A 57,671-nucleotide genomic window follows, 5' to 3' on the forward strand; every position below is an offset into this window, starting at 1 on the left:
GCCGAATTATTTTAATGCTGTCGTACAGTTAATTACGGATCTGGCACCGCTGGATCTGCTGGATCGTCTGCAAGCCTTCGAACAGGAGGCTGGGCGTGTGCGTCTACGTCATTGGGGTGAACGTACCTTGGATCTGGATCTGCTTATTTATGGTGATGAACAGATTCAAAATGAACGGTTAACCGTACCGCATGTGGGCGTGCTGGAACGTGATTTTGTATTGGTGCCATTACTGGATATTGATGACGACTTGCAGCTGGATGGAAATACATTAAAAGACCTGGACATCGTCAAGCAATCAACCTTAACGGTTTTTGACCGCACGAATTGGGCAAATATTTAATTTTTAATTATTGGCATGTTCGAGAGAACTTCAATAATAGAGGAACATCTTCATGATCAGTCTCAGTGATTTAAGACGATATAAAGCGGAAGGACGCAAATTTTCTTGCCTGACTTGCTATGACGCCAGTATGGCCAAAGCCATGGAAATTGCTGAAGTTGACAGTATTCTGATAGGCGACTCTTTGGGTATGTCGATTCAAGGTCGTGATTCAACCTTGCCTGTGACTGTAGAAGATATGGCTTACCATACCGCAGCGGTACGCCGTGGCAATCAGCATGCACTGATTATGACTGATCTGCCATTTATGAGTTATGCCACTCTGAATGATGCATTACAAAGCTCAAAAACGGTGATGCAGGCCGGTGCACAAATGGTCAAGATGGAAGGTGGTGCCTGGTTGGCGGAAACCGTTCAGGTTCTAACCCGTAACGGGATCCCAGTCTGTGTTCACTTGGGTCTCACACCGCAGTCGGTGCATGTCTTTGGTGGCTATAAGCTACAGGCCCGTACCCGTGAAGCGGCCGATCAACTGATTGCTGACTGTAAGGCAGTGGTTGAAGCCGGTGCAGCAGTGCTGTTGCTGGAATGCGTGCCTGCACAATTGGGTCAGGAAATTACTGAACTTTTCCCGCATATTCCAGTGATTGGCATTGGAGCAGGGGCAGCCACTGATGGCCAGGTACTGGTCGTTCAGGACATGCTCGGTCTGACCTTTGGCCACACTGCAAAATTTGTACGTAACTTTATGAAAGAACAGTCTGGTGCGACTGCAATTCTGGATGCATTTAAAGCCTATCATGCGGCTGTTTTAGATGGTTCATTCCCAGCACCTGAACAAACATTCCAAGTCGAGTTGTAACATGAAAACAGAAACAACCATCCAAGGATTATCTGCTTCGCTCAATCCTGCACGTTCTGCGCGTAAAATTATTGGTTTTGTCCCGACCATGGGCAACCTGCATCAGGGGCATCTGAATCTGGTGCGTGAGGCGCGTAAACTGTGTGATGTCGTTGTTGTGAGTATTTTCGTTAATCCGATCCAGTTCGGACCTAATGAAGATTTTGATAATTATCCCCGTACTTTAGAGCAGGATCAGCAGTTACTGGCAGATGTAGGTTGTGACATTGTCTTTGCCCCAACTGTAGAGCAGATGTATGGTAACAAGCCACGTCTGACCAATATCAGTGTGTCTGGTATCACCAATGATCTATGTGGCTTACAGCGTCCGGGTCATTTTGATGGTGTGGCGGTCGTGGTGACCAAGTTATTTAATATTGTTCAACCTAACTATGCTTTCTTTGGTCAGAAAGATTATCAGCAATTGGCTGTGATTCGTCAGTTTGTTCAAGACCTCAATATTCCGCTGGAAGTGATTGGTGTACCGATTGCTCGTGCTGAAGATGGTCTGGCACTTAGTTCGCGTAATGGCTATCTAAGCGAGCAGGAACGTGCGACAGCACCGGTTATTTTCCAGAGTCTGAAAACTGCTGAGCAGCAGTTACATGCAGGTAAAACTTTGGAGGAAGCACTGGCAGGTATCCGTCAAACTTTGACAGATGCAGGTATGGTAGTGGACTATATAGAAGTCCGTACACCGGAATTGCAGAAAATTGATGAATTTAATCAGGATGTCGTGATTCTGATCGCGGCGAAATTAGGAAAAACTCGTCTGATTGATAATCTGCAGATCAAATACGCAGCTGGATAAGTAAAAGGATCGTAAGGCATGAAGCGCATTTTAATTGTGACAGGACAATCTGGCTCAGGTAAATCTTCTGCATTGCAGGTACTTGAAGACTTGGGTTATTACTGTATTGATAATCTGCCTTTGGCCTTACTTCCTGAAATTGTGGCGAAGCTGGACTGTGAAAATAATCTGGAACAGTTGGCGCTTGGGGTGGATGTACGTAGTACCCGTGCAGATTTGCAGGAATTCGACCATGTGTTTGAACAGCTGCAACAGCATGGTACGGTGGATGTCATCTATCTGACCACGCAGGATCAGGAGCTGATTGCCCGTTTTAGTGCGTCACGCCGTCCGCATCCTTTGGCTGCCCGTTTCAAGAGCCTGCATCAGTGTATTCAGGAAGAAAAAGTCCTGCTGATGCCAATCCAGCTCCGCTCTACAGTGCATATCGATACCACCGATAAAAGCGTGCATGATCTAAAACATACCTTGCTGTACAAGCTGGGGCAGACCGATAACCTGATTGTGATTCTGCAATCTTTTGGCTATAAGCATGGCATTCCTTTAGATGCTGACTATGTTTTTGATGTCCGTCATTTGCCGAATCCGCATTGGGAACTGGAACTGCGTAAATATTCAGGCCTTGATCAGCCGGTACAGGAATTCCTGGAAAAAAGTGATCAGGTCGAAGACATGTTCCAGGATATTTATCATTTTTTAGACAAATGGCTGCCGACCTTTGCTGAGGGTCATCGTCATTATATGACCATCTCAATTGGTTGTACTGGCGGCCAGCATCGTTCTGTTTATATTGTGGATAGACTAAAAAAAGCGCTTGAGGCAAAATGGTCTATTCAAGTCCTCCACCGAGAAATGAAGCACTGGTCATGATTGATACGACTGTTGACGTAATTAATAAACTAGGTTTACATGCGCGTGCATCAGGTAAACTCATTGAAGTTACCACCAAATTTCGTTCCAGTATCCAGATTGGCAAGTCGGACAAATTGGTTGATGCCAAAAATATTATGTCCTTGCTGATGCTTGGTGCGGGCAAAGGAACAACTTTACGCTTGGTGATTGAAGGTGCAGATGAGGAAAAGGCCTTATCTGAAATTCAGGCACTGTTTGCGGCAAAATTTTATGAGGCAGATTAATCGTGGCACGTCGACCGAGCAGTTTAACTGAAGAAGACTTTGAATCTTTAGAGGGACGCGCAAGTAAAACCGAACAGAAAAAAGCAGTTCAGCGTATGGCTGCTTTAGGCGCACAGTTGGCAGAACTGAGTGCGAAACAAATTAAAAATTTACCCGTTGAAGAACGTCTGATTGAAGCTTTGCTGGATGTCCAACAAATCAGTTCACATGAAGCACGCCGTCGTCAATTTTCACGTATTGGTAAATTACTTCGTAATGAAAATGAAACCGTGATTCTGTCTTATCTGACTCCGAAACAGGGTTTGAAAAAGACAGCACAATTGCAGCGTTGGGTTGACCGTATCGTGAAAGATGGTGATCCTGCAATTAATGAATTTACCAAAACCTATAATGCGACAGAGCGTCATACCTTACGTCAGCATTATTTACGTGTGCATCGTGATCTAAAAAATCAGGCACCGGAAGAAGAGGTGGCAGCCTCAAAGCAAAAGCTGTTTAACTATGTGCAGCAAGTTGCCCTGATTTCAGATAACTGATTGTAATCTGAATTAAAGAAAAGCGACATTTTGTCGCTTTTTTATTCACTATAATTAATTTTTATTTTCCATGAAAATTCAAGAATGTTCCTATAAGTCATTGTTAACTGTAAAAAAATGTAAACTTTTAATATTTTTGATTACGTAAGAAATTGGTTTTAGTGCATAAATAAACTATTTAAATCCCTCAATATTTTATGATTATTAAGAATATTTAAAAAATAGAAATAAATTTAGGTTAAAGTTAATATTATTGGCGATCTATTTTTTCAGAAAGTGATAATAAGCATTTTCTATATATTTGAAAATTCAAAAGCTTTTATTTACCTAAAGATCAGAAGAAAAATGAGCTGTTTTTATCTTCCTTAGATTTCAGAACTCAGATGATATTGAAACAATTTGAAATGAATTCAGGAATTTCAAATAATTATATGTAATTTTTTATAAGAGGAATATTTTTTCAAGTAATTCTTAATATTTAAATATCAAGGTATTGAAGCTATCAATGTATCTTTAGAGAAATAAGTTAACAAATCCTTTGGTCGATAAATGAGATTTTAACGTTGAGTAAATATAGAATCTTTGTTATTGATTGTATCAATTTAGTCGGTTGTAATTTTTATTCTATATTCCATAACATCCAGAGAGGCAGACATGGAACTAAAACTGCTAGAGATCGGTCAGAATACGGAGCAGTTAAGCTCGTGCCGTATATCTCTCATTTTAGGTGTCTATACCTCTGACAATTTATTAGACACCTTCTGTAAAGTCGCCCGTAAAGTACTCGGCGTTAAGACCTGTATCATCGGATTCCATACGGAACCTTATATCTGGTACAGCTGTCCGCTCGGTTTTCGCGGTTTGCACGTACCACAGAATGTGGACATCCCTAAATATCTACAAGAAATGGATGTGATCGATCAAAATCATCCTGCATATGCAGAACTATCAGATCACGTAAAAAGCCTTGGTGTAGCCCATCAGCGGCTCGTAGCATTCAATTTGAAATCAGCCCAAGGACAGTCTTTGGGGCAGGTGGTTTTCTTTGATGATCAGACTGAAGTATTTGATCAGGAAGCCATTATTATCGTTCAGCAATTTGCTGAAACTTTAGTCAAGCGAGTCAAACTGAATGAAGAGCATACTCAACTGAAAGAGTTATACGAACAGCAATGTGCACAAAACTTCAGTAAAACCAAATTCTTCCAGATTATTGCTCATGACCTGCGTGCACCTTTCCATGGTCTGTTAGGCTTCTCGGAAGTGCTGGCACAGGAACGTGACACTCTGGATGAATCCAGTATCCAGAGTATTTCTGATTATTTATATGATACGGCTCAATCGACGTATAACTTGTTAGAAAGCCTGTTGACTTGGGCGATGGCCGAGGGTGGACGTTTCGTTTATCATCCGATTAACTATGAATTAAAACAGTCTACTAAAATTGTCTGTGATGTACTGAAAAGTCTGGCGTTGAAAAAGAATATTGAGCTGATTGACCAGGTTCCTGAAGATATTAAGGTGCATGCTGATATCAATATGATTACTTCGGTCTTGCAGAACCTGGTATCGAATGCGCTGAAATTTACTCCAGTTGATCAGGGTGGCCAGGTGATTCTGGCTGCTGAAATGGAAGGTGAGCAAGTCAAGATTACTGTTCAGGATACTGGTCTCGGTATGACTGAAGAGCAAATGGAAAATCTGTTTAGACCTAATCTCACAGTGAGCTTAAAAGGCACAGACAATGAGAAAGGCGCAGGTCTGGGTCTGGTACTGTGTAAGCGTTTTGTAGACCTGAACCATGGACAGATTGTCGTAGATTCTAAAGAAGGCGCTGGAACCACCTTTACTGTGCATTTACCTAAAGTGACCAATGATCATCAGGCATTGGTACTTGAAGACCTGCATACTGAAAAGTCCTGAAAATCATAAATTTCTATTAAAACCGTTCCCACTCGGCCTGAACTCCTGCTATAACTAAATAAAAGTTTTGAGGGAATCACCGAGTGATGGATGCGGTACAATTGCAGAAAACCTTAAGAGCCAGTCAGTATGCAGAACAGGTATTGGCCAATCATCAAGATCTATTGAATCAGGATTATGCAATTGATCAGTTTCAGGGATCACTCGGCACTGAACAGATTCAAGACTTAATCTATTCCAATCTATTAAATATCAGCGATGAAACCATGTGGATGCGTAGTTTACGTATTCTGCGTGCTCGCCTGATGTTCCGCTGGATCTGGCAGGATGCCAATCAACTCACCGATGTCATCACACTGACCCGCGAGCTGTCTGATTTCGCTGATGCCTGTATCTGTGCTGCCAAAGAGTTTGCCCGTATTCCTCTAGTCGCCAAATATGGCCAGCCAATTGGCTATAACGGTAAAGTTCAGGATCTCATTATTATTGCAATGGGCAAGCTGGGCGCTCAGGAACTCAACCTTTCCAGTGATATTGACCTGATTTTTGCCTTTGATGAACAGGGTGAAACGGATGGGCGCAAATGCATTGATGTTCAGCAGTTCTGCATTCTATGGGGGCAAAAGTTAATCTATCTGCTAGACCATATCACTGCTGAAGGTTTTGTATTCCGTGTTGATATGCGTCTGCGACCTTGGGGTGATGGTTCTGCTCTGGCCATCAGTCATGCCGCACTAGAAAAATATCTTAGCCAGCATGGGCGTGAATGGGAACGCTATGCTTGGATCAAAGCCCGCATCGTCAATCCGAGTCCAGAAGGTGATGAACTGCTGGATATGACCCGTCCTTTTGTATTCCGTAAATATGTCGATTACAGCGCTTTTGAAGCCATGCGCGAAATGAAGGCGATGATTGAGCGTGAAGTACAGCGCCGTAATATTGAAGATGATATCAAGCTTGGCGCAGGCGGGATTCGTGAAGTTGAATTTATAGTGCAGGTTTTTCAGCTGATTTATGGCGGAGCCAAGTTAGAGCTGCAAGACCGGCAATGTCTGGTCAGCCTGAATCATCTGGATGAGGCTGAACTGCTGGATGAGCAGGCAGTGACTGACCTCGAAGATGCCTATTTATTCCTGCGCCGGGTAGAGCATGCTATTCAAGCGCTGCATGATCAACAGACCCAGTGTTTGCCGACTGAGCCAGATTTACGTCAACGTATTGTGGATACTTTGGGCTTTTCAGACTGGTCCGCCTTTATGGAAGTGCTGGATCAAAAACGCGCTAAAGTGATTTACCAGTTTGAGCACTTGATCAAGGAAAATGGACCAGAGCCTCAAGGCAAAAGTTTTTCTCAACTCGAACAACAGCTGAATGAAGTTTTAGATGATCATGCGAAAAATCTGGTACATGAATTCTGGCATGGACATGCCTTAAAAAAACTGCCAGCCAAAGCTATTCAACGTTTAAAAACATTTTGGCCTTATCTGATAGAGGCGATTCTGGAATCAGATAAACCACAAGTTGCACTGGTTCGCCTGATGCCATTGGTTGAATCAGTCATGCGTCGTACGGTGTATCTGGTGATGCTGATTGAAAGTAAAGGTGCTTTACAGCGTTTGGTGAAAATGGCGACTGTCAGCCCCTGGATATGTGAGGAACTTACCCATTATCCGGTATTGCTGGATGAGTTCCTGTCGATGGATTTTGAATTACCTAAACGTCAGGATCTGGAAGATAGCCTGCGTCAGCAATTGCTCAGAATCGAAATTGATCAGGTCGAAGACCAGATGCGGGTGCTACGCCTGTTTAAAAAATCCAATGTACTTGCGGTAGCTGCCAGTGATGTGCTGGCGGAAAGCCCTTTAATGAAAGTCTCGGATGCCTTAACAGATATTGCAGAAGTCTCAGTGAATGCTGCGTTGCATCTGGCCTATCAGATTGTGGCCAAACGACATGGTTTTCCGCTGGATGCAGAAGGGCAGCGCTGCTCGATAGAACATACGGCTTTTGCCGTCATTGGCTATGGCAAAGTCGGTGGCATTGAGTTGGGCTATGGTTCGGATCTGGATCTGGTCTTCATTCACTATATGGGTGAGCAGGCTGATACGGACGGTCTCAAGCCAATTAGCGGTTTTGAGTTCGCTATGCGCGTAGCACAGAAGTTTATGTCGCTCATGACCACACAAACACTGGATGGACGTGTCTATGAAGTCGATACTCGTCTACGCCCTTCTGGAGAAGCAGGGCTACTGGTCACTAGCCTGAAAGCATTTGAGCAATATCAGTTGAAAAATGCATGGCTGTGGGAACATCAGGCCTTGGTGCGTGCACGCTCCATTGCCGGTGAAAATAGCCTGAGAGAGACATTTGAAGCACTACGCTGTAAAATTCTTACCCAGAAACGTGATATCTGTCATGTACGTAGTGAAGTTCTGAAAATGCGTCAGAAAATGAAAGATCATCTGGGTTCTTCCAAAGAGCAAAAAAAAGATGGGATTTTTCATTTAAAACAAGATGCAGGTGGTATCGTTGATATCGAATTTATGGCACAGTATGCGGTGTTAGCTTGGAGTGGGACGAATAAAGATCTCGCCCATTACTCCGACAATGTAAGAATCCTTGAGGATGCCGCAAAATCAGGTTGCTTATCCAGCGACGATGCGACTGCTCTGATTCAAGCTTATCTCCGTGAACGCGCCGAGAGCCACCGCTTAGCCCTTGCAAATCAATCCATGCAAGTGTCTGCAAGCGACTGGCACGATACCCGAAAGACCGTTTGCAAGTTATGGCAAAGACTGATTGATCCAAGTGCAGTATTTGCACTGGATAGTGAATAATTGTGAAAAATTGGAGTTTGTGGCATGAATTTGGCTGATCGTGATGGTTTCATTTGGCAAGATGGACAACTAGTAGACTGGCGTGAGGCGAAAACTCACGTATTAACACATACTTTGCATTACAGCATGGGTGTGTTTGAAGGTGTCCGTGCTTATGAAACCCCGAATGGAACGGCTATTTTCCGTCTGAAAGAACACACCAAACGTTTGCTCAATTCTGCAAAAATTTATCAAATGAAAGTTCCATTTGATCACGCAGCTTTAGAACAAGCTCAAATTGATGTGGTTCGTGAAAATAAATTGGCATCTTGCTATTTACGTCCAATTATTTTTATTGGCTCTGAAAAACTGGGTATTGCCGCAACTGATAATACGATTCATGCTGTAGTTGCAGCGTGGAGCTGGGGTGCTTACCTTGGTGATGATGCGATGGCGAAAGGTATTCGTGTAAAAACTTCATCATTCACACACCATCATCCAAACGTGACCATGTGTAAGGCCAAAGCATCTGGTAACTACACATTGTCGATTCTTGCTCACCAAGAAGTGGCACATTCTGGTTATGACGAAGCAATGCTGCTTGATCCGCAAGGCTATGTATGCCAAGGTTCAGGCGAGAATGTATTCCTAGTACGTGATGGCGTGATTCATACGCCTGACATCGCAGGTGGTGCGCTGGATGGTATTACTCGCCAAACCATTATTACCATTGCTAAAGACCTGGGTTATGACGTAATTGAACGCCGTATTACCCGTGATGAGTTCTACATCGCAGATGAAGCATTCTTCACTGGTACTGCTGCTGAAGTCACGCCAATTCGTGAATACGATGATCGTCAAATTGGTGAAGGGGTTCGTGGTCCAATCACGACTCAAATCCAGAAAGCATACTTCGATGCCGTTCAGGGCAAAGATCCTAAATATGCACACTGGTTAACGTATGTGAAGTAATTAAGAATTTACTGATTGAAAAAACCTCTCATTTGAGAGGTTTTTTCAATATTAATTACGTAATATATTTAATTTTTTGATTCAGAAAATAGTTAAACATTTGCATCTTGTTTGTTTCAATTTGTTATAATGAATATCTTAAATGTAAGATATCATTATTTATTATGATAGAAAATATTATTTACCAAGCTAAAGTAATTCGAACTAAATTTGTATCAGACAAAAAATACTTAACGAAAAGATTTGTATCTAAATTAGGTTATATTCCTAATTTTAATGCACCGCAAAGTTTTAATGAGAAAGTAACAGCGCGAATGATTTTTAGTCGTGATTCTCTGCATACAAAGCTCGCGGATAAAGCTGTAGTAAGGAAGTTAGTAGCAGAAAAAATAGGATGGGATTATTTTGTTCCTTTAATAGGACTATATAAATCCTATGATGATATTAAATTTGAGCAGTTTCCAGATAAGTTTGTTCTGAAGTGCAATCATGATAGTGGTAGTGCTATTATTTGTAATGATCGAAACAATTTTGATGTTCATAAGGCACGTTTAAAAATCAATAAACATTTAAGCATGAATATGTATTATCTTAAGCGAGAATGGCATTATAAAAATATCCAGCCTATGATTTTAGCTGAACAATATATTGATCTTTTTATGGATATAAATAATCAATATATAATTACCACTTGTCGTATTCATTGTTTTGAAGGGAAGCCAGAGTATTTAGAAGTAGATATCATTGATAATCTTAACAATGAATATTCAAATATTTATGATACTTCATGGTTATTACAACCATTTAAAGTAGATTTGAAAGAAAATGCACCTAATAATATAGGACGACCACCTCAGCTTGAGAAATTGTTAGAACTATCAGAGTCATTGTGTTTTTCTTATGGTTATAGTCGAATAGATTTTTTATTATCACAAGATCAAGTGTTTTTTAGTGAAATTACCCTAACACCGAATGCGGGTCGCATGATCATAACACCTATAGAATGGGATCAAAAACTTGGTTCTCTATGGAAGTCATGTTAGTAATTTAAATATATAAGGACCCATGCTAATAAAATAGAGTGAGTCCTTTTTAGAGTTTTAGACTTGATAAAAGTCTCGATACCAGTTCACGAACTGTTTTACTCCATCTTCTACGGATACTGAAGGTTTATAACTTACACTTTGTTCCAGAGCAGAACTATCTGCAAAAGTATCCGGTACATCACCTGGTTGCAGTGGTAGTAAGTCTAGGATTGCTTCTTTGCCCACAGCTTTTTCAATGGCACGGATATATTCAATCAGTTTCACTGGCGAATTATTTCCGATGTTAAAGATGCGGAACGGGGCATTGCTGGTTGATGGATCAGGGTTATTACTATCCCAGTCTAGATTAGGTGCAGCAATCTGGTCACTGGAACGGATCACCCCCTCAGCAATATCTACGACAAAGGTAAAGTCACGGGTATGGTTGCCGTGGTTAAAGACCGGAATAGGTTTGCCTTCAATAATGTTCTTGGTGAACTTAAAGAGAGCCATATCCGGACGACCCCAAGGACCATAGACAGTAAAAAAGCGCAAGCCTGTAGTTGGTAGTTTGAATAAGTGGCTATAGCTATGTGCCATCAATTCATTGGCACGCTTTGTTGCTGCATAGAACTGGATTGGATGGTCGACACCATGCTTTTCACTAAAAGGCATGGTGGTGTTGGCACCATACACGCTACTGGTACTGGCATAAGTCAGATGTGGTGTTTTGGCATAGCGGCAGGCTTCAATGATATTGGTAAAACCGACAATATTGCTTTCCACATAACTCATCGGATTTTCAAGCGAATAACGTACGCCTGCCTGTGCAGCAAGATGAATCACGCGATCAAATTGATGTTCCTGAAAACACTTATCGACTGCAGCTTTATCTGCAAGGTTGGCATGATAAAAGTCGAACTGCCCCGACTGCTGTTCCGCGATTTGAGTTAGCAGATCTACACGTGCCTGTTTTAAAGCTGGATCGTAGTAGTCATTCATGTTGTCAAAACCGACCACATCATCACCACGTTCTAAAAGCTTTTTGGAAACATGGAATCCAATAAAACCTGCTGCACCTGTTACCAGAATTTTCATTCATCGCCTCCAAAAATATCACGGGTATACACTTTATCTTCAACGTCACTCAAATCTTTGGATTGACGATTGGTGATAATCACATCTGCCCGCTGTTTAAAGGCTTCTAAATCACTAATCACTTCAGATTTAAAGAACTCGGTTTCTTTTAATGCCGGTTCATAAACAATGACTTCAACCCCCTTGGCTTTAAGGCGTTTCATTACCCCCTGAATGGCAGAGGCACGGAAATTATCTGAGCCACTTTTCATAACCAGTCGATAAATCCCGACCACCGACGGATTCCTTGCCAAAATAGAATCAGCAATGAAGTCTTTACGGGTACGGTTAGAATCCACAATAGCTTGAATCAGATTGCTAGGTACCTGACTATAGTTCGCCAATAGCTGCTTGGTATCTTTTGGCAGGCAGTAACCCCCATAACCAAAGGAAGGGTTGTTATAGTGATTGCCAATTCGTTGGTCCAGACAGACACCTTCAATAATTTGCTGGGTATCTAAACCAAACGTTTGTGCATAGGTATCCAGTTCATTGAAGAAAGCTACGCGCATAGCCAGATAGGTATTGGCAAATAACTTGATTGCTTCTGCTTCGGTTGAGTCAGTGAACAGAACAGGACTGTCTTTTTTGATTGCACCTTCAATCAGCATATCTGCGAATTGTTGAGCACGCGCTGACTTCTCTCCAACAATAATACGTGATGGATAAAGGTTGTCATGTAAGGCTTTACCCTCACGCAAGAATTCTGGAGAGAAAATAATATTGTCTGTATGAAATTTCTCTTTAACCGTTTTGGTGAAGCCTACCGGAACCGTAGATTTAATAATCATGACCGCTTGAGGGTTGATCTCGGTCACATCACCAATGACACTTTCGACGCTTTGGGTATTAAAATAATTGGTTTTGGTATCATAATCCGTCGGTGTCGCAATAATGATAAAATCGGCGTTTTGATAAGCTTCATATTTGTCAGTTGTTGCACGGAAGTTTAGTGGCTTTTCACTTAAAAAAGTTGAAATGTCAGGATCCTGAATCGGAGAAATCTTCTGATTTAACATTTCAACTTTATTGTCAATAATATCTAATGCCACAACTTCATGATGTTGTGAGAAGATCATGGCATTGGAAAGGCCGACGTAACCGGTGCCTGCAACTGCTATTTTCATATCAACCTGATTATGTATTTTTAATAAGGGAGCCAGAGTCCAAGCCAATATTGGTGTTCTCAAGGCGGTTTCATATCATACCATAAAGTATTTTGAGTATTATGAAGGTGTTGAAAAGCGGGGGAGTAACTTTGCTTTAGAGATGGTATGATATGGCGCAGAATGCTGGTGGAAGATGAATACATGCAGGAAAACGTAAACGACTCACTGTCAGGTCAGGCTCATACACAGTCTGAACAGAATATTGTGCTATGCATGAAGTGGGGCACCAAATATGGGGCAGAGTACGTCAATCGTTTATACAACATGGTCAAGCGTCATACTACGGTTGACTTTAAAATGGTGTGTCTGACAGACCGTACCGAGGGCATTGATCCTGCTGTTGAATGTTTTCCTATTCCGCCATTGGCCTTGCCAGCAGGTAGTCCTGAACGTGGCTGGAATAAGTTATCGACCTTTGAACCTGATTTATATGGTTTAAAAGGAAATGCACTTTTCCTCGATTTAGATGTTGTGATTGTCGATAATATCGATAGTTTCTTTACCCATCCGGGTGATTTCCTGATTATTCATGACTGGAAACGTCCATGGCGTATTACCGGAAATAGCTCGGTTTATCGTTTCAAGCTGGGAGCTTTTCCTGGTTTGATGCCATATTTCCGTGAACATTTTGATGAGATCCGTCAGAAGTTTCGTAATGAGCAGGCTTATTTATCCTGGTATGTTGATCAGGAAAAGAAACTGAGTTACTGGCCGGATTCCTGGTGCAAGAGCTATAAATATCACTGCCTGCAAAAAATTCCAATGGCTTATTTCAAGCCGCCTGTGAAGCCGGAAGGCGTCAAAATTATTATTTTCCATGGTGAAATCAATCCACCTGACGCAATTAACGGCGGCGGTGGTAAATGGTACCGTTATGTTCTGCCATCGCAATGGATCAAGGATGCGTGGCAATAATTATTAAGTGTAGTAATTAAGCAATCCTGTACCTATTTTAAAGTGATGAAGTAAATGCAGCAGCAAATTGATATTGTAATTGCCTGGGTGGATGGCAATGATCTGGAATTAAAAAAGAAACGGCATAAATATCTGACTGGTGAAGATGCATCAGATGCAGTCAGTGATACCCGCTTCGCCAGTAATAATGAAATCTACTACAACATTGCTTCAATCCTGAAATATGTACCTTTTTGCCGCAATATTTTTGTAGTGACCGATAACCAGCGCCCAGAATTTATTGATGAATTTACTGCACAAGGCCTGTGTACTGCCGATAAAATTCGTGTAGTGGATCATCGGGAAATTTTTAGAGGTTATGAGCAGCATTTGCCCACTTTCAATACCCGATCCATTGAAAGTATGCTCTGGAACATTGAAGGATTATCAGACTACTTCATTTATTTGAATGATGACTTTTTCTTTAATTCAACTGCGCAGCCAGAAGATTTTCTAAACGGTAATCATTTGGTGGTCTATGGCCACTGGCAAAGCAGTTTTGCGTTGAAAACAAAGTTAAAATATCGCCAATTTTTGCAGCGTCAATTTGGCAAGCCGATTCAGCCGAAGCACATGATTGCACAAATGTTAGGGGCTGATATCCTGGGTTTCAAAAAGTTCTTTAAGATCCATCATTATCCACATATTGTCGATCGTCATGCTTTGAAAGATTATTTGCTGGCACATTCACAGTTGCTGGAAACCCAGATTAAATACAAGTTTCGTAGTGTAGAGCAGCTTAATCCCATTTCACTGATGAATCATATCAAGATTCAAAAGCAGCAAGCTGAGCTGAAGCCTGATATTGAATTGGCTTATCTAAAAAATGAAGATAGCCTCGACAGTTTTATTTCAGCTTTAGATAATCCCGCAATAAAATATGGTTGTATCCAGAGTTTGGATCAATTAAAGCCAGCAGATGCAAAGCAGATCAGTAATGCCATGCAGAGAAAACTGGCTGGTTATTTGCCAAATTCAATTTTAGCTTAGAGGTTCATGATGAAAGTAATTACTTATCTGATTAATCTGGATGGTAGTCATGAACGGCTTGAACGGGCGACTCAGCAACTAGATGCAGTAAATTGGTCCTTTGAACGTTTCTCCGCAGTCGATGGCCGTGGCAAGGCTTTAACTGAATTTGCCAACTATGATGATCAAGGTGCGCAACAGATTCTTGGACGTAGCCTGATGAACTCGGAATTGGGGTGTTATCTGAGTCATTATGGTTGCGCAGAGAAGTTTCTGAATACTGATGCAGATTATCTGGTTGTGCTTGAAGATGATATGAAAATTAATCCAGACTTTAAAACAAAGCTGGATGGTGTGTTGGAATATCTGGATCAGCATAAAGAATTAGATTGGTACTTAATCAATATTGCAGCCAAAAAGAAAAAGCTGGCGAAAGATATTACCCAGATTGAAGATATGAGCATGTGGCATGCTTTTTATTTTCCAATTCGCGGATTAGGTTTGATCTGGTCACGCCAAGGTGCTCAAGCATTTTTAGAAGCAGGTAACAACATAAATATGCCTGTCGATATTTTCTTCCAGACCTGGCTGAGTAAAAATGGTAAGGGTTTAGGCGTATGGCCAGCTTTGGTTCGTCCAGCAGGCTTAGATAGTGATATTTTAGGTACAGTTGCCACGCAGGGGATTTCTCGTAAAGAAAAAGAAAATCGTGCGTTTTCGTATGGTTTTAAAAAGCAAAAACGTATGTGGCGTGACCGCTATTTCGCTTTAAAACATTTAATAAAATCAAAATAGATTATTCTGGGTTATGAAAAATATTGTTATTAGTTTAAAAACAGCTACTGCACGTCGTGAACACATTTGTAAGGAATTTGGAAAGCAAAATATAAATTTTGATTTTTTTGATGCTTTGACACCAGATTTAGCCAAACCTTTAGCGGAAAAAATGCACTTGAATGTTGGGGATGAGTATTTAACAGGTGGCGAGTTGGCATGTTTTATGAGCCATGTCTCTGTTTGGCAAAAAATGGTAGATGAGCAGATTCCGCATTTGGCAGTTTTTGAAGATGATGTATATTTGGGAGAAAATGCTGACTATTTTCTGAGTCAGGATGACTGGATTCAAAATGACTGGGATATTATTAAAATAGAAGCTTTTGCCGATAAGGTGTTTTTAAGTGGGCCTAAGATAAATATCGCAAATGGATCGCGTCAGATTGTTCAGTTAACGGGAAAAAATTTAGGGACAGCGGGCTATATTTTAAGTCTGAAAGGTGCACAAAAATACTTGGATTATGTGCGAAAGATTCAGTTAATTCCTTTAGATCAAGTTATGTTTGATGAATTTATTCAAGCTAAAATTTATCCTGTCTATCAAATGACACCAGCTCTTTGTATTCAAGAAATGATGCTTTTTCCTGAGAAGAAGACAGTTCTCTCAAGTGATTTGCTTGCTGAACGTAAAGCGCGTATGCGTAAGCAGAAGAAAAAGGGGTGGGCAAAAATTCAGTTGGAAATTATGCGTGTACTTAAGCAAGTGAAATATGCTTTGGTTGGGCAGAAAGTAAGTTTTAAATAATTGCTTGGTTATAAAATGAAGAAAGTTATTACATTCGGTACGTTCGATTTATTTCATATCGGGCATTTAAATATTCTTAAGCGAGCAGCAGATTTAGGTAATCATCTTACTGTGGGGATTTCTACGGATCAGTTGAATTTCAATAAGAAAGGAAGAAATCCGATTTATTGTCAGAATTCTAGAGCTAAAATTATTCATGCACTGAAGTTCGTAGATGATGTATTTTTTGAAGAATCTTTGGAAAAGAAGCGAGAATATATTTTAAAGTATCAGGCCGATATTCTTGTGATGGGGGATGACTGGGCTGGACGTTTTGATGAGTTTCAAGACATTTGTGAAGTGGTATATTTACATAGAACTCCTTCTATTTCAACGACTGAAATCATTGAAATTATTAAAGAGTAAAGTTTTTGTGATTGATAAATTATTTAAAAAAATTATTTATTTTTTTTCTGGTTTTATAAGAAGAAACCAGAAAAAATGGGTGTTTGCTAGCCATACAAATTTTGGTGATAATGCTCGCTATTTGTTCTTGGATAGCCATAATCCTCAAAAAATCAGAAAAATTTGGATTGCCAAAAATAAAAAAGAATATAATCTAGTGACATCATTAGGCTATGAATGTTACTTAAAAGGTAGTTTTAAAGCAAAGCTGCATGCTCTAACGGCAAAGAACTTTATTTATACTTGTTATGTATCAGATATTGGGTATCAATATAGTCGTAAGGCAAATTGTATTAATCTTTGGCATGGTATACCATTGAAAAAAATAGAATTTGATATTCATCAGGGACCATTAGCTAAAAAATTTAATCACACTCTTAAAAGTAGGATTAAGCATCCTGAAATTTACAGAGGTCATGATTATGTGTTATGTCCTTCAAAATATGTTTATGAATATTCTTTTAAATCTGCATTTCATATGCAGAAAAAACAGATTTTGAATTTTCCTTATCCGCGATCTATTTTCTTAAAAAGTATGAGTAAAACCTCAAAAAAAATTGAGTTCTTATATGCACCGACTTGGCGTGATAATCAGAAAAACTTTATTCAAAAAGATATTTTAGATTTTAATCTCATCAATCAATTCTGCGCCGAGCATAATTGTATTTTTAAAATTAAATTTCATCCAAATACAAAAGTGGATATTGATACCACATTATTTAAGTATATTGTGCTTGTAGATAGTAAGGATGATCCAAATCAGTGCCTTGCAGAAGCAAATTTTTTAATTACAGATTATTCATCTATATTTTTTGATTATCTTGTATTTGATAGGCCTATCTTATTTTATGTATTTGATGAGTCAGAATATAAATCTAAAAGTAGAGAGATTTATTCTGAGGCTGAAGATATTAATTGTGGGCATAAAATTTATAATCAGCAAGAATTGCTTAATATAATGTCTAAACTAATAGAGGGTCAGGATTTTTATCAAATTAAACGTAAAATAACTATCGATCAGTTTGGTTTGGAATTAACTGATGTTAACAATAAAAGACTCTATCAATACCTATCTGAGCTTTAGCATAGGTTAGCTTGGAGAAATATGATAATTAATGGGATTTGGTTATTATTATATTCATTAATATAAACACCTCTTTCCCTCAATTTTCCTAAACCTTTTATACCCCCACAAATACTGCTCTGGAGCAATGTTAATCATTCGCTCCATTTCCTTGTTTAAGGTATCTACAGAAAGCTGTAAGTCTTTAGATAGAATATCAATTGATAACTCAGTTACATGAATATCAAAGCCGTTTAGATCATCATGACGTAAACAACTTAAGCCAATCACAGAGCATTGGGTTTTTGTAGCCAATTTAGAGAGCAGGGTAGAAGATAGAGCATTCTGTCCATAAAAAGGTGAGTAAATACCGCCGCTTTCTTTGGGCACATGGTCAGGAAGAATGGCAGCAAATCCACCCTGTTTTAGATGCTTGAATAAAGCTCTTACACCAGTTTCATCAGTCGGAACAAGGGTAGCATTTAAACGTTGCCGTGCTTCGAGCATAAACCGATCGACATCAGGATTTTTGCTCGGTTTATACATGATGACAGGGCTAGTGTGTTGATTCACCCAGGCATTAAGTAACTCCCAAGTACCAAAATGAGGAACGACTGCTAAAGTTCCATTCGGGTTTTTCAGTGCATCAGTAAAAATTTCTGGATGATGAATATTCCGGATTTGTTTTAATGCGAACTCAGGTTCAGAACCCCAAATTTTGACTGACTCGGCATAGGTCATGCATTGGCTTTGAACACTTCGTTTTGCCAGTCGTGTGCGTTTCGATGCTGACAGTTCAGGATAGGCAATTCTTAAATTAATTTCTGTAGTACGGCGAATCGATGAATTCGTGATATAGAGAAGTGATCCAACACTTTTCGCCAAATTTTGAATGAATCTTAATGGGAGTTTGGAGAAATTCTTGAGTAATGCGTACATGGTGGGCAGCTTGCCTGATTAAGATTCTTGATCAGGATTGCCTTTAAGCACCATATAAATCAGACCTACAAAAATGACAAGTGCACCTAAAATACTGCTCAAGCAGAAGTATACGATACGGTCATTGGTGTCCAAGTTAAACAGGTTGTTTGCAAGGATATAGCGCATGAACAGCCATTGTACGACTGAAAACACAATCAGCATGATGCCACGGTTACGAACAGCAGGACGCATCGCCATTGCCAAATCACCTAAAAGTAGAAACTGAAGCTATTATGCCACTGTCGTGCAGGCTTCTCAATGCAATAAAAAAGCCCTGTTAGAACAGGGCTTTTTTACTCAAATCATCAAGAAATTATTCTTGAGATTCGGCTTTTGGTTTTTCACGTAAGCGAATACCCAAATCACGCAGTTGAGTTGATTCAACTGGTGCAGGTGCTTGAGTCAATGGACATTCAGCAGTTTTGGTTTTCGGGAATGCAATCACGTCACGGATTGAAGATGCACCTGTCATCAACATCACCAGACGATCCAGACCGAATGCTAAACCACCGTGAGGAGGCGCACCGAATTTCAATGCATTTAACAAAAAGCTGAATTTCTCTTCTGCTTCTTCTTCAGAAATACCCAGCGCTTCAAAGATCGCCTTTTGCATTTCCAAAGTATAAATACGCAGTGAACCACCACCGATTTCAGTACCGTTCAATACCATATCGTAAGCAACAGACAATGCTTCGCCTGGATTATTCTTCACATCTTCAACGCTTGATTTAGGAAGCGTGAACGGATGGTGAACAGAAGTCCATTTGCCATCATCAGTTTCTTCGAACATCGGGAAGTCAACTACCCAAAGCGGAGCCCATTCGCAAGTTGCAAGGTTCATGTCATGACCAATTTTCACACGAAGTGCGCCCATTGCATCATTTACAACTTTGGCTTTGTCTGCACCGAAGAAGACGATATCGCCATTTTCAGCACCAACACGTTTCAATAGATCCAGCACGATAGGCTCGATGAATTTAACGATAGGAGATTGAAGACCTTCGATGCCTTTTTCAAGTTCGTTGACCTTGATGTAAGCCAGACCTTTCGCACCGTAAATACCAACGAATTTAGTATATTCATCGATTGCGCTACGTGGCAGTGAGCCCGCACCTGGAACGCGAAGCGCAACGATACGGCCTTTAGGATCTTTAGCAGGACCTGCGAATACTTTGAACTCGACGTCTTGCATCAAGTCTGCAACGTCAACAAGTTTCAAAGGAATACGTAAGTCTGGTTTGTCAGAAGCATAGTCACGCATTGCTTCTGAATAAGGCATACGTTGGAATTTGTCGAATTTGATGCCAAGAAGTTCGTCGAACATCTTAACAGTCATGCCTTCCATCAAATCCATAATATCGTCATCGCTCATGAACGATGTTTCGATGTCGATTTGAGTGAATTCAGGCTGACGATCCGCACGTAAGTCTTCGTCACGGAAACATTTTGCGATCTGGTAGTAACGATCTACACCACCTACCATCAACAACTGTTTGAACAGCTGTGGTGATTGTGGAAGCGCATAGAAGCTACCATTAGATACACGGCTTGGAACTAAGTAGTCACGCGCACCTTCAGGGGTCGCACGAGTCAAGATCGGAGTTTCAACGTCCAGGAAACCGTGATCGTCTAAATAGTTACGGATCAGGTTGGTCACTTTAGAACGGAAACGTAAACGATCGATCATTTCAGGACGACGGATGTCCAGGAAACGATATTTCAAACGAATTTCTTCAGAAATGCTTGTGTTTTCGTCATTTAATGGGAATGGAGGAGTTTCAGACTGAGCAAGAACTTCAATTTCTTTACCCAATACTTCGATTTGACCACTCACCATGTTGGCATTTTCAGTACCCGCATAACGGCGACGTACACGGCCTGTAATTTTTAATACGTATTCAGAACGTGCTTTGTCTGCTGTTGCAAACGCTTCAGGTGTATCTGGGTCGATAACCACTTGAACAAGACCGTCACGGTCACGCATGTCAAGGAAAATGACACCACCGTGGTCACGGCGACGGTGTACCCAACCGCATAATGTTACGGTCTGGTCAATTTGAGCTTCGGTTAAAGAACCGCAGTAATGAGTTCGCATCATAGCGTTAAAAATCCAACTATATGGGTTAAGGAAGCGTATACGTAAACAGCGTACCGCCTTTAGCAAAGGTAGGATTATGCCTCTTTGGGCATGTTGTCACAAGAACTTGAGGCAAAAACAGTATCATTTTAAAGTGAATAAGCAGGAAGTGAGAGATTTTCCTAGCCCATACGCCGATCACGATCCAGAAATAAAAATAGCAGACAGCCCAGACTAAAGGTGATTAAAAAGCCCTGGCTAAATTCATTGATAGAGCGGCCGGTAAAATAATACAGATCAGATCGCCAGACCTCATCCGGAATATAGCGCATATAGTCCCATGTCGAAAATAAACCTGTGAGCGTAGATAGACCGAATAGACCCCAGCAAAAGAGGAGGATCTTGTGACTGACGCTTAGATATTGCTGGTGAGTTTTATAGTAATGCAGACTCATCCATAGAATAAAAGGCAGAGCCAGAGCAGAAGTCCCGATCTGCAAAATCCGGTGTAGAGGATAAGTTCGTCCTAAAATTTGATACTGCTGGCTGAGAATGTCATAAAAGGCAAAGGTTCGAAAATCCACATGGGTGAGACCATCCCAAATAATATGGGTTGCTGTCCCAATCATCACTGCAATACACATAGCGCAAATAAATCTGAATGCTGAAAATAGATTATGAATATTTAAATCATGCTGTATGCCAATGAAACGATAAATCACTGGCCGGTAAATCAGGTACCAGACCGCACAAAAAATGAGACCAATCCATAAATCAGGGTGAATCAGCGAAGACCATAAATGAGTAATATTAGAATTCTTATGGGTAAAAAGACGGTACAGATCAGGAACCATGCTGCCAATCGCCAGTGCAGCAACAGGTAGCCGATTGCCAGTTAAATATGAAATAGGTGGAGCCAGTACAGCATGTGATAAAGTAAAGGGCATAAAAAATAATGTTTTACTACAATGAAAAATATTCAAATGACATTCTAATAAAATATCTCATTGATTATCGTAAAAGATTGCAAAAACAATGAAATGTTATATTATAACACTATTCGAAATTGCTGAATTTGAGCTTGGGTCATGTCCTTTTCTAAGAATCTAATAACACTCTCAATTTTTGCTGTAGTTGCGCCTACGGTATTTGCTGAACAGTCATCTTCTTCTATTCCTGTACAAACCATGGATACCATTCAGGTACAAGCTCATCCACTGGTACAGACTGCGGCAGATTTTGCAGTTGCTGATCTGATGGTGGACCAGAAAGCCTTATCTGAACGTGCGACAACTATTGGTGATGCGCTGGCAGATGAACTTGGGGTGTATTCAAATCAGTATGGGACCGGAGCGAGCCGTCCTGTAATTCGAGGCCAGGATGGTCCACGTGTCAAAGTTTTGCAGCATGCCTCCGAAACGGCTGATGTATCTACTCTATCTCCTGACCATGCAGTGACAGTCGATCCGATTCTAGCCAAACAGGTCGAAGTTATTCGCGGCCCATCAACTTTGCTTTATAGCGCGGGAACCGTCGGTGGTCTGGTCAATGTCACTGACCAGAAAATCCCAACCCAAATGCCGGAAGATGGTCTGGAAGGGACTGCTGGACTACGTTACAACTCGGGCAGTGATGAAAAACTGGCAAGTGCAGGCGTGACTGCTGCAGTCGGTGAAAATTTTGCCCTGCGTGTAGAAGGCACTAAACACAAAGCCAATGACTATATTGCGCCTGATTATGTAGTAGAAGAACCTCATGGCGATCATTCACATTTTCACAAAGAACGTCGTGTAGGTAATACCTTTGCTGAAGGCCAGACCGTGAATATTGGTGGATCATGGATTCATGATCGTGGTTTCGTTGGCCTGTCTTATAGCAACCGTCAGGATGAATATGGCTTGCCGGGGCATAGTCATGAATATCATGGCTGTGTATTGCATGGTGATCATTTCCATGGCTGTCCAGAGCTGGGTGCTACCGCAGAGCATGAAGAAGAGCATGGCGGACCATGGGTAGATCTGAAATCTGAACGTTATGAAGTACGTACTGAACTGGAACAGCCTTTTGCTGGTTTTGACAAGTTACGTGCCCATGCCAGCTTTACCGATTATGAGCATGATGAGCTGGAAGAAAATGAAGTGATTAGTAATTTCAAAAGCAAAGGCTACGATGGCCGTTTAGAGCTGGTGCATGTTCCGGTTGCTGGTTGGGAAGGGGTAATTGGCACCCAATATAGCCAGCAGAAAATCAATCTGGCTGCTACAGAACATGATCATCATGAAGATGGTGACGAGGATGATGAAGAACATCATGTTCATGGTTCAAGCGTAGTCATGCCAGATACCAAAACTGAAAAATACAGTCTGTTTGCTTTAGAGCATAAACAACTCGGTGATGTGCATGTCGAACTGGGTGCACGTGTTGATCATCAAAAAGTACAAGTTGAATCTGAACAGAAAAATTATTCAGGCACAGGTATCTCTGCTTCTGCCGCTGCGAATTGGGAATTTGCCCCGAACTATAAGTTATCCATTGTAGGTTCACATCAGCAACGTTTACCACTGGCGCAAGAGTTGTATGCCAATGGCCTGCATTTTGCCACCAATACCTATGAAGTCGGTAATCCTGATCTGGATAAAGAAAGCTCGAATAACCTGGAACTGGGTTTCGAATATGAAGGTGCTAAGCTGGATTATCATGCACATATTTACCATAACTGGTTTGATAACTATATCTACGGTGCGACAACCGCCAGAAATGGAAATTTGCGTGGGGTAGAATATACTCAAGATAAAGCTCGTTTCTATGGGGCTGAAGCGGAAGCTACTTATGCATTAAATGACACATACAAGCTAGGTGTATTCGGTGATTACGTGCGCGGCAAAATTGAGGGTGAAAATGCACCCCGTATTCCAGCAGGCCGCTTAGGGACCAAGGTTGAAGCAGACTTTGCCGATGGCTGGTCAGGAATGGCAGAGTATTATCATGTCTTTAATCAGGACAAAACGGCCAGTTATGAAGAAGACACCCAAGGCTACAACATGGTCAATGTCGGTCTAAGCTATGCCAATAGCATTGCTAATAAAAATGCCTATCGGGTTTATTTTAAAGCCAATAATCTGCTCGATGATCAGGTCTATTCGCATAGCTCATTCCTGTCGAATATTCCGCAAGTCGGACGTAATTTTACAGTCGGCGTACAATATGATTTCTAGGATTCAGATGAAATAACTGACCGAATCCAAGTACTGTCACTGAAATAGACTTGAAAAATCATCAGATTAAACCTAGCCTGAGTATATTGGGTTAGGTTTTTTTTTATGCGTATCTTTCAACGAATTCACAATAAACTGAACTGGTCAAACCGCCGTTATGCGGCCTTGATCATTGGTGTGCTGATGGCCAGTTATCTGGCTTCAGCAATTTATCATACTTATAAACCCTTACCTGAAGGGCTGAATTACACGGGTAAGCTGCGCCATGCACAGGTGAAATTTCTGGTCGATCAGACTTATCTAGATACACAGGGCAAGCAGCAACTGGATCATCAGATTTTTAATGAAATGCTGAAAATGGTTGAGGAAGCAAAATCCCTGATCGTGCTGGATATGTTTCTGTTTAATCAGCAGACCGGTGCCTCTAAACAGGAACATCAGGCACTCAGCAAACAGCTCACAGAGGCCTTACTTAACAAGCGATTAATGCAGCCTGAAGTGGAAATCAAATTTATTACCGATCCGATTAATTCTGTCTACGGTGGAATTACAGCACAGCATTATCGTGAACTGCGTCAGGCGGGAGTAGATGTAATCGAAACCAATCTGACACCGCTGCGTGCTTCTAATCCAAGCTGGTCAGGTTTCTGGTATCTGTGCTGTCAGGGGATTGGCAATAATCCGGAAAAAGGCTGGTTGCCGAATCCATTTGGTCCAGAAAAAGTGACCTTACGCAGTTATTTCGACCTGTTTAATTTCAAAGCCAATCATCGTAAAACACTGGTCGTGGATACAGATCAGGGCTGGAAAGCACTGGTTACCTCAATGAACCCACATGATGGCAGTTCACGGCACTCCAATATTGGTCTACTGGTCTGGGGCAGAACAGCGATTGATATTCTTGCGACAGAACAGGCGGTCGGGATCATGTCTCAAGCCAATATGCCGGCTGTGATTGCAGGTGAGTTTGAAGCAGAAAAAAAACAGCCTCAAGTTCAGGTGCTAACTGAAAAAGCCATTTATGAGGGAGTTCTAAAGCTGCTTGAAACGGCGAAAGCAGATGAGCAGATTGATCTGGCCATGTTCTATCTGTCAGAACGTAAGATTGTGAAAGGGTTAATTGCAGCGCATGAGCGCGGAGTGAAACTTCGGGTTTTACTTGATCCAAATAAAGATGCATTTGGTCGTGAAAAAAATGGCATTCCTAACCGGCAGGTGGCTTCAGAACTGCATAAAGCTGGTATTCCGGTACGCTGGTGTAATACTCAAGGCGAGCAATGTCACAACAAAATTCTGATGAAATATGGTGCCCAGCAAGCTGAAATGATTTTGGGTTCAGCAAATTTCACGGCACGTAATCTGAAAAATTATAATCTGGAAACCAATTTGCGTGTGGTGGGACAGCCTCAGGCGGAAGTCTTTAGCGATGCGCAGCAGTATTTCAATACGGCCTGGTCTAATTTGAATGGCCGTTCCATGAGCGTAGACTATGCTCAATATGCTGAAGAGTCATTCTGGAAATACTGGTTATACCGTTTTATGGAATGGAGTGGTTGGTCGACGTTTTGATTTTAAATCCCTCCTAACCTCCCTTTAAAAAAGAGAGGAAAGTCCCTCTTTATCAAAGAGGGATTTAGGGAGATTTCTAGTATTAGCTTTTCGATTCTGGATTCGGCGGAACCAGTTGATCCAGTTCTTTATCTGTCAGCTCATCCAGTTCAGAAATATCAGTCTTAATTTTCCATTGTGCTTCATCATCCACCGGATTTGGTAAACGTGCTTCTAGCCAGTCACACACTACATCTGGTGGGAAGTCGGCATGATTACACTGAATGACCCAAGACAGGAAATCTTTAGCGACACCATTCATATAAGGCGGTGGAGAAACTGGCAGAAACTGAGTCGGCAGACGCTCATTTTTAGAAATATAGTTCAGGACATGACCCAGTTCCTGCACAGTTTGCCATGCTAAAGGATGATCAACATTGATCTGAAATTTAAACCACCAGGCCTGTTTACCATCTGAGCCATAGCTATCAATCAGTCCTTTTTGAACACTGGGTACCTTGCAAAAATATTCATATAAACGATCGAAATTTAAATCAGACACAGTATGCAACTCAAAGCATTAAAAAAGTGATATTAGCATACGCACTTCAGCGTTCATCACGCAAGCCTGTTAAAGTCATGGAATCAATTACAAAACTTTGCAGCAGCAGGGGATTTATCCATATTTTCTGCATGGATTTTGGTTAAAATATGGTCAGAAATCTTTGGAGGACGCACTTATGAAAAAATTAGCTTCAGGTGCATTGCTGGCTTCATTCCTGTTTGGTATTGCGGTGCCCGCTTGGGCGGATAATGCCTGGGTAGGCTATACTGGTGTTGATCGTTCTAAACCTCAACATCGTCCTCCATCACGTCCTCATTATGCACCGCAACCTCCTCATTCGCAGCGGCCTTACTATCCGCAACGTCCATCCCATGGCGGCTATTATTCTCCTGCACAGAGCCAAAGCGGGTTCAATATCCAGTATCAGGCACCGACCACGATTTACCAGAATTCCAATAGCTATAGTTGGGTTAATGGTGATCCAAATGTGGCCTACATTGAAAGTTCGAGATATACAGTGATTACTGACTGGCAGCGTTTGGGATTGCCGGCACCACCACGCGGAAGTCACTGGATTTATGAAAATGGTCGTTATGTGTTGATGAATAACCGTTAAAAGAAATTCCCTCTCTTGTTAGGAGGGGTGATTAATTACCCTCTTGCGAAGCAGTGCTTCTCACCTTTTGCAAAGGGGAACTTTTCTATGACTATGCCAACTCATCATCCTCAGGTCGTGGAGTTTTACCTTCTGGTAATGGCTTTTCGCTATGCTTGTCGCGAATAACGGATGGATAGGTCCAGGACGCATAACGGACCACCAGAATGGCAAAAGCCAAAATCAGAATCGAACCGGTAATAATAACCTGATCCATGCTGGCTTTGTGTGTATGCTGAATATCAGAAATCAGTAAACGGGTCAGGGCAGTAATCGCAATATAAATCAGGAACCGAACCGGCATATGATTGGTCTTGAAATAGATGCCGACCATGGCACCAAGTTCCAGATAGATAAACAGCAAAAGAATATCATCAATGGTGGCAAACTGTTTGACGGCCAAGATGTCAAATACGGTATGACCTGCGGACCAGATCACCATACAGCCAATAATAAACAGCGCAAGATAATGGAAACTTTCAACGGCAAGGTTGCCAAAACGGTCGAGGAGAGTTTCTATTCTTTTTACTTTAGACTCAGATTTACTCATGTTCTCCTCCAGATTTTTCATGTGAAATAACATATGAACAGGAAAGAACTAGCAAAGATCATGCACAAAAAGAGAAAAATAAAATAAAAGTGAAATTATTCGAACTTTTGCACTTTTTTTGCACTAACTTGTTATATTGTATGAGAACTACATTGAATAAATAGGAGAAAAAAATGTTGGACAAAATTCAAACAAAAATTAGTCAATTAGAAGCAGGAAAAAAATTAATCCTGGGCACGGGGATCAAGGCTGAAGAGATGCAGAAGGTACTTGAACTGTGTGAATCTTTAGAGTCGCAAGGGGGAATTAAAATAGTGAATAAGCATTTCAATCCTAAAATAACGACGCAACCAGATACGATCTTGATTGAAAAAGTATAGTGCATAAAAAGCCCTGCAGATGCAGGGCTTTTTATATGGATTCACGTCAAGATTAAGCTTGAGTCGTGAAGTAATCTTCAGAGAAATTCATCACTACTTCGCAACCAGCTTTCACTTTAGTGATACGCAGTGCAAGTTCAGGCAAGATGCGTTGCGTGAAGTAACGTGCAAGCGCAAGTTTGTTTTGGTAGAACTCGCCATCTTTGTCTTTTGCAGCATTGGCAATACGTGCAAACATATAAGAGAAGCTCAATAGGCCTACTGCGTGTAGGTAATCAACTGCTGCTGCATTCGGGAATTCTGCATTTTCGCCAGCAGCTTCAAGCACGAATTGAGTCAATGATTCGACTTCAGTAGCTGCATCTAAAGTTGCATCTTTAATGAAGTTCAGGTCTGCATCTAACTGGTTCGCAAAGTCACGGATTTCTTCGATGTATTCACCGATGTACGCACCGCCACATTTAATGGTTTTACGGCCGATTAAATCTTGTGACTGAACGCCATTGGTTCCTTCATAAATCTGTGAGATACGCAGGTCACGGATACATTGTTCCATACCCCATTCACGGATATAACCATGTCCACCAAAGACCATTTGTGCATCTAGGGTTGCCTGGAATGCAGTATCCGTCAGGTAAGCTTTCGCGATTGGTGTCAACAGTGCCACACGGTCATTGGCTTTTTTTACGGCTTCAGGATCAGTCGAGAACTTGGTGATATCCAGTTGCTGACCGACATACACCGCAAATGCACGAGATGCTTCGTTGTTCGCACGAACATTCAGCAACATACGACGTACATCACCATGTACTAAAATGCTGTCTGCCGGTTTAGCCGGTGATTGAGCACCAAGGGCACTACGACCCTGTAAACGATCTGTCGCATATTGCGCAGCATTTTGATAAGCAAATTCTGAGGCGCCTAGGCCCTGGATGCCCATAGACAGACGTTCGTAGTTCATCATCACGAACATGGCGGCCAGACCTTCATTTTCTTTGCCCACCAGGTAACCTTTGGCACCGTCAAAGTTCATTACACAAGTTGCAGAGGCCTTGATCCCCATTTTGTGTTCGATTGAACCAGGACCAACTGGATTACGTTCACCAATTGAACCATCTTCATTGACCAGGAACTTTGGTACAATGAACAGGGAAATACCGCGAGAGCCGGCAGGCGCATCAGGTGTTTTTGCCAGCACCAGGTGAATAATGTTTTCAGCAAGATCGTGGTCACCACCCGTGATAAAGATTTTGGTACCGGTAATGCTGTACGTACCATCTTCATTACGTTCAGCTTTGGTTTTGATAATACCCAGATCAGTACCGGCATGTGGCTCAGTTAAGCACATGGTGCCTGACCATTCGCCAGAGTAGATTTTAGGAAGGTAGGTTTCTTTTTGCTCTTGAGATGCATAGCTGTTTAAAGCCATACCTGCACCCACAGAAAGAAGCGGGTAGAGCATGAAAGATGGGTTAGTTGCAAACAGCATTTCATCAGAAAGTACGGTGAGCATTTTCGGCATTTCCTGGCCGCCCCATTCTGCATCTGCACCCAGACCGATCCAGCCGCCTTCAGCATATTGTTTGAATGCTTCTTTAAAGCCAGCTGGTGTGGTGACATTGCCATTTTCATATTTTGCGCCTTCTTCATCGCCGGTACGGTTCAGAGGAAGCATGACGTTTTGCGCAAACTTCGCCATTTCTTCAAGAATGGCTTCTGCTGTGGCAGTATCCAAGTGGGCAAGATTTTCATTGGCCTGCCAGAACTGTTCTGCATTGAAAACATCATTCAGGATGAATTTCATGTCAGCAAGTGGCGCGTTATAAATTGGCATAGTATGTCACCTGTTTTATTGTTTAATTGGATTGTTTTGGCTCAGTCTAAAGCATTAAAAATCTGAATGTTAGACGACTAAAGGTTAATTCTGTAACTCTTTATAAAGAAAAAGGACTGCCTGAAGATGGCCGTCCTTTTTCTTATTATGCATTTAAAACTGCATCAGCTTAGAATGCGAAATGTTCAGCATCTAAAGACATAAGCGGTTCTACACCAGTTGCAATCACGTCAACGTGTGAACGAACACGTGGCAGGATTTTCTTGAAGTAGAAGCGTGCAGTCGTCAATTTAGCATTGTAGAAGTCTGCATCAGTGGTACCTGCAGCAAGAGTCTCTTGAGCAACCAGTGCCATACGAGCCCACAGGTAAGCCAGTGTTACATAACCAGAGAAGTACAGGTAATCTACTGCAGCTGCACCCACTTCTTCAGGGTTTTGCATCGCACGCATACCAATCTGCATGGTCAGGTCACCCCATTCTTTGTTCAATGCCGCAAGCGGTTCAACAAATTCTTTCATTGCAGAATTGTCTTTGTTCGCTTCCGCAAATTTGTGGATGATCTTAGTGAAGTCTTTCAACATCGCACCTTGAGTACCCAGTACTTTACGGCCTAACAGATCCAGTGCTTGAATCTCAGTCGTACCTTCGTACAGGCAGGCAATACGTGTATCACGTACGATTTGTTCCATGCCATGCTCAGAGATAAAGCCGTGACCACCGAAGACTTGAACACCATGTTTCGCAGCTTCTGAACCAGTTTCAGTCAGGAATGCTTTTGCGATTGGAGTTAATAGCGACAGGATATTGTCAGCGAACTTGCGCTCTTCTTCAGAAGTACCTTGTTCAACCACATCAGCATATTGAGCCAACAGGTAAACCAGTGCACGACCACCTTCAGCAAATGCTTTTTGAGTTAACAGCATATTACGTACTGCTGGGTGAACGATAATCGGGTCTGCTTCTTTTTCAGGTGCTTTAGGGCCAGTTAAAGAACGCATTGCCAAACGGTCTTTGGCATAAGCTAACGCGCCTTGGAAAGAAGACTCAGATGCAGACAAACCTTGTACAGCAGTACCGATACGTGCAGTGTTCATGAAAGTGAACATGCAGTTCAGACCACGGTTTTCAGGTCCAATCAGGAAGCCTTTTGCGTTATCAAAGTTGATGACACACGTTGCATTACCATGGATCCCCATTTTGTGTTCGATCGAACCACAACGTACGCCATTACGTTCACCGATAGAACCGTCAGCATTCAGGTTGAACTTCGGTACGATGAACAGCGAAATACCTTTAGTACCTTTAGGTGCGCCCGGTAGACGAGCCAGCACGATATGGATGATGTTTTCAGCCATGTCATGTTCACCAGCAGAGATAAAGATCTTCTCGCCAGAGATTGCATAGCTGCCATCCGCTTGTGGCTCAGCTTTAGTACGGATAATACCCAGGTCAGAACCTGCATGAGATTCAGTTAGACACATGGTACCTGTCCAGACACCTGATACCAGGTTAGGCAGGTAAGCATCTTTTTGTTCTTGAGAACCATGGTGTTCTAAAGTACGTACCGCACCATGAGACAGGCCAGGGTACATGCCCCATGCCCAGTTCGCAGTACCGACCATTTCAGAAATGGTAATACCTAAAGAGTTCGGTAAGCCTTGACCGCCATATTGCTCTTCCGCAGAAAGAGAAGGGAAGCCTAGCTCGATGTATTTTTGGTACGCTTCTTTAAAGCCAGTCGGTGTTGTTACAACGCCGTCATTCCAGGTACAACCTTCACGGTCGCCTACTTGGTTTAGAGGAGATAATTCATTTTCACAGAAGTCAGCTGCAGCTTCTAGGTACTGATCAACCAACTCACGGCTTACGTTTTCTTGAAACGCAGGAAGTTTTGCGTAATGTTCTTCAGCATTTAATAATTCGTGTAGAACGAATTGCATGTCACGTAAGGGCGCTTTGTATTGTGGCATATCGGTTTCCTCAATACTGGTTTAGACCAGCGTTATCATCCTAAATTAATTGAAACGTGCCTTCAGTGACACGTATTGCTATGAATCTAATCGTGCAACATCTTGCCCAGCCATACAAGCTTTCAGGCGGCTTTCTTGGTGACTATAAAGTCAAAGATTAATCTGCACAGAACAGTAAACATATTGACTGCAAAGACTTTTGTAGAAATTAGCAGAACATGAATGGTCAAAAGAGGACTGAGGAGTCAGCTATAAAAAAAAGGCACCCGAAGGTGCCTGAATTTGAAGGAATAAGAAACGTAGAAGAAGATTAAGATGCAGCTTTAGTCATCTTAATGGGTGCATTCGGCTGGAAGTGCACGATACATTGACCATCAATAGTTTGAGTACCCGCTTTCACTTGAACGGCCTTGCCGTGGGTTTGACCTTTACAAGCGTTGGCAAACGCAGTTTGTAGAGCCTGACGTTCTGATAAACGCTGATCATACTGTTTAACCATTTCTGCACGTTGACTATCCGTTAATGCTTCTCCACGGTTCATACCACCTCGGAATTCATCACGCATTGGACGATGTTCACCGCGCATACTACGGAATTCACCACGTTGACCTGTGATGCCTTTATGGTCAGGTTTGAAAGAAATCTTGCATTGCCCATCAATGGTTTTATCACCCGCCTTGATTTGGACTGCACTACCTACAGCTTTACCGTCACAGGCCTGTTGAATCTGTTTATGCAATTGCATGCGTTCTGCACGAGCGGCTTTGAATTGTTCGCGTTGCTCTGGAGTGAGACGATGCTGTTTTTGACCTTCATGATGTTTCATCATACGAGAATGATCTTTCTGCTCATTCACGTTGCTCGTAGATTGACAGGCGGTCAATGCACCCATCGATAAAACACTGGCACTGATTAAGGCGATTTTTGTCATTGCTTTCATGTTTTTACCCCATTCAAGAGCTGATTCTTTTTGATGAGTAAAGATTAAATAATAAAGATGAAGAAACAATGGAGAGTTTTTTAAGTCTGTGTTCGCTACAATAATGAATATAGAGAAGAAAAACTGAGATTTTTACTTTGAAGATTCGCCGTATTCCGATTGCATTACGTCTGTTTTTGACTGTTTTATTGACCACCTTGGTAATTACCACGGTGAGTCTGGGCGTATTGCATCTGAATATGCAGCGCAACTTTACCCGCTATGTGGCGGATGTAGAAATGCAGAAGCTGGATCATGTAATCGAGAATCTGGCTGATGTCTATACGGTATATGAAGACTGGGGTAATGCCATTCAGGCGCAGATTCTGCAAATTGAAGGTGAAGCTGCACCGGATGATTATGACCGTTTATCGCGCTGGTGGTTGCGGCGTCAGTATGATATTGCCTTACAGCAGCGTTACTTTCATGAGCAGACCTTAGCCACTGTAGCGCCTTCAAGTATGGTCGAGCCAAATTTAACACCACGTTCAGTCAATGAAGAAGAATTACGTATTCTGGCATCTAACCTGCCTTCACAATTCCAGCCCTTTGAAGGTTTAAGATTTCCACTTAGCTCCAATCAGAACCTGTTTAGAACCGACCGTAAAGACAATAATGGCGGTCAACAGCCGGTTCAGCAGCCCACTGGCAAGAAGCAGTTTATTCAGATGCCAGACCGTCTGGGTCTGAGTTCACGCCTGTCACTCTATGATGCCAAACGTCGTTTTGTAGTAGGCGAAGCATCTGATGAGCAGATTTCCTATCGTCCAATTATGGTTGAAAACCAGGTGGTCGGTTATCTGGGCTTGAAACCGGTTTTAGACCAAGATGATGCTTTAAGTATTAATTTCTTTAGTAATCAGAAACGTTACCTATTTTTAGTTTATGGTTTAAGTATTCTAGCCAGTCTGATTGCTGCATTATTACTGGCAACTTATTTTAAAAAACCGATTCAGCGTTTGTTGAACGGTACGCGTGAATTGACTCGTGGTAATTATCAGCATCAGGTGAAAGTGAAACGTAATGATGAGCTGGGTGATCTGTCTAATGAGCTGAATCAACTGGCCGTGATTTTGGATCAGCATGAAACTTCACGCCGTCAGTGGGTAGCAGATACTTCACATGAATTGAAAACTCCGCTGGCAGTCTTGCAGGCACAGATTGAAGCGATGCAGGATGGAATCCGTAAACCGACACCAGAGCATTTTGCGTCGATGTTGGCACAGGTAACCAGCCTGAAAAAACTGACTCAGGATCTGGCAGCTCTAGCGCAGGCTGATGCCCAGCAATTACAGTTTTACTATGCAACTGTAAATCCATGGGAGGTGGTGCAGCAGGAATTAATGAACTTCCAGCCTAAATTTGAACAGGCTGATCTGAAAGTGACTATTGAAGGTGACGGTGCTGAAGTCGAGCTGGATCTGGACCGTTTCAAGCAGATTGTAGCTAACCTGCTTAGCAACAGTATCCGTTATACAGAAGCCGGTGGTCAGGTACATATCCATACCGAACAGAATGAGAAAGAATGGACTTTATATGTCGATGACAGCCCATTCGGTTTGACTGATGAGCAGCTGGCCCGCATTGGTGAGCGTTTCTATCGTGTTGATGATTCGCGTACCCGTGCCACCGGTGGGACAGGCTTGGGTCTGGCCTTATCTTGTAAAATTACTCAGGCTATGGGTGGTAGCTTAAGCTTTGCACATTCACCATTAGGTGGTTTACGATGCAAACTGAGCTTTCCTAAACAAATGAAACTATAAAGGAAAATATATTCATGAAACATATTATGCTGGTTGAAGACGAAGTCGAACTTGCCCTGTTGGTGCGAGATTATCTAGAGGCTGCTGGTTTTGAAGTCAGCGTGTTTCATGATGGGCAAGAAGCATATAACAGTTTTACCCAGCGTAAACCGAGCCTGATGATCCTGGACTTGATGGTGCCGCGTATGGATGGTCTGACCATTTGCCGTAAAGTACGTGAGCAATCAGACTTGCCGATCATTATGGTGACTGCGCGTACTGAAGAAATTGACCGTGTACTGGGCTTGAATATGGGCGCGGATGACTATATCTGCAAGCCATTTAGTCCAAAAGAACTGGTTGCCCGTGTGCAAGCCGTATTACGCCGTTTAGACCGTAAAGCTGAGCCGGAAAGCAATGATCTATTCCGTATGGATAAATCACAACAGCGTATCTGGTACCAGCAAAAAGCCTTGAACCTGACACCGACTGAATTCCGTTTGCTGGAGCTGTTCCTAGAACATGTCGGCCAGGTGTATTCACGTGCACAGCTACTTGATCATATCAATCCGGACAGTTTTGATGTGGCAGACCGTGTGATTGATAGTCATATCAAGAACCTGCGTCGCAAAATTTCAGATGCTGCAGAAACCGGAAATCGTCATGAATGGATTCAGGCCGTTTATGGTGTAGGGTATCGTTTTGAATATCCTGAAGACTGATATTCGAATTCGTTAAAGAAAAGCGGATAGACTTCTTGGTTTGTTCGCTTTTTTATTTCTGAAAATGATCAATATAAGAGAGCCAAAATAATGAAAATCATCATTCGGGATGAACGGCTAGAAGATATTCTAGCCATTGCTAAATTGACCCGAGCGGCTTTTCAAAATACTGACCATTCAAGTCATACTGAACAATTTATTGTCAATGCTTTGCGCACGCATGGGCAGTTAACGATTTCTCTAGTTGCACTTGAAAATAATCAGCTGGTTGGCCATGTGGCTATTTCACCTGTCACTATCTCTTCAGGTGAAACTGGCTGGTACGGTCTTGGCCCAATTTCGGTATTACCTGCAAAACAAGGACAGGGAATCGGCACTTTACTTATACGGGTAGCTTTAGATCGCCTGCAACAGTTGGGGGCTCAAGGATGTGTAGTGCTCGGTGATCCTCAATATTATGGTCGTTTCGGGTTTAAGGCTTTTCCAGAACTTTACCTCAAGGATGTTCCTCCAGAATATTTTCAAGTCATTGCATTTAATGGATCTATTCCACAGGGAGAAGTGGTCTACCATGAGGCGTTTAATGCGACACAATAATTCATCAAAAACGAGCTATTTCTATTTAGAAGTTATGGAGTTTTGAAATGTAAAATAGCTTTTAACTAGTATCTATTATGAAATCAATTATTTATATTTCTTTTTATCTGAGTAGATATAAAAAATAAAAGTTTAATAATTAATAACTTAAATTTATGTATTAGTTGATTAGTTGGATACCCGCTACAATTCGGTTTTTATTCATCATGAGAGCGTGTCTTGGAGAGTGAAACACCGCAACTACAGCGCCGTTTAAAGAACCGTCATATCCAGCTGATTGCTATGGGCGGGGCCATTGGAACCGGATTATTCTTGGGGTCCGCACAGATTATTCAGTCCGCAGGACCTTCCATTATTCTGGGCTATTTGATTGGTGGTTTGATTGCATTCCTGATTATGCGCCAGTTAGGTGAGATGATTGTGCATGAGCCTGTGACTGGTTCATTCAGTTATTTTGCATTTAAATACTGGGGTAAATTTCCAGGCTTTTTAACCGGCTGGAATTACTGGATTTTATATATTCTGGTCGCAATGACAGAGCTGACCGCCATTGGCAAATATATCAATTACTGGTGGCCACATATTCCAGCCTGGGTATCTGTACTCATTTTCTTTTTGGCGGTAACCCTTGCCAACCTAGCCAATGTCAAAATTTATGGTGAGTCTGAGTTCTGGCTATCGATGATTAAAGTCTTTGCCATCATTGCAATGATTATCTTTGGCATATATTTGCTCCTCACTGCTGATGCAACCTCAACTGCTTCGATCAGCAATTTATGGATTCATGGTGGATTTTTTCCGAATGGCTTTGATGGGCTGTTTTATATGCTCGCCTTTATGATGTTTGCCTTTGGCGGCATTGAGCTGATTAGTATGGCAGCGGCAGAAACCGAAAATCCTGACAAGAACATTCCACGTGCTGTAAATCAAACTGTGATTCGGGTATTTTTATTTTATATCTGCTCGCTTGCCGTATTACTTTCACTCGTACCATGGAATCAGCTGAATTTAGGCGATTTAGATCATAGTCCATTTGTAATGATTTTCAGCCAGATGGGGATTGAATGGGCTGCACATTTACTGAATTTCATTATTTTAACTGCTTCACTTTCAGTTTGTAATAGTGGCATGTATGCCAATAGCCGTATGTTGATGGGGCTGGCTCAACAAGGGAATGCACCGCAATTATTTAAGAGCGTGAATAAACATGATGTGCCTGTGGCAGCGGTATTGTTTTCGGCATTTCTGATCTTTGGCTGTGTGATCCTGAATTACTTTGTGCCTGAAAAAGCGTTGAGTTACCTGATTTATATTGTAGTAGCAGCTGCGGTATTGAACTGGATGATGATCAGTTTGATTCATTTGAAATTTAGACAAGCCATCAAACGAAAGGGGATTCAAACAAAATTTCCAGCAATCTTTGCGCCGTTTAGTAACTATTTTGTTTTAGCTTTTATGCTGATGATTTTATACATCATGTGGACACAAGGCTTTATGTTGTCAGTGTTAATGTTGCCGGTGTGGATTGCGGTGTTGTTTGGCGTGTTTAAGTTTCTGAATAAAAGGAATGCTTAAGCCTAAAATCTCCAATCAGAAGAAGCCCGACCAGAAATGATTGGGCTTTTTTCATATTGTCGCAATATCTAAAGCTTTTAGATGAGTTAAGGTTTATTTTGATCTTAGTGGCAGAATATACTGAATACAGTCTTTAAGGTCATTTCCCAATAAAGGAAAGATGGTCCAAGCACGAAGCAGTTGCTGTTTATGAAAACCTGTTTTTTCTAACACTTGTCTTGACGCTAAATGTTCAGTAGCACAAAAGGTTTCAATTCTATTGAGTTTTTTAGTTTGTTTTAAAAATTGGATCACTGAAGTCATCGCTTCACACATCAAACCTTGTCCCTGATAAGGAGTCCCAAGCCCGAAGTGAATTTCTCCAATGTCATGCCTTTGTATAAAGATCAAAATACCCATAGGTTGCTGGGTTAAATGATCTGCAATAATCCACATAAACTCAGGATCTGAGTTTTCCCACTTTTGTCCCGCCCAGTTTTCTAAAGTTTGTCGAGTTTGAGTTTGGTTCCGATGTGGATGTCTTTGCAAATATTTTGACGCTGCTAGATCGCTAAAATAGTTTTGAAATAAATTGATTTCATCACCACAGTGGTAGGAGCGAAGAATTAAACTCTTTGTCTTTAATGTTATTGGTTTGATCTTAGTCATCGGTGGTATCTGCACTTATTTTTCTAATGTTCGTAATAATTCAATTCGTACTTTTTCTGCTTTCTTTAATTTCGATATTACTAATTCATAAGAATTCTGTACTAGGTCCTCAATCAGAGGTTCATCCAATTCATTATTTTCATACACTGAAATCCAGTGCCGTTTATTCATATGCCAGCCTGCGTGGATATAAGAGTAAATATCTCGCAGCATAGTACCATGATCAGGCGCTACTTTTAAATTAATGACAGCTTTGCCTTGAAGATAAAACTGAAGCATAAAGACTTTATCTAGCACTTTGAATACATCACAACCTTCACCGAAAGGCTGAGTCACAGTGACTTCAGGTAAACTTATCGCTATCTGTGTTGAGATTTGATATAAGGTCATAAGTTATGAATAAACCGAAATAAAACTGTGGATAATGCTTAAATTATCCACAGTTTTTGGTCGTCTTATGAATAAATTAAGATGAACAACTCACCATGACTTCAGGCACATCACTCGGCAATGGTCCTAGATCTTCAGGGTGTTCCAGATCTGGCTGTTTTAAATAAGGCTGACTTAATAATTTAAACAGGCGATCGACTTCGGAAAAGTCATCCCGCTCAGCTAGTTCAATGGCTTTCTGTGCCATATGATTGCGCAGGATATAGTGTGAATTGACGAGTTGCATGGCGGCATCTAATTCTCCGGTATCCTGATGTTCGCGGATCGCTTCATATTGAGTCAGGAATGCTTCAAACTGACGGCGATCCAAACAATCATCCTTGATTGCTTCATATTCATGATTCTGCAGGCGAATAAAGCTTTGCGTATAGTCGAGTTGCTCGCTTTGTAAGATTCTGAGAAAAGCCATGGCGCAGTCAAAGCTGTCTTTGTGAAAACTCGGTAAGCCCATTTTCTGGTTTAGGCCATGCTTATAATGTTCCAGGAAGGTCGGTTCATAATGTTCCAGACATTGGGCCAGATCCTGTTTCCATTGTTCTTCATCATAGTTTTCAGGACATAATGGAATCAGGTTATTCAGCCACATCCACAAGTTCCAGTGGCCGATGCTTGGTTGCTGCTGATAAGTATAGCGACCCTGATAATCCGAGTGGTTATTAATCCAGTTGGGACGGAAACGCTCCATAAACCCATACGGGCCAAAGTCTAGCGTTGAACCGGTAATATTCAGGTTGTCGGTGTTCATGACACCATGCGCAAATCCGACCAGTTGCCATTTGGCAATCATCACTGCTGTGCGCTGAATCACTTGGGTAGCAAATGCCAGAATAGGCTGTTCTGCTTGCAGACATTGCGGGTAATGCCATTCCATACATTTTTGTGTGAATACAGGCAATAGGTCTGGCTGATACTGATTGATCCATTCAAAATGTCCAAACCGGATATGACAGTCAGACGTCCGTAATAGCATTGCACCCGGTTCCAGTTTTTCACGCTGTACACCTTGAGCGGAAGAGGTAAAACCAACCGCATTACTGGACTCTACACCTAGTGCATTTAAGGCGTGTCCGGCTAGGTATTCCCGAATCACCGAGCGTAACACTGCACGACCATCTCCCATACGTGAATAAGGCGTTGCACCAGCACCTTTTAAATGCAGATCAATGGTCTGATGATCTTTATCCAGAATCTGAGCGATCAATAAACCACGTCCATCACCCAGTTGTCCTGCCCATTGTCCAAACTGATGGCCAGCATAAACCATGGCCAAAGGTTCAAACTCGGCAAAGGTTTTTTGACCACTACAGATTTCGACCCATTGTGCTTTATCTTCCTCAGACCATTGCAGTTGATCAGCAAGCGCAGCATTAAAATGTCCCGCTTTAGCACCTTTTAAAGGCAGTGGAGGCTGATGATGATAAAGGCGAGGAGGGAGAGTCTGATATCGGGAATTAAAATACATGGCAGTTAAAATACTTAGGCAATAGAAGCAATATAACAAAGATCTCTGTTTAAAACTGTTGTAAAAGGAAAGTATAAGTAAGACGAGTAGAAATAAAAAAAGCCCCTGATTTCAGGAGCTTTTTTGAGAATCTAAATCTTATTGAGAGACAGGCGCTTTTTTCAAATTACGTACTAACAGATTCAGTGTTTCACGATGATGAGAAAGACGCTGTTCAACCAGCTGGAATTCAACTTTAAGTTTGTCATCCATCTGGTGAATCTTTTCTGCCACAGCAGCCTTTTTCACCTGAATTTCCTGTTCTTTCAGTTTGGCCCAGTCATTCAATGTTTGAGTAAAGGCTTCATATTCCTGAGCAATTTTACTTTTTACATTGATAATGTCTTCATTGACATTATGACCATATACCGCCAGATCCTGCTCGGCATATTTAAACTTCATTGCCAGTTCAGCTTTTTTGATATTAAAGCTTGGAATACGGCGTAAATTTTTCGCAAGGCACAGTTTAGAGCAAGTCCAGATTAACCATTTGGTTGGATCATATTGCCACCATTTCACGCCATTACGGTAATCATACTGGAAGATGTGATGATAGTTATGATAACCCTCACCCCAAGTCGCAATCGCTAACCAGAAGTTGTCACGTGCAGTGTTTTCATCCGTATAAGGACGTGAACCCCACATATGGCACAGTGAGTTAATGAAGAAGGTGACATGATGGCTCAGGATTAAACGCACCAGACCACCCAATAATAATACACCCCAAACATCGCCTACAGCCCAGCCGATTGGCAATAGAATCGCAGCGTGTACTGCAATTACTAGAGGCACATAGTATTTGTGCTGGAACATAACGACTTTGTCGTTTTGCAGGTCTGGTGCATTTTTGTAGTTTGGTTCTGCAGCAGGATAGTCACGCAGCATCCAGCCCAGGTGCGCATACCAGAAGCCGTTATTAATTGAATATGGGTCTTTTTCCACGTCATCGACATGACGGTGATGGGTACGGTGGCCTGAACCCCAGTACAGAATACTGTTCTGCACTGCAAAGGTACCCATGATCATTAAAATGATTTTTAAAGGTAAAGTCGCTTCATAAGCACGATGTGCCCAAAGACGATGATAGCCCGCTGTAATCCCCAGGCTGCTAACGCCGAGCAAAACAAACATACTGATCCAAGCGGCAAGGCTAAAATCATGGTGATACGCATATAACGGAATCGCGATAACAGCTACAATGGGTAAAACTACCAGAGCAAACACAGCGACCCAGTTAATTGGGGCTTGAGGTAGGGGAGCATTCATCTCCAACAGCACTCCTGGAACCTGGGAAGGCATAAGAAAAAGCAGAGGCCGCTATTGTTTATTTTAACAGCGGTTAAGTCATTCATATTAGCACGCCCCCTAGGGCATCACTAGCATTATTGTACGATTGTATTGTACTTATCGGTAACAGAATAAGTAGGATGAAAACTACCATTTTCGCGGGCTAGACAGGCCCTGATTTCCGAGTAAATCACTGAGATTTTTGAAGCTTTTAATCAAATTTATTTTCTTAAAATGAGTCAAATGAATGTTCATTTTTTCTACTAGATTGCAGAGAAATAAATTTGTAAGCAAACCCGTAACCCAAAGTTAAACAAGATTACAGACAGGCATTCTTCTTTAAATTATTTTTCAAGGCTTAAAGAAAAATAATCTATATATAGAATCTTGCATTTTGGGTCCTTTAAAGATGTTGCATCATTAACTTCGGATAATCGGTAATGAGACCCTGAATACCCCAGTCGCGTAATTCTTTGGCACGATTAACATCATTTACGGTCCAGACGCTGATGGTGAGTTCGGCAGCTTGTGTGGCCTGAATAATATCTTTGCTGGCCAGTTCATTCATCCAGCCAATCTGACAACAGCCAAGTTCCAAGGCTTGATCAATTGCCTGATATTTCACATCTGTTTCAATCAGAAGGCCGCGTTTTAAACTGGAATTTTGCTGTTGCAAAGCCTGATGGATTTTAGGATCAAAACTGGTAATCACGACTGACTGCTCATAACCCTGTAACTGCTGTTCAAGCTCAAGCGTGATTTTTTCAGCATCGGCCTGGCTCGCTACACTTTTGACTTCAACTTCAATATGGTCAAAGTTATGAATCACGGTTAAGGTCTGATCCAGCATAGGAGTGGCTTCGACCTTGTTCCATTCTGACCATTTTACTGCGTGATTATATTGACTGAGATCCTGACGGCTACATTCGTAGAGGGGCTTTTGCAAACCGGTAGTGCGTACAAAATTATCATCATGCATGATGATCAGGGCATTGTCTTTAAGCTGGCGTACGTCAAATTCGACTGCGCGAATCCCGATATCCTGAATATATTGAAAACCGCCTAGTGTATTTTCAGGTGCTTCCCCACGCGCACCGCGATGTCCAATTATGCGCATGCTGCGATAACCTGAAGAAGTGAAGATGAAAACATAATGATGAAGAGTTGTGACAGGAGTATTGCAATATTCTGCGCCTGAAACACTTTGTTGCAAATACTGTTGGCGCAGAATTTTCCGTGCAATTTAATACATTTTAGCGGATTTATTGATCAATGGTTTCGTTGATATTTTTTTGCCATAACACCTCAGAACCACCTTCAACACGTTGCAAGGTGCGTGAAGCCACAAACAGCCAGTCAGATAGGCGATTTAATAGCTGCAGGGAAGTCGCCTGAATATTCTGGTCGCGTGAGTGAACTGACATCACGCTGCGCTCTGCACGACGGCACACGGCACGGGCTTGATGAGCAAAACTGCAAACTAAAGTACCCGTAGGCAAAATAAAATCTTTCAGCATCGGCAAAGCTTCATTCATACGATCGATGTCATTTTCCAGAAAATCAATCGAGACTGGTTGAACCAGGTTAAAGCCAGGGATACACACTTCACCACCCAGATCAAACAACCAGTGCTGGATCAGGCTTAAAGATTTATCCCAAGTCGCTTTATCCTGAATGCTGCTTGCCGCGATTTGTGCGCGTAAAACCCCAATGATGGCATTTAGCTCGTCCACATCACCGAGCGCGGCAATACGCAAGTCATCTTTGGCAACGCGTGAGCCATCACCCAGTCCGGTAGTGCCCGAATCGCCTGTGCGCGTGTAAATTTTACTTAAACGGTGACCCATGAGAGTTCCTTAAATGATTAAATGCTGTAAATAAAAAGAATCATGCCATAGGCATGACATGATTCTCAAAAGTATTTGCTTGGATTGGAATGAGCTTAATATTTAAAAGTCACGCCGGCAGAAGCGAGGCGGCCTTCATCAACATAATAATTATTCCAGTTGTATTCGATCTTATGACGCACATCACCGACATTTTCTATGTTGGTAAATACTTTGACATGTGGGTTGATATTCCAGTAAGCATTTAAATCGACGGTCGCATAGCCCGGATTATGGTCTGAATCACTCCAGCTTTTTGACTTGGAACGGGCAATAAGAGAAGCACTCATCCCATAAATTTCATTTTCCAAACCTGTGGTCAGAGTGAGGGTTTGACGTGGTCGTTTAGCTAACTCAATATTCGTTTTGCTATCTTTAGCTTGTACATACGCAAAAGCAGTATCGATGAACCAATCGTCTTGTTTCCAGTTCCATGCCAGCTCGCCACCACGAAGCGTTGCTTCGCTGATATTATTTAACTTGCCATCAACTTTTTGGATCATGTTATCCACTTCGTTTTGATACACGGAAAGTGAAATAGATGAGTTTTGAGTGAGGGCCTGGTCGAAGCCAATTTCATAAGACAGACTTTCTTCGGCTTTTAAATTTGGATTTGCAGATTCACCACTGTACAGCTCGTTTAAGTTTGGTGAACGAAAAGCTGAACCAATATTCGTATAGACGCTGAGTTGAGGTGATATTGCATAACGTGCAGCAGCTTGCCCTACAGTATGAGAGCCATACTTTTCGTTGTCTTCAACACGGATGCCGAGTTGTGTATTGAGTTTATCTGATTGATATTGATGCTGTGTGTAATATCCTTGAGAGGAAACATCACCTTTGTAGGCAACTCCATAAGAAAGAACATCACCATCAAGATTGCTATACGTTGTCCCTAGTAAAATATGATGCTGATCATTTAGATTGAGTTTGGCATACAATTCTGCTTCTTGAGTAGTGCTATATGAATAATCGACCTGACCTAGATAATTCGTAGCATTTTGATCTAATTGATCGTCAAACTGGGATAAGCGAGCATTGAGTTCTAATTGTGAGCCTAGGTTAATTCGTCCTCTCAGGTTAACCATTTCATTTTCAAAATCTTGTGAAGTGAGGCTACCTGCATTGTAATCACTTGTGCCTTTATTTTGGCTGTAATCGAGAGATAAGCCATATTGGTCTTTGTGGACGCCAAATTTTGTGCTGAAACCTTTTTGGTCAAAGGAGTAATTTTCATCTTCATCATCTAGAACAGATTTTCCGTCAGTTTCCAGGCGTTGACCACGGATTTGGGCATAAAAACCATCTTCAGCTAAATCGGCACCCACGAGTGATTTGTAAGTTTTATTCTCGCCAATTTCACCTGTTATAAATGCACCTGATTGTTCAGGTGTTTTAGAAATCATATGAATGACGCCGCCAATGGCATCTGTACCATATAAAACTGATGCTTGACCCTTCAGAATTTCAATTTGCTTGATATCGGTAGTATCAATAAAAGGGAGAGAAGCTGAACTGCTTAAAGCAGTATTCAATCGCATGCCATCACGCAGAACGAGTGTATGTGAAGAACTTGTGCCCCGCATAAAAATAGAGGATTGTTGTCCATAACCGCCTAGCTGAGCAACGTTTAAAGCAGCCTCTTTTTTCAATAAATTGGGTAATGAAGCAATAGGAGATTGCTCAAGAATTGCAGGTTCAATAATCGAAATACGCGCAGGCACATTTTCAATTTTTTCTTCAGAACGAGTAGCTGTCACCACAATCGTATCTAAAGAAGCTTGAGCAATTTTTTGCTCGGCAGCATGAACCGATGAAGTAAAACCCAACGCAAGTGCGATCGCACCTACCAAGGCAGTAGGTTGAAATGGAATAGACATGAGATGTGCTCCATACATTCACTCCCCGTGAATGATTGAGTTAAAGAACACAACAAGCAGGTATCCGGACTTAAATGCAGTATTGAAACATACTTACTTATCCACCTTCCCACATATTGATGCAGTGGTGTAAATCCTGAGGATTTATAAAGACAAGCTTTTCATTTTTTACCGTTGCGGGGGCAGCGTTGGATTTGCACCAACTTCCCTAAAGCCTTAAGGCCTTGACTCGTTGCAAATTGTGGCAAGTATAAAGTCTGCTTATGACTTAAACAATCAAGATCAAGAATAATCCGTATGAACTTTACGCAAGATCGATGATTTGCATTACAATGATTCACCCCAATCTCATAGATTACTTGATATCTTGGTAAATCAGAGCCAACACTATATGCGAACCCGTGCCAAAATCTGTGGAATCACCCGAGTTGAAGATGTCCAAGCTGTTGCTGATGCCGGCTGTGATGCCATTGGATTCGTGTTCTATTCACCGAGCCCACGTAGCGTGACTCAGGCACAGGCTGAAGTGCTGGTCAAAGCAGTGCCAGCTTATATTCAAGTGGTGGGCTTATTTGTTAATAGTACGGCAGATGACATCCAGGATATTTTAAAAACTGTTCCGCTGGATATTCTGCAGTTTCATGGTGATGAAAGCCCTGAACAATGTCAGGTTATCGCAAAGCAGATTGGGCGTCGCTGGTATAAAGCGATTCAGGTCAAACCTGATCTGGACGTAGTCGCTGAGATTCAACGTTATCAGACAGCAGGGGCCAGCGCAGTACTGTTAGACGCATGGCATCCTGATTTAAAAGGTGGTACCGGCCACAGCTTTGACTGGAGCACCTTTCCTCAATTAGATATTCCCTTGATCCTGGCTGGGGGCTTAAACCCGGACAATATCGAGCAAGCAATTCACACCACACAGGCTTACGCTGTTGATGTTAGTGGTGGTGTCGAATCCGCAAAAGGTATAAAAGACCAACAACTCATAGAACGCTTTATGCAAGGAGTCCATCGTGGATCAGCAAAGTACTAATCACAACAAGCCCGTGATTGACTATACCCAATTCCCGGATGAGCGTGGACATTTCGGTATCCATGGCGGGCGTTTTGTGTCAGAAACTCTGATGGCGGCTTTACAAGATCTGGAAAAGCTTTATTTCCGCATGAAAGATGATGAACAGTTTCTGGCAGAATTCGACCGTGATCTAGCCTACTACGTAGGTCGTCCTAGTCCTTTATATCATGCTGAACGATGGTCAAAAGAGTTGGGTGGCGCGCAAATTTACTTAAAGCGTGAAGATCTGAACCATACCGGCTCGCATAAAGTAAACAACACGATTGGTCAGGCTTTACTGGCTAAACTTTCAGGCAAAAAACGTATTATTGCTGAAACTGGTGCTGGTCAGCATGGCGTAGCAACTGCAACCATCGCAGCACGTTTAGGTCTTGAATGTGTGGTGTTCATGGGTGCTGAAGACGTGAAACGTCAGGCGATGAACGTTTATCGTATGCGTTTGCTGGGTGCAACTGTTGTCCCTGTAGAAAGTGGCTCTAAAACATTAAAAGATGCCATGAACGAGGCAATGCGTGACTGGGTCACCAATGTTGACTCAACTTATTATGTGATTGGTACCGTGGCAGGTCCACATCCATATCCACAATTGGTTCGTGACTTCCAGTCCATCATTGGCCGTGAAGCACGCCGTCAGATTCAGGAACAGGCAGGTCGCCTTCCAGATGCATTGGTCGCCTGTGTCGGTGGTGGTTCAAATGCAATGGGCTTGTTCTATCCATTCCTGAACGATCAGGATGTGAAAATGTATGGTGTTGAAGCTGCAGGTTTAGGGATCGAAACTGGTAAGCACTCTGCACCATTGAATGCGGGTCACGTCGGTGTACTGCATGGTAACCGTACTTATCTGATGTCTGATAAAGAAGGTCAGATCATTGAAACGCATTCAATTTCTGCCGGTCTGGATTATCCGGGTGTAGGACCGGAACACAGCTTCCTGAAAGATATGGAACGCGTGAACTACGTGCCGATCAATGACCAGGAAGCGTTACAAGGTTTCCGTGATCTAACCAAGATCGAAGGAATCATTCCTGCGCTTGAAAGTTCACATGCGATGGCGTATGTCACTAAACTTGCACCAACCATGGACAAGGATCAAATCATTATTGCCACCGTTTCTGGTCGTGGTGATAAAGACTTAATGACTGTTGCCCGTATTGATGGCGTGGAAATGGTTGAGATGTAAAATCTCCCCCGGCCCCTCTTTTTCAAAGAGAGAGAAAACCCTCCTTTCTAAAAGGAGGGTAGGGTGGATTAAGAAAAATCGTATTGAAGCTATTCAGTACGATTTTTTTATTTTTATAGATAAGAAAATTTTTAAAGATGAAGAGCAAGAAGCAATCTGGCTAAAAATGGGATAAAAACTATTCAAGTTCTGGATAAAACAGCAAAAAATCAGTTTCTCATTCAGAAAATTAAAATGGTTATTTTAAGCAGAATTGGCCGGAAGAGCTGACGAACGGTTTTAAAAAATTCTTTATCAAATCTCAATAATCGGCATAATAGCTTCAAGCAAAAATAGTTTTTGATTGAGATGGAATGTCTTAATGGATTTAATTCAGGAAAATGGACAACCACGTTACGGACGTTTCAAGGAAATTCCAAAAAGTATTGATTACCATACGTACCAGTACAAAAATCCCTATGGCGATGTACTGACTGGCTGGCGTAAACAACTAAAATATAAAAAATTTAAATTCTGTAGTATTCAACACGAGCATTATACGATTGGCCTTGCAATTGCGGATATCGCTTGGGCCGGGCACAGTTTTTTCTATATCTATAACCATAGCACCAATGAAGTGCAGGAATGGAATGCGATCAATTTCTTCTCGCGCAATACGGTGCTAGATGAACAGCCATTGTTTAATCATAGTTATTTTCACAAATCTCCCTTTCAGATTGATATCCAGCATGCCAATGGGGTGCGTTATATCCATGTGACCAAATATGGTGAAATCAAGCTTAGTGCCCGAATTTTTTGTGCAGGTACAGATCCGCTGAGTATGTGCAGTCCGACCGGAATCAATGGCTGGACCTATACCCAGAAATTGACCACTTTGGGTTGTGAAGGTTATTTCGTAAATAAGCAGGGTGAAACCATCCAGTTTAATGAGCGCACCTTCGCCTCTCTGGATGATACCTGCGGCTTTTTGCGTCCTGAAACTGCCTGGTTCTGGCTATCTTGTAATTTCTGGGATACCAATCGTAACCGTATCGGGATCAATCTCGCTTCCGGCGTCAATGAAAGCTTTGGCAATGAAAACTGTTTGTGGGTAAATGGCAAAATTTATCCTGTGGCGGATGTGTTATTTCAGCAGGAATCTGACGAACGCTGGAACATCCAGTCATTGGATGGCTGCTTGAACCTGAATGTACACACAGGCTGGCGCCGTTATGAAAATCTGAATCTGCGTCTGGTCGGCAGCCAGTTTAGCCAGTGGCAAGCAAAAGTATCTGGTACTATCCGACAAGATGGCCAAGATATTGTACTGGTTAATGAATATGGACTTTTAGAACAGCACTATGCCAAATGGTAATTCATTTTTCTAACTTCTAAATCTAAAAAAGCCTTCAATCTCGAAGGCTTTTGATTTCGAGGTTTAATCTTCTGCAGCTTGCCAGAAGGCTTCTCCTGCCTGAATCGGGTCGCCGGTTTCTGCCAGCGTTTTTACCCAAACCTCATATTGAGCAATCACTGGGTGCTGGGATGGATGGAAATCCTTTTTAAACCAGTCACGATACTGTTTACCCATACGAGTCAGAGTCCCTTTTTTGCCAAAGAACCAAGGTAGGCCACGGATATTCATTTGCAAGCGTTGCAGCGGACTAAAGCCATCATGTTTAAGCATGACATTGGCACGGTAAATGGTAAAACCAAACATCAGCAAAGTCGTGATGAGCAAGGTGTATTGACGCAGCCATTCTGGCGTTTTTGCCACATCTTTCATGACATCAAAAGCCACATCACGATGTTCCATTTCCTCAATCGCATGCCAGGCAAACATGGCGCGAACAAAAGGATGGGCATTTCTTAAAGTATCTTTTTGTCCATAAAAAGTTTCAGCCATGAGCGCGGTCAGATGTTCTGCGGCTGCAGTGACTGCAATATTGTACTCAGGTGAACGGTTCTTCAGGTCATAGTTCATCATGTAGTTCAGACGCTGAATAAACTGATCAACCGGCATGCCTTGTTCCCGCATCAGGTTATTCATCTTGTCATGGGCAATACCATGCTGTGCTTCCTGACGGATAAAATCAGCTACCCGTTTTTGCAGATCTGGATCTTTGATCTGGTCACGGAACAGACGCACACTCTGAATGAAATAACGTTCACCGTCTGGAAAGGTCAGACTCAGTGCATCAAACATACGGGTCAGGAATGGATCGCCACCAAACCAGTAACGCGGAATTTCACTCAGCTTAAAATCAAGATTACTGCGTACCACAGGCTGTACGGAAGATTTTAAAGGTGCGTTCATCTGCTTTCATTCTTTTTCTGAAGATGCTGACAGTATGTTCAGAATTGCACAAATTGTTTTGACAGATATGGCCAATTTTTATACATTTTACGCCAGAGAAAAATAAAATATACATTCGCAGCGGAGACAGGGACGCGCTCATGCAGGACATCAAAATCTCCAATGGCTATATCCAGCTATGGGCCACCTATTTACGTAGCTTAAATATAGAACCTTTAACCGCAAAGTTTCTTGCAGATCTACGACCTCAGCTCATTGGACTGATTGATCAGCCTTTTGATGCACAAGTTCCGCTGGATTTTCTCAATAGCATCCTGTTAAGAACCCAAAAACAGCTAGCGTGTCCACAGTTAATTTTTGAAATTGTGCAGTGCATTCGGCCAGAACATTTTGGTGTGCTGGGCTATATGGTATCTAAAAGCAGCAGTATTCCTGAGATCATCGGCTATATCATGCGTTTTCAGCGACTGGTCATTGATGGGAGTGAATTTGTCCCATTGCAACTAAGACAGCATGCACAGAGTATTGAATTGTATTGGATCTATCAGGATGAGCGTTATAACCTGCTGAATGAGCTGACCATCGCAGCTATGGTGCAATTGGGACGTTTTATTTTGCAGGATCATCCTTTGCTCTTGCGTCGGGTGCGTTTTGCTCATGCGCCAGAAATTGCCCGAATTCACTATCAAAAATTCTATGCTGCGGAAGTGCAGTTTTCACAGCAGGATTATGGCTTTGAACTGGATATACAGGGACTGAACCTGAAATCGGAACAGGCCGATCCAATGTTATTACAGTTATTGATTCGTCAAGCTGAAGAAGCGATTGCAGCCAAACCACCTGTAGAAAGTATTTTGACTCAGGCTCAAAAAGTGGTTGCGGAGCATCTAAGAAGCAGACAACAGGCGATTAAAATTGAACAGCTGGCCGAGCAACTGTTTGTATCGACTCGAACCTTGCAGCGTCAGCTAAATGAGCAAGGTAGTTCTTTTAAAAAATTGTTGGAACAGGAAAGGATCAGGCGTTGTGAAAGCTTATTGCATCAGCCCCTAAGCCTGACCGAAATCGCCCAACAACTGGATTATTCTGACCAGTCCGCTTTAGCCCGCGCTTATAAGGCAGCAACAGGCCGGACTTTATTGCAATATAGAAAACAATTAAAACAGGATCAGGCATAAAAAAACGGCCATCATTGGCCGCTTTATCTCATGACTTAATTTAAGCTGTTTTTAATTTAGGATATCGGAAAGTAATTGCGATCACCGCAAATATTGCCAGAATCCAGCAGTAATACACGCCCCCGATTAGCTCGACTGGAGAAAGTTTGGCAATCGAACAGGCCAGTAATAATTGTGCGCCATAAGGGATCAGCCCCTGTACCACACAGGAGAAAATATCCATCAGGGCGGCGGCACGTTTCGGATCAACCCCATATTCTTTCGCCACTTCACGGGCCATATCACCAGCCAGAATAATCGCGACAGTGTTATTTGCTACAAACAGATTCGAAAATACGACCAAGAAACTGATCCCGATTTCACCAGCCCGCTGACGGCCCACTTTAAATAAGCGGGTCAGCGCGTAGATGCGTTCGATCAGCCAGCGTAAACCACCTTCACGTTGCATGATCGCAGACAGGCCACCCAGGAACATGGATAACAATGCCACTTCAAACATGCCGACAAAGCCATCATAAATGGAAGTGTTCAGCTTGAGGATATTGAAATCTGGCGTAGCAAATAGCCCGAATAAACCCGATAACACGACACCGATGATTAAAACCGCCAGAACATGCAGACGGCTAAAAGCCAGTAAAAAGACCGCAATATAAGGCAGGACTAGAATCCAGTTAAAGTCCTTGTATTCCACTGGACTAGAACTACCAGTATTGAAGATATAGATCAAAATCGTGACGATAGAAGCCGGCACAGCAATCCAGACATTGACTCTGAATTTGTCACGTAACTGCACTTTCTGGCTGCTGGTTGCAGCAATGGTAGTATCCGAAATCATAGACAGGTTATCACCGAACATTGCCCCACCGACCACGGCGCCGATCGCATAAACCACCGGAATCTCGGTCACTTGTGCAAAGCCAAAGGCAATGGGTGCACAGGCGGCAATGGTTCCCATAGAGGTACCCATCGCCGTCGCAATAAATGCCGAAATCACAAACAGCATCGGTAAGACAAAACTCGGAGGAATGACAGACAGGCCCATCTGTACGGTGGCATCAACACTGCCAATCGCACTGCTAACACTGGCAAAAGCACCGGCCAGCATAAATACCATGAACATCAGAATCAGGTTAGGATGGCTGGCACCTTTAAGAAATTCTTCAATACCCTGATTGAGTTTGCCACGATACACTAATGCAGCCAAGATAATCGCGGGCAGGGCAGCAACAGGCGCTTTAATCTGATAAAACGCAAATTCAGTTCCGATCAGAGAATGATAGATCCCGCTACCTAAAAAGATGGTTAAAAATACAATAAGCGGCAACAGTGCAATGGCGCGTGCCTGCACTGTACCTTCAGAGTCAGTCTGCATAGGAGATAAAAAAATAAGAGAATGGGGCTAGTATAAAACAGGTTTTGCAATTTCAGAAAACTTTAAATGAATGCGCTAACATCTGCATTTTTATTAATTTTTCCATGATAAAAATAAGTTTATCTAAATATTCAACATTTTAGGGAATGCCAAAATTAGGCATCTTTGATCATTGAGAAAAAAATCAAAATAATCGTAAATAGATCCCTTCGGGTTGTTCTGAAATCCTCGCACAGGAAATGAAATGCCAGAGGTCGATGTTGCACACTGTTCAATGTACAAAAAATAGCGTTACAATGCGATGTCTTGTATTTCTACATAGTCAATGTCTCAAGTTTGAAACACCTTAAGGAAAGCTCAGCCCTATGTCACGTTTAGCCACACGATTTGGACAACTTAAATCTCAACAGCGTAAAGCTTTAGTTTCTTATGTTATGGCTGGTGACCCGCATCCAGAGGTAACCGTACCTTTGCTGCACCAGATGGTGGACGCTGGCGTCGACGTGATTGAACTGGGTCTTCCTTTCTCAGATCCAATGGCAGATGGTCCGGTGATTGCTCTGGCCGCTGAACGCGCGCTGGCCGGTGGCACTAATACCTTGGATGCCCTGCACATGGTGAAAGAATTTCGCTTGAAAGACCGCGAAACACCAGTGGTACTCATGGGTTATCTCAATCCGGTTGAAGTCATTGGCTATGAAAAGTTTGTGGCTTATGCCTATGAATGCGGTGTCGACGGCGTGCTTCTGGTCGATCTTCCTCCTGAAGAAGCTCAAGATTTGGGGCAGGTGCTGGAAAAATATGAAATGGATCAGATTTTCCTGTTGGCTCCGACCTCAACTGATGAGCGTATTCAGCATGTAGTGAAACAGGCCAGTGGCTTTATTTACTATGTGTCGTTGAAAGGTGTGACGGGTGCTGCAACATTAGATGTATCTGAAGCAGCTGCACGTATTCAGAAAATTAAGGCAGAGACAGATGTTCCTGTAGGCGTGGGTTTTGGTATCAGTGATGCTGCATCTGCGAAAGCGATGGGTGTTGCTGCCGATGCAGTTATTGTGGGAAGTGCGTTTGTAAAACAGTTTGCAACCCTCGCGCCAGAACAAGCCGTTATTGCGACGGTGAATAAAGTCAAGGAGCTTCGAGCAGCGCTCGATGAGTTATAGTATGAGTCAACAAGTGAAATCAGGCAAAATTCTGAGCCCATCGACCCCATGGACGGAGCGTATTGTTCCGGGCATTCATGTACCTGATGAGCAAACCACCCTAAAAGCGACATTCACAGAGCCAACCATTGAGTGCCCTGAATGTCATGCTTTGGTGACACGTACTGCAATGTCATTTAATGCTTATGTTTGTCCACAATGCGATGAACATCTGAAAATGAAAGCACGTGACCGTCTGAACTGGTTCTTTGATCAGGTACAGACTGAAATGGGGCAGGAATTTACGGCCAAAGATCCACTGAAATTTGTCGACAGCAAAGCTTATCCTGAGCGTATGTCGGAAGCACAAAAGAAAACGGGTGAAACTGAAGCACTGATCGTGATGCAAGGTCTGCTGAAAGGCGTGCCAATGATTGCAACTGCATTTGAATTCGACTTCATGGGCGGCTCTATGGGTACCGTAGTGGGTGACCGTTTTGTGCAGGCAGCCGAGCGTGCGATTGAAACACATCAACCTCTAATCTGTTTTGCAGCTTCTGGTGGCGCGCGTATGCAGGAAGGCATGCTGTCTTTGATGCAAATGGCACGTACTTCAGCAGCGATTCAGCGTTTGAAAGAAGCAGGTCTGCCTTATGTGGTGGTATTGACCCACCCAGTTTATGGTGGTGTAACTGCGTCTTTAGCCATGCTGGGTGATGTGCATCTGGCTGAACCGAAAGCGATGATTGGTTTTGCGGGTAAACGTGTAATCGAGCAGACCGTGCGTGAAAAACTGGACGAACCGTTCCAGCGTGCTGAATATTTGCTTGATCATGGTGTAATCGATCAGATTGTTCACCGTCATGCATTACGTGATACAGTTTATCGTATTATCACGAAATTGATGAACCTGCCTTGAACACAGCACCATTAGCAACTGATTCACTTGATACATGGCTCGATTATTGGAGCCATGTTCACGTTACGGGGATTGATTTAGGCCTGGAACGTGTTATTCCTGTGGCTGAAAAGCTGGGCGTGATCAATCCGGAGGCTAAAGTCCTGACGGTTGCCGGAACCAATGGTAAAGGTTCAACGACCACGACTCTGGCTGCCATTCTCAATGCTCAGGGTTTTAAGGTCGGACTGTATCAGTCTCCTCATGTATATCGTTTTAATGAACGGGTGAAATTACGTGGGGTTGAAGTCGAAGACCAGTTGCTGATTGATGCTTTTGTTGAAGTCGATCGGGCACGTCGCGAATGCGATTTAAGCCTGTCATTCTTTGAAGCAACCACACTTGCTGCATTTGTGATTTTTAAACATGAACTGTGTGATGTGTGGGTGCTGGAAGTCGGATTGGGTGGCCGTCTGGATGTCGTGAATGTGGTTAATCCGGATGTTGCAGTCATCACCAATATCGGACTGGATCATACCGACTGGCTCGGTGATACCATTGAAAAAATTGCTTTTGAAAAAGCTGGTATTATCCGTCCGAATATTCCTGTGATATTTGGTGGTCAGCAAGATATTCCGCAAGCCATTCTGGATAAAGCCGCTGAATGCAATGCGCCGTTATATGCAGTTAACCGTGATTATTTCTATGAAGCCTTTGAAGATGGCAAAACCTGGGCCTTTGCATCGTCAGGTACGACCTTAAAACTCCCAACCGGATCGCTGGCGCTGGATAATATTTCTACCGCCGTGGCTGCTATTCTGCTGAGCGGATTAAACGTCAGCCAGCAGGCAATGGCGCAAGGGATTCAGGCCGCCAAATTGCCTGGACGTTTTGAAGTCCGAGAAATTCAGAATAAGACCGTAATTTTTGATGCCGGACATAACCCGCATGGGGTAGAGTTCCTGTTAAAACAATTACGCAATTATTTAAATTACAACAAGAAATATAAAGAAGTCATTTGTGTATTTTCCATGCTGGCAGATAAAGATATAAATTCTGTCGTCAAGTTGTTGAAAGACACTGTTCATTTGTGGAAAATTGCACCATTATCTGTGCCACGTGCGGCAGAGGTCACACTTTTGACTGATGCATTGCAAGGTGAATTGATAGAACAATTTGACAATGTAAAATTAGCTTTTAAATCAGCGCTGGATGAAACAGAGAATAATCAGCTGATTTTGGTATGTGGTTCATTTCATACCTTAGAAGCGGTATGGGAGTATTTGGAAGAATGTCAATGAATAACAAACAACGCTGGATGGGTGGCGTTGTTTTACTAGGTGGTGGTGTTTTATTGGCAGCATTACTCCTGAAAGGCCAAAATGAAATTCATCAGGATCGTCAGCAAAACCCGGCACTGGCTGCAGAAGTAGAATCAAAAGATACAGTCAACAATTCATTAGGTTCTTTAACAGTCGATGTGGAAACAGAAAAACGTCTGCTGGAACAGCAGCGTCGTGACCGCGAAAAGGCAGTAGCTGAACAGGAAGCTCGTGCAGCTGAATTTTTAGCCATGCAACAGCAGGCTGAGGCAGATGCAGCACGTCGTGCGGCTGAAGAATATGCTGCTTTGAATGCCCATCGTATGGGACAGCAAAGTTCAGACAATATTCCACCTGAGCTGGCAGAAGATGAACAGACGAAGCAAAAACGTCTGGCTGAAGACAAGGCTGCTACACAAAAAAAGTTAGAACAGCAGAAACTTGAGCAGCAAAAAGCCCAAACTTCAGCTGATACTGCCAAGAAACAGGCAGAGCAGAAGGCTGCAGAAGAAAAACGTAAGCTAGAAGAGAAACGTAAAGCTGAAGAAGCGCATAAGGCAGCTGAAGCAAAACGTAAGGCCGAGGAAGAGCACAAAGCGGCTGAAAAGAAAAAAGAAGCTGAGCATAAAGCTGCTGAAGAAAAACGTAAGGCAGAAGAAAAGCGCAAAGCTGAAGAGAAACATAAAGCAGAAGAGGCCAAGAAAAAGGCTGAAGCTGAAAAAGCCCGTAAACTTCTTGAAGGTGAAAGTGATAAACAGTGGATGGTGCAGGTGGCATTGGCTGCCAATGAAGCCAATGCTGATGCCATTGCGGCCAAACTGCGAGCCAAAGGCTACAAGGTCACCAAGAGCCAGACATCTAAAGGTGTGCGTATCATGGTCGGTCCATCTAAAGATCGTGAAACAGCAGATGCACTGCGTAAGAAAATCGCATCTGATGCTAGCCTGAACATGAAATCAGCCTGGGTGAATGACTGGGTGCCGCTAGATAAGCGTTAACTCTCTTACTTAACTGAAGTTTCTGTAGATGGATTCGCGAGTTGCTCGCGAATCCATTTTACATTTTCAGGAGTAAATAATTTTTCAATATTGCGCCAAATGGAATGAAAGCCATAACCGCCATGCTTCATTTCCTGTACTGCATCTTCAATGCGCCAGTTCTGAAAAATAATCCGGTACATGGCCACACTGGCACCGGTACGGTCTGAACCGTGATAACAGTGTAAAAGTATTTTTTCATTATTTTGCCGTGCCTGTTGAATCAACTGCATTACGTTCAGTAAATCCTCGCGATTCATAGCCCAGGTATGAATGGGAACATGTTTAAGCTTGAGGTCTTCATTTGACAAAATATCCGTATCTTTATCGCGTGAACGCAGGTTGATCACCACATTAATGGCATATCGTTTTAATAAGGGCGTCAGTTCATCGCTCGGCTGTTCACTCCGGTAAAGTTCATCGCTAATCTGATAAAAATTATGTTCTTCATGCAGTCCCTGTCCCCAGTGCATTGGGCGTTCCTGTTCAGGCAGCGCTGGAGTACAGCCAGATAAAACAAACGCGGAAACCAGAAGAAGTACATAATTATTTTTCATTGCGCGTTAAACCCTCTTTTTAATCATTCTCTTCAACAGCATATCGGCTTTTGCAAAAAAAGCCTGTCCGAAGACAGGCTTGATGGGAAAAGTTCGAAAACCCGGCTCGTCGGAGGGTATCAAACTAAACATGAAAATGATGGTTGATGCATGACGATTTTCATTTTCATGGTGGAGAGTTGATTGGGGTTTTTTACTATTCAAAAAGGATAGAACAACCTTTAGCTTATCCTCTTGCACCCACAGCATAGCTGTGGGTCTTGCGCTCGGGCGAAGCAGTGCTTCGTTTTAACTTGAACTACGCGCTTCGCTTGTCTTGCCACAAATTAAGGCAGTGCTCAAATACTGCGCACTTCGTTTGCCTTGCGCAAAATTAAAAAGCAGTGCTTTCAGTTTTGTCACTCGAAGCATAGCTTCTCGTCTTGCGCAAGGGCAGTACAATGGAAACTGCGCGCTACGCTTGCCTTGCGCAAAATTAAAAAGGAGTCCTTTTAATTCCTTACCAGCCATAGCATAGCTATGGCTCTTGCACTCGGGCGAAGCAGTGCTTCGCTTATCCTCGCTCAGGCTGTGGCGTAAGACGTAAATAAGGAGTCACTGCCTTATAGCCTTTAGGGAAGCGTTGTTTGATTTCTTCCTCATCTTTTAATGAAGGCACAATCACTACATCATCGCCATGTTGCCAGTTTGCTGGAGTTGCAACTTTATGATTGTCGGTTAATTGCAGAGAGTCGACTACACGTAATACTTCATGGAAATTACGACCTGTTGATGCAGGGTAGG

General features: G+C 42.4%; 54 protein-coding genes and 1 riboswitch (2 of these 55 running past the window's edge). Of the genes, 32 read left to right on the forward strand and 22 right to left on the reverse strand.

Annotated elements, in window-relative coordinates:
* The 10 genes from folK to FTV34_RS02315 all read left to right on the forward strand — a co-directional run.
* Window positions 1-343, forward strand: partial view of a 2-amino-4-hydroxy-6-hydroxymethyldihydropteridine diphosphokinase gene (gene folK / locus FTV34_RS02270; RefSeq protein ID WP_180068684.1) — the 3' portion only. 143 nt of this gene lie to the left of the window's left edge; 343 of the gene's 486 nt are visible here — the last part of the coding sequence; its start codon lies beyond the left edge, outside the window; its stop codon occupies window positions 341-343.
* Between the two features lie 52 nt (window positions 344-395).
* Entirely contained in the window at window positions 396-1,205 is an 810-nt protein-coding gene (panB, locus tag FTV34_RS02275) for a 3-methyl-2-oxobutanoate hydroxymethyltransferase (RefSeq protein WP_004782128.1), read from the forward strand.
* 1 nt (window position 1,206) lies between these two features.
* The gene (gene panC, locus FTV34_RS02280) at window positions 1,207-2,055 is read left to right on the forward strand and encodes a pantoate--beta-alanine ligase (protein ID WP_180068686.1); all 849 of its coding nucleotides are present in this window, start codon (window positions 1,207-1,209) and stop codon (window positions 2,053-2,055) included.
* 18 nt (window positions 2,056-2,073) lie between these two features.
* A complete protein-coding gene (gene rapZ / locus FTV34_RS02285; RefSeq protein ID WP_004782131.1) occupies window positions 2,074-2,925 on the forward strand; it encodes an RNase adapter RapZ in 852 nt (283 codons plus the stop codon).
* Entirely contained in the window at window positions 2,922-3,191 is a 270-nt protein-coding gene (locus FTV34_RS02290; protein WP_034169914.1) for an HPr family phosphocarrier protein, read from the forward strand. The genes rapZ and FTV34_RS02290 overlap by 4 nt, the downstream gene beginning before the upstream one ends.
* 2 nt (window positions 3,192-3,193) lie before the next feature.
* Window positions 3,194-3,727 (forward strand): ribosome biogenesis factor YjgA, encoded by a 534-nt coding sequence (yjgA, locus tag FTV34_RS02295; RefSeq protein ID WP_005232100.1) that lies wholly within the window; start codon window positions 3,194-3,196, stop codon window positions 3,725-3,727.
* A gap of 654 nt (window positions 3,728-4,381) precedes the next feature.
* Window positions 4,382-5,650, forward strand: coding sequence for a sensor histidine kinase KdpD (locus tag FTV34_RS02300; RefSeq protein ID WP_180068688.1), 1,269 nt, complete (start codon window positions 4,382-4,384; stop codon window positions 5,648-5,650).
* An 86-nt stretch (window positions 5,651-5,736) separates the two neighbouring features.
* On the forward strand, window positions 5,737-8,487 hold the full coding sequence (gene glnE / locus FTV34_RS02305; RefSeq protein ID WP_180031545.1) for a bifunctional [glutamate--ammonia ligase]-adenylyl-L-tyrosine phosphorylase/[glutamate--ammonia-ligase] adenylyltransferase: 2,751 nt from the start codon (window positions 5,737-5,739) through the stop codon (window positions 8,485-8,487).
* A 24-nt stretch (window positions 8,488-8,511) separates the two neighbouring features.
* Complete coding sequence (locus FTV34_RS02310) at window positions 8,512-9,438, forward strand: branched-chain amino acid transaminase (RefSeq protein ID WP_180031525.1); 927 nt, start codon at window positions 8,512-8,514, stop codon at window positions 9,436-9,438.
* Window positions 9,439-9,602: 164 nt separating this feature from the next.
* Window positions 9,603-10,481, forward strand: coding sequence for an ATP-grasp fold amidoligase family protein (locus tag FTV34_RS02315; protein ID WP_180068690.1), 879 nt, complete (start codon window positions 9,603-9,605; stop codon window positions 10,479-10,481).
* Between the two features lie 57 nt (window positions 10,482-10,538).
* Here FTV34_RS02315 and FTV34_RS02320 read toward each other — a convergent pair whose 3' ends face one another.
* Both FTV34_RS02320 and FTV34_RS02325 read right to left on the reverse strand, forming a co-directional pair.
* On the reverse strand, window positions 10,539-11,561 hold the full coding sequence (locus FTV34_RS02320; RefSeq protein WP_180068692.1) for an NAD-dependent epimerase: 1,023 nt from the start codon (window positions 11,559-11,561) through the stop codon (window positions 10,539-10,541).
* The gene (locus tag FTV34_RS02325) at window positions 11,558-12,727 is read right to left on the reverse strand and encodes a nucleotide sugar dehydrogenase (protein WP_180031528.1); all 1,170 of its coding nucleotides are present in this window, start codon (window positions 12,725-12,727) and stop codon (window positions 11,558-11,560) included. Before FTV34_RS02325 ends, FTV34_RS02320 begins: the two co-directional genes overlap by 4 nt.
* A gap of 183 nt (window positions 12,728-12,910) precedes the next feature.
* Here FTV34_RS02325 and FTV34_RS02330 point away from each other — a divergent pair, with 183 nt between their 5' ends.
* From FTV34_RS02330 to FTV34_RS02355, 6 genes are read left to right on the forward strand one after another with little or no spacing between them, the layout of a single operon-like run.
* Window positions 12,911-13,684, forward strand: a complete 774-nt coding sequence (locus tag FTV34_RS02330; protein ID WP_071320474.1) for a glycosyltransferase — start codon at window positions 12,911-12,913, stop codon at window positions 13,682-13,684.
* A gap of 54 nt (window positions 13,685-13,738) precedes the next feature.
* Window positions 13,739-14,713: a stealth family protein gene (locus tag FTV34_RS02335; RefSeq protein ID WP_180031529.1), complete on the forward strand. Its 975-nt coding sequence runs from the start codon at window positions 13,739-13,741 to the stop codon at window positions 14,711-14,713.
* 9 nt (window positions 14,714-14,722) lie between these two features.
* Window positions 14,723-15,487, forward strand: a complete 765-nt coding sequence (locus FTV34_RS02340; protein ID WP_180068694.1) for a glycosyltransferase family 25 protein — start codon at window positions 14,723-14,725, stop codon at window positions 15,485-15,487.
* A 13-nt stretch (window positions 15,488-15,500) separates the two neighbouring features.
* Complete coding sequence (locus FTV34_RS02345) at window positions 15,501-16,271, forward strand: glycosyltransferase family 25 protein (protein ID WP_180068696.1); 771 nt, start codon at window positions 15,501-15,503, stop codon at window positions 16,269-16,271.
* 15 nt (window positions 16,272-16,286) lie between these two features.
* Window positions 16,287-16,676, forward strand: coding sequence for an adenylyltransferase/cytidyltransferase family protein (locus FTV34_RS02350; protein ID WP_180011806.1), 390 nt, complete (start codon window positions 16,287-16,289; stop codon window positions 16,674-16,676).
* Window positions 16,677-16,683: 7 nt separating this feature from the next.
* The gene (locus FTV34_RS02355) at window positions 16,684-17,799 is read left to right on the forward strand and encodes a CDP-glycerol glycerophosphotransferase family protein (RefSeq protein WP_180068698.1); all 1,116 of its coding nucleotides are present in this window, start codon (window positions 16,684-16,686) and stop codon (window positions 17,797-17,799) included.
* A gap of 57 nt (window positions 17,800-17,856) precedes the next feature.
* Here FTV34_RS02355 and FTV34_RS02360 read toward each other — a convergent pair whose 3' ends face one another.
* The 4 genes from FTV34_RS02360 to FTV34_RS02375 all read right to left on the reverse strand — a co-directional run bounded on the left by FTV34_RS02360 (window position 17,857) and on the right by FTV34_RS02375 (window position 21,783).
* On the reverse strand, window positions 17,857-18,717 hold the full coding sequence (locus tag FTV34_RS02360; RefSeq protein WP_180068700.1) for a lysophospholipid acyltransferase family protein: 861 nt from the start codon (window positions 18,715-18,717) through the stop codon (window positions 17,857-17,859).
* Between the two features lie 18 nt (window positions 18,718-18,735).
* Window positions 18,736-18,957: a hypothetical protein gene (locus FTV34_RS02365; RefSeq protein WP_005232078.1), complete on the reverse strand. Its 222-nt coding sequence runs from the start codon at window positions 18,955-18,957 to the stop codon at window positions 18,736-18,738.
* A gap of 115 nt (window positions 18,958-19,072) precedes the next feature.
* On the reverse strand, window positions 19,073-20,857 hold the full coding sequence (gene aspS, locus FTV34_RS02370; RefSeq protein ID WP_034704264.1) for an aspartate--tRNA ligase: 1,785 nt from the start codon (window positions 20,855-20,857) through the stop codon (window positions 19,073-19,075).
* A gap of 161 nt (window positions 20,858-21,018) precedes the next feature.
* On the reverse strand, window positions 21,019-21,783 hold the full coding sequence (locus FTV34_RS02375; protein ID WP_180068702.1) for a DUF4184 family protein: 765 nt from the start codon (window positions 21,781-21,783) through the stop codon (window positions 21,019-21,021).
* A gap of 141 nt (window positions 21,784-21,924) precedes the next feature.
* On the opposite strand from FTV34_RS02375, the gene znuD reads away from it, so the two are divergent.
* Entirely contained in the window at window positions 21,925-24,051 is a 2,127-nt protein-coding gene (gene znuD, locus FTV34_RS02380) for a zinc piracy TonB-dependent receptor ZnuD (protein WP_180068704.1), read from the forward strand.
* 105 nt (window positions 24,052-24,156) lie between these two features.
* The gene (locus tag FTV34_RS02385) at window positions 24,157-25,620 is read left to right on the forward strand and encodes a phospholipase D family protein (protein WP_159124088.1); all 1,464 of its coding nucleotides are present in this window, start codon (window positions 24,157-24,159) and stop codon (window positions 25,618-25,620) included.
* An 82-nt stretch (window positions 25,621-25,702) separates the two neighbouring features.
* Here FTV34_RS02385 and FTV34_RS02390 read toward each other — a convergent pair whose 3' ends face one another.
* Window positions 25,703-26,161, reverse strand: coding sequence for a hypothetical protein (locus FTV34_RS02390; protein ID WP_004782151.1), 459 nt, complete (start codon window positions 26,159-26,161; stop codon window positions 25,703-25,705).
* A gap of 178 nt (window positions 26,162-26,339) precedes the next feature.
* Here FTV34_RS02390 and FTV34_RS02395 point away from each other — a divergent pair, with 178 nt between their 5' ends.
* A complete protein-coding gene (locus FTV34_RS02395) occupies window positions 26,340-26,780 on the forward strand; it encodes an RcnB family protein (protein ID WP_180068706.1) in 441 nt (146 codons plus the stop codon).
* A gap of 91 nt (window positions 26,781-26,871) precedes the next feature.
* Here the strand turns inward: FTV34_RS02395 and FTV34_RS02400 are convergent, their stop codons facing one another.
* Complete coding sequence (locus FTV34_RS02400; RefSeq protein ID WP_159124143.1) at window positions 26,872-27,369, reverse strand: phosphate-starvation-inducible protein PsiE; 498 nt, start codon at window positions 27,367-27,369, stop codon at window positions 26,872-26,874.
* A 173-nt stretch (window positions 27,370-27,542) separates the two neighbouring features.
* Between FTV34_RS02400 and FTV34_RS02405 the strand changes: the two genes are divergently transcribed.
* Window positions 27,543-27,749: a hypothetical protein gene (locus FTV34_RS02405; RefSeq protein ID WP_125279369.1), complete on the forward strand. Its 207-nt coding sequence runs from the start codon at window positions 27,543-27,545 to the stop codon at window positions 27,747-27,749.
* Between the two features lie 52 nt (window positions 27,750-27,801).
* On the opposite strand, the gene FTV34_RS02410 is transcribed toward FTV34_RS02405, so the two are convergent.
* From FTV34_RS02410 to FTV34_RS02420, 3 genes are all read right to left on the reverse strand, one after another.
* Window positions 27,802-29,583 carry an acyl-CoA dehydrogenase C-terminal domain-containing protein gene (locus FTV34_RS02410; protein WP_005232064.1) on the reverse strand — a complete coding sequence of 594 codons (1,782 nt, stop codon included), beginning with the start codon at window positions 29,581-29,583 and terminating at the stop codon, window positions 27,802-27,804.
* Between the two features lie 169 nt (window positions 29,584-29,752).
* Window positions 29,753-31,555 carry an acyl-CoA dehydrogenase C-terminal domain-containing protein gene (locus FTV34_RS02415; RefSeq protein ID WP_180068708.1) on the reverse strand — a complete coding sequence of 601 codons (1,803 nt, stop codon included), beginning with the start codon at window positions 31,553-31,555 and terminating at the stop codon, window positions 29,753-29,755.
* A gap of 310 nt (window positions 31,556-31,865) precedes the next feature.
* Window positions 31,866-32,495 carry a hypothetical protein gene (locus FTV34_RS02420; protein ID WP_180068710.1) on the reverse strand — a complete coding sequence of 210 codons (630 nt, stop codon included), beginning with the start codon at window positions 32,493-32,495 and terminating at the stop codon, window positions 31,866-31,868.
* Window positions 32,496-32,632: 137 nt separating this feature from the next.
* Here FTV34_RS02420 and baeS point away from each other — a divergent pair, with 137 nt between their 5' ends.
* The 4 genes from baeS (at window position 32,633) to FTV34_RS02440 (ending at window position 37,170) form a co-directional block, all read left to right on the forward strand.
* Entirely contained in the window at window positions 32,633-34,297 is a 1,665-nt protein-coding gene (baeS, locus tag FTV34_RS02425; RefSeq protein WP_180068712.1) for a sensor histidine kinase efflux regulator BaeS, read from the forward strand.
* Window positions 34,298-34,311: 14 nt separating this feature from the next.
* Window positions 34,312-34,998 carry a response regulator gene (locus tag FTV34_RS02430; RefSeq protein ID WP_034704234.1) on the forward strand — a complete coding sequence of 229 codons (687 nt, stop codon included), beginning with the start codon at window positions 34,312-34,314 and terminating at the stop codon, window positions 34,996-34,998.
* Between the two features lie 90 nt (window positions 34,999-35,088).
* Window positions 35,089-35,595, forward strand: a complete 507-nt coding sequence (locus FTV34_RS02435; RefSeq protein ID WP_180002338.1) for a GNAT family N-acetyltransferase — start codon at window positions 35,089-35,091, stop codon at window positions 35,593-35,595.
* Window positions 35,596-35,814: 219 nt separating this feature from the next.
* Window positions 35,815-37,170, forward strand: coding sequence for an amino acid permease (locus FTV34_RS02440; RefSeq protein WP_180068714.1), 1,356 nt, complete (start codon window positions 35,815-35,817; stop codon window positions 37,168-37,170).
* Between the two features lie 93 nt (window positions 37,171-37,263).
* Here FTV34_RS02440 and FTV34_RS02445 read toward each other — a convergent pair whose 3' ends face one another.
* The 7 genes from FTV34_RS02445 to FTV34_RS02475 form a co-directional block, all read right to left on the reverse strand.
* The gene (locus tag FTV34_RS02445; RefSeq protein WP_180068716.1) at window positions 37,264-37,818 is read right to left on the reverse strand and encodes a GNAT family N-acetyltransferase; all 555 of its coding nucleotides are present in this window, start codon (window positions 37,816-37,818) and stop codon (window positions 37,264-37,266) included.
* Between the two features lie 15 nt (window positions 37,819-37,833).
* Window positions 37,834-38,208 (reverse strand): MmcQ/YjbR family DNA-binding protein, encoded by a 375-nt coding sequence (locus FTV34_RS02450; RefSeq protein WP_180068718.1) that lies wholly within the window; start codon window positions 38,206-38,208, stop codon window positions 37,834-37,836.
* Window positions 38,209-38,284: 76 nt separating this feature from the next.
* The gene (locus FTV34_RS02455; RefSeq protein WP_180068720.1) at window positions 38,285-39,730 is read right to left on the reverse strand and encodes a YdiU family protein; all 1,446 of its coding nucleotides are present in this window, start codon (window positions 39,728-39,730) and stop codon (window positions 38,285-38,287) included.
* 138 nt (window positions 39,731-39,868) lie between these two features.
* Complete coding sequence (locus FTV34_RS02460; protein ID WP_034705146.1) at window positions 39,869-41,035, reverse strand: acyl-CoA desaturase; 1,167 nt, start codon at window positions 41,033-41,035, stop codon at window positions 39,869-39,871.
* A 424-nt stretch (window positions 41,036-41,459) separates the two neighbouring features.
* A complete protein-coding gene (locus FTV34_RS02465; protein ID WP_104495371.1) occupies window positions 41,460-42,173 on the reverse strand; it encodes a glycerophosphodiester phosphodiesterase in 714 nt (237 codons plus the stop codon).
* 145 nt (window positions 42,174-42,318) lie between these two features.
* Window positions 42,319-42,903, reverse strand: coding sequence for a cob(I)yrinic acid a,c-diamide adenosyltransferase (locus FTV34_RS02470; protein WP_180068722.1), 585 nt, complete (start codon window positions 42,901-42,903; stop codon window positions 42,319-42,321).
* Between the two features lie 95 nt (window positions 42,904-42,998).
* Window positions 42,999-44,822 (reverse strand): TonB-dependent siderophore receptor, encoded by a 1,824-nt coding sequence (locus tag FTV34_RS02475; RefSeq protein ID WP_180068724.1) that lies wholly within the window; start codon window positions 44,820-44,822, stop codon window positions 42,999-43,001.
* Window positions 44,823-44,859: 37 nt separating this feature from the next.
* Window positions 44,860-45,070, reverse strand: a riboswitch (cobalamin riboswitch).
* A gap of 143 nt (window positions 45,071-45,213) precedes the next feature.
* Here FTV34_RS02475 and FTV34_RS02480 point away from each other — a divergent pair.
* From FTV34_RS02480 to FTV34_RS02490, 3 genes are all read left to right on the forward strand, one after another.
* Complete coding sequence (locus FTV34_RS02480; protein WP_180068735.1) at window positions 45,214-45,858, forward strand: phosphoribosylanthranilate isomerase; 645 nt, start codon at window positions 45,214-45,216, stop codon at window positions 45,856-45,858.
* Entirely contained in the window at window positions 45,839-47,083 is a 1,245-nt protein-coding gene (gene trpB / locus FTV34_RS02485) for a tryptophan synthase subunit beta (RefSeq protein ID WP_004782182.1), read from the forward strand. Before FTV34_RS02480 ends, trpB begins: the two co-directional genes overlap by 20 nt.
* A 361-nt stretch (window positions 47,084-47,444) precedes the next feature.
* Window positions 47,445-48,437 carry a DUF2804 domain-containing protein gene (locus FTV34_RS02490; RefSeq protein ID WP_180031930.1) on the forward strand — a complete coding sequence of 331 codons (993 nt, stop codon included), beginning with the start codon at window positions 47,445-47,447 and terminating at the stop codon, window positions 48,435-48,437.
* A 63-nt stretch (window positions 48,438-48,500) separates the two neighbouring features.
* Here FTV34_RS02490 and FTV34_RS02495 read toward each other — a convergent pair whose 3' ends face one another.
* Entirely contained in the window at window positions 48,501-49,379 is an 879-nt protein-coding gene (locus FTV34_RS02495) for a metal-dependent hydrolase (protein WP_179993252.1), read from the reverse strand.
* A gap of 140 nt (window positions 49,380-49,519) precedes the next feature.
* On the opposite strand from FTV34_RS02495, the gene FTV34_RS02500 reads away from it, so the two are divergent.
* A complete protein-coding gene (locus FTV34_RS02500; protein ID WP_180052483.1) occupies window positions 49,520-50,557 on the forward strand; it encodes an AraC family transcriptional regulator in 1,038 nt (345 codons plus the stop codon).
* Window positions 50,558-50,597: 40 nt separating this feature from the next.
* On the opposite strand, the gene FTV34_RS02505 is transcribed toward FTV34_RS02500, so the two are convergent.
* Window positions 50,598-51,929 carry a Na+/H+ antiporter NhaC family protein gene (locus FTV34_RS02505; RefSeq protein ID WP_180068725.1) on the reverse strand — a complete coding sequence of 444 codons (1,332 nt, stop codon included), beginning with the start codon at window positions 51,927-51,929 and terminating at the stop codon, window positions 50,598-50,600.
* Window positions 51,930-52,294: 365 nt separating this feature from the next.
* On the opposite strand from FTV34_RS02505, the gene trpA reads away from it, so the two are divergent.
* The 4 genes from trpA to FTV34_RS02525 are packed head-to-tail and all read left to right on the forward strand — an operon-like array spanning window position 52,295 to window position 56,292.
* Entirely contained in the window at window positions 52,295-53,095 is an 801-nt protein-coding gene (gene trpA / locus FTV34_RS02510; RefSeq protein ID WP_004782187.1) for a tryptophan synthase subunit alpha, read from the forward strand.
* Window position 53,096: 1 nt separating this feature from the next.
* Complete coding sequence (accD, locus tag FTV34_RS02515; protein ID WP_034169942.1) at window positions 53,097-53,993, forward strand: acetyl-CoA carboxylase, carboxyltransferase subunit beta; 897 nt, start codon at window positions 53,097-53,099, stop codon at window positions 53,991-53,993.
* Complete coding sequence (gene folC / locus FTV34_RS02520) at window positions 53,990-55,273, forward strand: bifunctional tetrahydrofolate synthase/dihydrofolate synthase (protein ID WP_180068727.1); 1,284 nt, start codon at window positions 53,990-53,992, stop codon at window positions 55,271-55,273. Before accD ends, folC begins: the two co-directional genes overlap by 4 nt.
* Window positions 55,270-56,292, forward strand: a complete 1,023-nt coding sequence (locus FTV34_RS02525; protein ID WP_104426587.1) for an SPOR domain-containing protein — start codon at window positions 55,270-55,272, stop codon at window positions 56,290-56,292. The genes folC and FTV34_RS02525 overlap by 4 nt, the downstream gene beginning before the upstream one ends.
* 5 nt (window positions 56,293-56,297) lie before the next feature.
* Here FTV34_RS02525 and FTV34_RS02530 read toward each other — a convergent pair whose 3' ends face one another.
* The gene (locus tag FTV34_RS02530) at window positions 56,298-56,888 is read right to left on the reverse strand and encodes a dual specificity protein phosphatase family protein (RefSeq protein ID WP_180068729.1); all 591 of its coding nucleotides are present in this window, start codon (window positions 56,886-56,888) and stop codon (window positions 56,298-56,300) included.
* Between the two features lie 553 nt (window positions 56,889-57,441).
* Window positions 57,442-57,671: the final stretch of a peroxiredoxin gene (locus FTV34_RS02535; protein ID WP_104426585.1), read on the reverse strand. Its footprint extends 412 nt past the window's final position; the window shows 230 of its 642 coding nt (coding positions 413-642); its start codon lies off the right edge, out of view — the gene reads right to left on this strand; its stop codon occupies window positions 57,442-57,444.

Origin of the sequence: Acinetobacter sp. YH16038 (assembly GCF_013417275.1) — a bacterium.
GTDB lineage: Bacteria > Pseudomonadota > Gammaproteobacteria > Pseudomonadales > Moraxellaceae > Acinetobacter.

Coding starts and splice junctions, on each gene's coding strand:
- panB (WP_004782128.1), top strand. CDS start 396: ATGATCAGTCTCAGTGATTTAAGACGATATAAAGCGGAAGGACGCAAA.
- panC (WP_180068686.1), top strand. CDS start 1,207: ATGAAAACAGAAACAACCATCCAAGGATTATCTGCTTCGCTCAATCCT.
- rapZ (WP_004782131.1), top strand. CDS start 2,074: ATGAAGCGCATTTTAATTGTGACAGGACAATCTGGCTCAGGTAAATCT.
- FTV34_RS02290 (WP_034169914.1), top strand. CDS start 2,922: ATGATTGATACGACTGTTGACGTAATTAATAAACTAGGTTTACATGCG.
- FTV34_RS02300 (WP_180068688.1), top strand. CDS start 4,382: ATGGAACTAAAACTGCTAGAGATCGGTCAGAATACGGAGCAGTTAAGC.
- glnE (WP_180031545.1), top strand. CDS start 5,737: ATGGATGCGGTACAATTGCAGAAAACCTTAAGAGCCAGTCAGTATGCA.
- FTV34_RS02310 (WP_180031525.1), top strand. CDS start 8,512: ATGAATTTGGCTGATCGTGATGGTTTCATTTGGCAAGATGGACAACTA.
- FTV34_RS02315 (WP_180068690.1), top strand. CDS start 9,603: ATGATAGAAAATATTATTTACCAAGCTAAAGTAATTCGAACTAAATTT.
- FTV34_RS02320 (WP_180068692.1), bottom strand. CDS start 11,561: ATGAAAATTCTGGTAACAGGTGCAGCAGGTTTTATTGGATTCCATGTT.
- FTV34_RS02325 (WP_180031528.1), bottom strand. CDS start 12,727: ATGAAAATAGCAGTTGCAGGCACCGGTTACGTCGGCCTTTCCAATGCC.
- FTV34_RS02330 (WP_071320474.1), top strand. CDS start 12,911: ATGCAGGAAAACGTAAACGACTCACTGTCAGGTCAGGCTCATACACAG.
- FTV34_RS02335 (WP_180031529.1), top strand. CDS start 13,739: ATGCAGCAGCAAATTGATATTGTAATTGCCTGGGTGGATGGCAATGAT.
- FTV34_RS02340 (WP_180068694.1), top strand. CDS start 14,723: ATGAAAGTAATTACTTATCTGATTAATCTGGATGGTAGTCATGAACGG.
- FTV34_RS02345 (WP_180068696.1), top strand. CDS start 15,501: ATGAAAAATATTGTTATTAGTTTAAAAACAGCTACTGCACGTCGTGAA.
- FTV34_RS02350 (WP_180011806.1), top strand. CDS start 16,287: ATGAAGAAAGTTATTACATTCGGTACGTTCGATTTATTTCATATCGGG.
- FTV34_RS02360 (WP_180068700.1), bottom strand. CDS start 18,717: ATGTACGCATTACTCAAGAATTTCTCCAAACTCCCATTAAGATTCATT.
- FTV34_RS02365 (WP_005232078.1), bottom strand. CDS start 18,957: ATGGCGATGCGTCCTGCTGTTCGTAACCGTGGCATCATGCTGATTGTG.
- aspS (WP_034704264.1), bottom strand. CDS start 20,857: ATGATGCGAACTCATTACTGCGGTTCTTTAACCGAAGCTCAAATTGAC.
- FTV34_RS02375 (WP_180068702.1), bottom strand. CDS start 21,783: ATGCCCTTTACTTTATCACATGCTGTACTGGCTCCACCTATTTCATAT.
- znuD (WP_180068704.1), top strand. CDS start 21,925: ATGTCCTTTTCTAAGAATCTAATAACACTCTCAATTTTTGCTGTAGTT.
- FTV34_RS02385 (WP_159124088.1), top strand. CDS start 24,157: ATGCGTATCTTTCAACGAATTCACAATAAACTGAACTGGTCAAACCGC.
- FTV34_RS02395 (WP_180068706.1), top strand. CDS start 26,340: ATGAAAAAATTAGCTTCAGGTGCATTGCTGGCTTCATTCCTGTTTGGT.
- FTV34_RS02400 (WP_159124143.1), bottom strand. CDS start 27,369: ATGAGTAAATCTGAGTCTAAAGTAAAAAGAATAGAAACTCTCCTCGAC.
- FTV34_RS02405 (WP_125279369.1), top strand. CDS start 27,543: ATGTTGGACAAAATTCAAACAAAAATTAGTCAATTAGAAGCAGGAAAA.
- FTV34_RS02410 (WP_005232064.1), bottom strand. CDS start 29,583: ATGCCAATTTATAACGCGCCACTTGCTGACATGAAATTCATCCTGAAT.
- FTV34_RS02415 (WP_180068708.1), bottom strand. CDS start 31,555: ATGCCACAATACAAAGCGCCCTTACGTGACATGCAATTCGTTCTACAC.
- FTV34_RS02420 (WP_180068710.1), bottom strand. CDS start 32,495: ATGAAAGCAATGACAAAAATCGCCTTAATCAGTGCCAGTGTTTTATCG.
- FTV34_RS02430 (WP_034704234.1), top strand. CDS start 34,312: ATGAAACATATTATGCTGGTTGAAGACGAAGTCGAACTTGCCCTGTTG.
- FTV34_RS02435 (WP_180002338.1), top strand. CDS start 35,089: ATGAAAATCATCATTCGGGATGAACGGCTAGAAGATATTCTAGCCATT.
- FTV34_RS02445 (WP_180068716.1), bottom strand. CDS start 37,818: ATGACTAAGATCAAACCAATAACATTAAAGACAAAGAGTTTAATTCTT.
- FTV34_RS02450 (WP_180068718.1), bottom strand. CDS start 38,208: ATGACCTTATATCAAATCTCAACACAGATAGCGATAAGTTTACCTGAA.
- FTV34_RS02455 (WP_180068720.1), bottom strand. CDS start 39,730: ATGTATTTTAATTCCCGATATCAGACTCTCCCTCCTCGCCTTTATCAT.
- FTV34_RS02460 (WP_034705146.1), bottom strand. CDS start 41,035: ATGAATGCTCCCCTACCTCAAGCCCCAATTAACTGGGTCGCTGTGTTT.
- FTV34_RS02465 (WP_104495371.1), bottom strand. CDS start 42,173: ATGCGCATAATTGGACATCGCGGTGCGCGTGGGGAAGCACCTGAAAAT.
- FTV34_RS02470 (WP_180068722.1), bottom strand. CDS start 42,903: ATGGGTCACCGTTTAAGTAAAATTTACACGCGCACAGGCGATTCGGGC.
- FTV34_RS02475 (WP_180068724.1), bottom strand. CDS start 44,822: ATGTCTATTCCATTTCAACCTACTGCCTTGGTAGGTGCGATCGCACTT.
- FTV34_RS02480 (WP_180068735.1), top strand. CDS start 45,214: ATGCGAACCCGTGCCAAAATCTGTGGAATCACCCGAGTTGAAGATGTC.
- FTV34_RS02490 (WP_180031930.1), top strand. CDS start 47,445: ATGGATTTAATTCAGGAAAATGGACAACCACGTTACGGACGTTTCAAG.
- FTV34_RS02495 (WP_179993252.1), bottom strand. CDS start 49,379: ATGAACGCACCTTTAAAATCTTCCGTACAGCCTGTGGTACGCAGTAAT.
- FTV34_RS02500 (WP_180052483.1), top strand. CDS start 49,520: ATGCAGGACATCAAAATCTCCAATGGCTATATCCAGCTATGGGCCACC.
- FTV34_RS02505 (WP_180068725.1), bottom strand. CDS start 51,929: ATGCAGACTGACTCTGAAGGTACAGTGCAGGCACGCGCCATTGCACTG.
- trpA (WP_004782187.1), top strand. CDS start 52,295: ATGTCACGTTTAGCCACACGATTTGGACAACTTAAATCTCAACAGCGT.
- accD (WP_034169942.1), top strand. CDS start 53,097: ATGAGTCAACAAGTGAAATCAGGCAAAATTCTGAGCCCATCGACCCCA.
- FTV34_RS02525 (WP_104426587.1), top strand. CDS start 55,270: ATGAATAACAAACAACGCTGGATGGGTGGCGTTGTTTTACTAGGTGGT.
- FTV34_RS02530 (WP_180068729.1), bottom strand. CDS start 56,888: ATGAAAAATAATTATGTACTTCTTCTGGTTTCCGCGTTTGTTTTATCT.